The 56971-nt window shown below is 68.9% G+C and carries 49 protein-coding genes (1 of these 49 cut by a window edge); 27 read left to right on the top strand and 22 right to left on the bottom strand.

What is annotated here, in order from left to right:
* Positions 1-117 precede the first annotated feature (117 nt).
* Positions 118-1359, top strand: coding sequence for a lipoprotein-releasing ABC transporter permease subunit (locus BMX32_RS16435; RefSeq protein ID WP_089980785.1), 1242 nt, complete (start codon positions 118-120; stop codon positions 1357-1359).
* The gene (gene lolD / locus BMX32_RS16440; protein ID WP_089980788.1) at positions 1352-2041 is read left to right on the top strand and encodes a lipoprotein-releasing ABC transporter ATP-binding protein LolD; all 690 of its coding nucleotides are present in this window, start codon (positions 1352-1354) and stop codon (positions 2039-2041) included. The genes BMX32_RS16435 and lolD overlap by 8 nt, the downstream gene beginning before the upstream one ends.
* A 30-nt stretch (positions 2042-2071) precedes the next feature.
* Here lolD and BMX32_RS16445 read toward each other — a convergent pair whose 3' ends face one another.
* Both BMX32_RS16445 and BMX32_RS16450 read right to left on the bottom strand, forming a co-directional pair.
* The gene (locus BMX32_RS16445) at positions 2072-2821 is read right to left on the bottom strand and encodes an anti-sigma factor family protein (protein ID WP_089980790.1); all 750 of its coding nucleotides are present in this window, start codon (positions 2819-2821) and stop codon (positions 2072-2074) included.
* Entirely contained in the window at positions 2818-3330 is a 513-nt protein-coding gene (locus BMX32_RS16450; protein WP_089980792.1) for an RNA polymerase sigma factor, read from the bottom strand. The genes BMX32_RS16445 and BMX32_RS16450 overlap by 4 nt, the downstream gene beginning before the upstream one ends.
* Before the next feature lie 130 nt (positions 3331-3460).
* Between BMX32_RS16450 and BMX32_RS16455 the strand changes: the two genes are divergently transcribed.
* The 3 genes from BMX32_RS16455 to BMX32_RS16465 are packed head-to-tail and all read left to right on the top strand — an operon-like array spanning position 3461 to position 6158.
* Complete coding sequence (locus tag BMX32_RS16455; RefSeq protein ID WP_089980795.1) at positions 3461-4543, top strand: catalase family peroxidase; 1083 nt, start codon at positions 3461-3463, stop codon at positions 4541-4543.
* A complete protein-coding gene (locus BMX32_RS16460; protein WP_089980797.1) occupies positions 4540-5079 on the top strand; it encodes a cytochrome b in 540 nt (179 codons plus the stop codon). Before BMX32_RS16455 ends, BMX32_RS16460 begins: the two co-directional genes overlap by 4 nt.
* 5 nt (positions 5080-5084) lie before the next feature.
* Positions 5085-6158: an aminopeptidase gene (locus BMX32_RS16465; RefSeq protein WP_089980799.1), complete on the top strand. Its 1074-nt coding sequence runs from the start codon at positions 5085-5087 to the stop codon at positions 6156-6158.
* A 28-nt stretch (positions 6159-6186) separates the two neighbouring features.
* Here the strand turns inward: BMX32_RS16465 and BMX32_RS16470 are convergent, their stop codons facing one another.
* A complete protein-coding gene (locus BMX32_RS16470; protein ID WP_244511584.1) occupies positions 6187-6990 on the bottom strand; it encodes a cytochrome c in 804 nt (267 codons plus the stop codon).
* Between the two features lie 85 nt (positions 6991-7075).
* Between BMX32_RS16470 and BMX32_RS16475 the strand changes: the two genes are divergently transcribed.
* A complete protein-coding gene (locus tag BMX32_RS16475; RefSeq protein WP_089980804.1) occupies positions 7076-7459 on the top strand; it encodes a YbbN family protein in 384 nt (127 codons plus the stop codon).
* Entirely contained in the window at positions 7456-8658 is a 1203-nt protein-coding gene (gene pncB, locus BMX32_RS16480; RefSeq protein WP_089980807.1) for a nicotinate phosphoribosyltransferase, read from the top strand. Before BMX32_RS16475 ends, pncB begins: the two co-directional genes overlap by 4 nt.
* On the opposite strand, the gene BMX32_RS16485 is transcribed toward pncB, so the two are convergent.
* From BMX32_RS16485 to BMX32_RS16495, 3 genes are all read right to left on the bottom strand, one after another.
* Positions 8628-9434 (bottom strand): MetQ/NlpA family ABC transporter substrate-binding protein, encoded by an 807-nt coding sequence (locus tag BMX32_RS16485; protein WP_089980810.1) that lies wholly within the window; start codon positions 9432-9434, stop codon positions 8628-8630. The two genes, pncB and BMX32_RS16485, sit on opposite strands and share 31 nt — an antisense overlap.
* 80 nt (positions 9435-9514) lie before the next feature.
* Positions 9515-10189, bottom strand: coding sequence for a methionine ABC transporter permease (locus tag BMX32_RS16490; protein WP_089980812.1), 675 nt, complete (start codon positions 10187-10189; stop codon positions 9515-9517).
* Positions 10186-11190 carry a methionine ABC transporter ATP-binding protein gene (locus BMX32_RS16495; protein ID WP_089980815.1) on the bottom strand — a complete coding sequence of 335 codons (1005 nt, stop codon included), beginning with the start codon at positions 11188-11190 and terminating at the stop codon, positions 10186-10188. Before BMX32_RS16495 ends, BMX32_RS16490 begins: the two co-directional genes overlap by 4 nt.
* 108 nt (positions 11191-11298) lie before the next feature.
* Between BMX32_RS16495 and BMX32_RS16500 the strand changes: the two genes are divergently transcribed.
* The gene (locus tag BMX32_RS16500; RefSeq protein WP_089980817.1) at positions 11299-11784 is read left to right on the top strand and encodes a glutathione peroxidase; all 486 of its coding nucleotides are present in this window, start codon (positions 11299-11301) and stop codon (positions 11782-11784) included.
* A gap of 18 nt (positions 11785-11802) precedes the next feature.
* On the opposite strand, the gene dacB is transcribed toward BMX32_RS16500, so the two are convergent.
* Together dacB and BMX32_RS16510 are read right to left on the bottom strand one after the other, a co-directional pair.
* Positions 11803-13245 carry a D-alanyl-D-alanine carboxypeptidase/D-alanyl-D-alanine endopeptidase gene (dacB, locus tag BMX32_RS16505; RefSeq protein ID WP_089980819.1) on the bottom strand — a complete coding sequence of 481 codons (1443 nt, stop codon included), beginning with the start codon at positions 13243-13245 and terminating at the stop codon, positions 11803-11805.
* A gap of 1 nt (position 13246) precedes the next feature.
* The gene (locus tag BMX32_RS16510) at positions 13247-14032 is read right to left on the bottom strand and encodes an enoyl-CoA hydratase-related protein (RefSeq protein WP_089980822.1); all 786 of its coding nucleotides are present in this window, start codon (positions 14030-14032) and stop codon (positions 13247-13249) included.
* Positions 14033-14189: 157 nt separating this feature from the next.
* Here BMX32_RS16510 and BMX32_RS16515 point away from each other — a divergent pair, with 157 nt between their 5' ends.
* The 3 genes from BMX32_RS16515 to BMX32_RS16525 are packed head-to-tail and all read left to right on the top strand — an operon-like array spanning position 14190 to position 16566.
* The gene (locus BMX32_RS16515) at positions 14190-14435 is read left to right on the top strand and encodes a FeoA family protein (RefSeq protein WP_089980825.1); all 246 of its coding nucleotides are present in this window, start codon (positions 14190-14192) and stop codon (positions 14433-14435) included.
* Complete coding sequence (feoB, locus tag BMX32_RS16520) at positions 14432-16279, top strand: ferrous iron transport protein B (protein ID WP_211664248.1); 1848 nt, start codon at positions 14432-14434, stop codon at positions 16277-16279. The genes BMX32_RS16515 and feoB overlap by 4 nt, the downstream gene beginning before the upstream one ends.
* Positions 16276-16566 (top strand): DUF6587 family protein, encoded by a 291-nt coding sequence (locus BMX32_RS16525; protein ID WP_089980828.1) that lies wholly within the window; start codon positions 16276-16278, stop codon positions 16564-16566. Before feoB ends, BMX32_RS16525 begins: the two co-directional genes overlap by 4 nt.
* A 60-nt stretch (positions 16567-16626) precedes the next feature.
* Here the strand turns inward: BMX32_RS16525 and BMX32_RS16530 are convergent, their stop codons facing one another.
* Positions 16627-18105, bottom strand: a complete 1479-nt coding sequence (locus BMX32_RS16530; protein WP_089980830.1) for a phospholipase D-like domain-containing protein — start codon at positions 18103-18105, stop codon at positions 16627-16629.
* 50 nt (positions 18106-18155) lie between these two features.
* Between BMX32_RS16530 and BMX32_RS16535 the strand changes: the two genes are divergently transcribed.
* Positions 18156-20072 carry an acetyl-CoA hydrolase/transferase C-terminal domain-containing protein gene (locus BMX32_RS16535; protein WP_089980833.1) on the top strand — a complete coding sequence of 639 codons (1917 nt, stop codon included), beginning with the start codon at positions 18156-18158 and terminating at the stop codon, positions 20070-20072.
* A 67-nt stretch (positions 20073-20139) separates the two neighbouring features.
* A complete protein-coding gene (gene ispG / locus BMX32_RS16540; protein WP_089980837.1) occupies positions 20140-21399 on the top strand; it encodes a flavodoxin-dependent (E)-4-hydroxy-3-methylbut-2-enyl-diphosphate synthase in 1260 nt (419 codons plus the stop codon).
* A gap of 121 nt (positions 21400-21520) precedes the next feature.
* On the opposite strand, the gene BMX32_RS16545 is transcribed toward ispG, so the two are convergent.
* Positions 21521-21883: a peptidase C13 gene (locus BMX32_RS16545; RefSeq protein WP_089980840.1), complete on the bottom strand. Its 363-nt coding sequence runs from the start codon at positions 21881-21883 to the stop codon at positions 21521-21523.
* Between the two features lie 114 nt (positions 21884-21997).
* On the opposite strand from BMX32_RS16545, the gene BMX32_RS16550 reads away from it, so the two are divergent.
* The 3 genes from BMX32_RS16550 (at position 21998) to BMX32_RS16560 (ending at position 23193) form a co-directional block, all read left to right on the top strand.
* Positions 21998-22348 carry a hypothetical protein gene (locus BMX32_RS16550; RefSeq protein ID WP_089980843.1) on the top strand — a complete coding sequence of 117 codons (351 nt, stop codon included), beginning with the start codon at positions 21998-22000 and terminating at the stop codon, positions 22346-22348.
* Between the two features lie 82 nt (positions 22349-22430).
* The gene (locus BMX32_RS16555; RefSeq protein ID WP_089980846.1) at positions 22431-22745 is read left to right on the top strand and encodes a hypothetical protein; all 315 of its coding nucleotides are present in this window, start codon (positions 22431-22433) and stop codon (positions 22743-22745) included.
* A 154-nt stretch (positions 22746-22899) separates the two neighbouring features.
* Positions 22900-23193, top strand: coding sequence for an antitoxin Xre/MbcA/ParS toxin-binding domain-containing protein (locus BMX32_RS16560; protein WP_139206771.1), 294 nt, complete (start codon positions 22900-22902; stop codon positions 23191-23193).
* Here the strand turns inward: BMX32_RS16560 and BMX32_RS16565 are convergent.
* A complete protein-coding gene (locus tag BMX32_RS16565; protein ID WP_089980849.1) occupies positions 23190-23927 on the bottom strand; it encodes a YdcF family protein in 738 nt (245 codons plus the stop codon). The genes BMX32_RS16560 and BMX32_RS16565 overlap by 4 nt on opposite strands.
* A gap of 170 nt (positions 23928-24097) precedes the next feature.
* Here BMX32_RS16565 and BMX32_RS16570 point away from each other — a divergent pair, with 170 nt between their 5' ends.
* The 11 genes from BMX32_RS16570 to BMX32_RS16615 all read left to right on the top strand — a co-directional run bounded on the left by BMX32_RS16570 (position 24098) and on the right by BMX32_RS16615 (position 36464).
* A complete protein-coding gene (locus BMX32_RS16570) occupies positions 24098-24721 on the top strand; it encodes an XrtA/PEP-CTERM system exopolysaccharide export protein (RefSeq protein ID WP_089980855.1) in 624 nt (207 codons plus the stop codon).
* Positions 24722-24758: 37 nt separating this feature from the next.
* Positions 24759-26291: an XrtA system polysaccharide chain length determinant gene (locus tag BMX32_RS16575; RefSeq protein ID WP_089980858.1), complete on the top strand. Its 1533-nt coding sequence runs from the start codon at positions 24759-24761 to the stop codon at positions 26289-26291.
* A gap of 3 nt (positions 26292-26294) precedes the next feature.
* Positions 26295-27062: a P-loop NTPase family protein gene (locus BMX32_RS16580; protein WP_244511585.1), complete on the top strand. Its 768-nt coding sequence runs from the start codon at positions 26295-26297 to the stop codon at positions 27060-27062.
* Between the two features lie 62 nt (positions 27063-27124).
* On the top strand, positions 27125-28498 hold the full coding sequence (locus tag BMX32_RS16585) for an outer membrane beta-barrel protein (RefSeq protein ID WP_089980861.1): 1374 nt from the start codon (positions 27125-27127) through the stop codon (positions 28496-28498).
* 2 nt (positions 28499-28500) lie between these two features.
* Positions 28501-29277, top strand: coding sequence for an alpha/beta hydrolase family protein (locus tag BMX32_RS16590; RefSeq protein WP_170843712.1), 777 nt, complete (start codon positions 28501-28503; stop codon positions 29275-29277).
* Positions 29274-30113, top strand: a complete 840-nt coding sequence (locus tag BMX32_RS16595) for an alpha/beta hydrolase family protein (RefSeq protein ID WP_244511586.1) — start codon at positions 29274-29276, stop codon at positions 30111-30113. The genes BMX32_RS16590 and BMX32_RS16595 overlap by 4 nt, the downstream gene beginning before the upstream one ends.
* Positions 30110-31114, top strand: a complete 1005-nt coding sequence (gene galE, locus BMX32_RS16600) for a UDP-glucose 4-epimerase GalE (protein WP_089980866.1) — start codon at positions 30110-30112, stop codon at positions 31112-31114. The genes BMX32_RS16595 and galE overlap by 4 nt, the downstream gene beginning before the upstream one ends.
* On the top strand, positions 31111-32850 hold the full coding sequence (locus tag BMX32_RS18750; RefSeq protein ID WP_170843713.1) for an AGE family epimerase/isomerase: 1740 nt from the start codon (positions 31111-31113) through the stop codon (positions 32848-32850). The genes galE and BMX32_RS18750 overlap by 4 nt, the downstream gene beginning before the upstream one ends.
* Positions 32847-34394 carry an oligosaccharide flippase family protein gene (locus BMX32_RS16605; protein WP_170843714.1) on the top strand — a complete coding sequence of 516 codons (1548 nt, stop codon included), beginning with the start codon at positions 32847-32849 and terminating at the stop codon, positions 34392-34394. Before BMX32_RS18750 ends, BMX32_RS16605 begins: the two co-directional genes overlap by 4 nt.
* Entirely contained in the window at positions 34391-35545 is a 1155-nt protein-coding gene (locus tag BMX32_RS16610; RefSeq protein ID WP_089980871.1) for a GNAT family N-acetyltransferase, read from the top strand. Before BMX32_RS16605 ends, BMX32_RS16610 begins: the two co-directional genes overlap by 4 nt.
* A gap of 97 nt (positions 35546-35642) precedes the next feature.
* Positions 35643-36464, top strand: a complete 822-nt coding sequence (locus BMX32_RS16615) for a TIGR04325 family methyltransferase (protein WP_170843715.1) — start codon at positions 35643-35645, stop codon at positions 36462-36464.
* Positions 36465-37397: 933 nt separating this feature from the next.
* Here the strand turns inward: BMX32_RS16615 and BMX32_RS16620 are convergent.
* The 11 genes in view from BMX32_RS16620 to BMX32_RS16670 are tightly spaced (at most 26 nt apart) and all read right to left on the bottom strand, a layout consistent with a single transcriptional unit that may run on beyond the window.
* Entirely contained in the window at positions 37398-38576 is a 1179-nt protein-coding gene (locus BMX32_RS16620) for a hypothetical protein (protein ID WP_170843716.1), read from the bottom strand.
* Complete coding sequence (locus tag BMX32_RS16625; protein ID WP_089980880.1) at positions 38573-39739, bottom strand: glycosyltransferase family 4 protein; 1167 nt, start codon at positions 39737-39739, stop codon at positions 38573-38575. The genes BMX32_RS16620 and BMX32_RS16625 overlap by 4 nt, the downstream gene beginning before the upstream one ends.
* Positions 39736-40374, bottom strand: coding sequence for a polysaccharide deacetylase family protein (locus BMX32_RS16630; RefSeq protein ID WP_089980883.1), 639 nt, complete (start codon positions 40372-40374; stop codon positions 39736-39738). Before BMX32_RS16630 ends, BMX32_RS16625 begins: the two co-directional genes overlap by 4 nt.
* On the bottom strand, positions 40371-41543 hold the full coding sequence (locus tag BMX32_RS16635) for a glycosyltransferase (protein WP_089980886.1): 1173 nt from the start codon (positions 41541-41543) through the stop codon (positions 40371-40373). The genes BMX32_RS16630 and BMX32_RS16635 overlap by 4 nt, the downstream gene beginning before the upstream one ends.
* The gene (gene pelF / locus BMX32_RS16640; RefSeq protein WP_089980890.1) at positions 41540-42658 is read right to left on the bottom strand and encodes a GT4 family glycosyltransferase PelF; all 1119 of its coding nucleotides are present in this window, start codon (positions 42656-42658) and stop codon (positions 41540-41542) included. The genes BMX32_RS16635 and pelF overlap by 4 nt, the downstream gene beginning before the upstream one ends.
* Positions 42655-44010 (bottom strand): phenylacetate--CoA ligase family protein, encoded by a 1356-nt coding sequence (locus BMX32_RS16645; RefSeq protein ID WP_089980893.1) that lies wholly within the window; start codon positions 44008-44010, stop codon positions 42655-42657. The genes pelF and BMX32_RS16645 overlap by 4 nt, the downstream gene beginning before the upstream one ends.
* The gene (locus BMX32_RS16650) at positions 44007-45269 is read right to left on the bottom strand and encodes an O-antigen ligase family protein (protein ID WP_089980896.1); all 1263 of its coding nucleotides are present in this window, start codon (positions 45267-45269) and stop codon (positions 44007-44009) included. Before BMX32_RS16650 ends, BMX32_RS16645 begins: the two co-directional genes overlap by 4 nt.
* The gene (locus BMX32_RS16655) at positions 45257-46354 is read right to left on the bottom strand and encodes a polysaccharide deacetylase family protein (RefSeq protein ID WP_244511587.1); all 1098 of its coding nucleotides are present in this window, start codon (positions 46352-46354) and stop codon (positions 45257-45259) included. The genes BMX32_RS16650 and BMX32_RS16655 overlap by 13 nt, the downstream gene beginning before the upstream one ends.
* Before the next feature lie 5 nt (positions 46355-46359).
* Positions 46360-47490 carry a glycosyltransferase family 2 protein gene (locus BMX32_RS16660; protein ID WP_089980903.1) on the bottom strand — a complete coding sequence of 377 codons (1131 nt, stop codon included), beginning with the start codon at positions 47488-47490 and terminating at the stop codon, positions 46360-46362.
* 26 nt (positions 47491-47516) lie between these two features.
* The gene (locus BMX32_RS16665) at positions 47517-53888 is read right to left on the bottom strand and encodes a non-ribosomal peptide synthetase (RefSeq protein WP_089980905.1); all 6372 of its coding nucleotides are present in this window, start codon (positions 53886-53888) and stop codon (positions 47517-47519) included.
* On the bottom strand, positions 53885-56971 hold the 3' end of the coding sequence (locus BMX32_RS16670) for a type I polyketide synthase (RefSeq protein WP_089980906.1). It continues 3534 nt past the right edge of the window; 3087 of the gene's 6621 nt are visible here — the last part of the coding sequence; its start codon lies off the right edge, out of view — the gene reads right to left on this strand; its stop codon occupies positions 53885-53887. Before BMX32_RS16670 ends, BMX32_RS16665 begins: the two co-directional genes overlap by 4 nt.

A 56971-nucleotide genomic window follows, 5' to 3' on the forward strand; every position in this document is an offset into this window, starting at 1 on the left:
CTGTCAGATCCGGGCAGGACATCCGGTCGGCTTGCCCGGAAGGGCCGCATCGGGCACTCTGCCGCGCGGTGCCGCCTTTCGTGGCGACTCCCTCATCAAAGGCTGTTCCTACAGATCATGTTCAGACCCCTGGAACTCTTCATCGGCTTGCGCTACACCCGCGCGAAGCGCCGCAACCAGTTCATTTCGTTCATCTCGACGGTGTCGATCATCTGCATCGCGATCAGCGTGACAGCGCTGATCACCGTGATGTCGGTGATGAACGGCTTCGACAGCGAGCTGCGCAATCGCATCCTCGGTGCGGTGTCGCACGTGACGGTGTCGGGTATCGACGAGACGGTGCAGAACTGGCAGGGCGCCATCACCACGGCCGAAGCGACGCCCCATGTGCGGGGTGCCGCGCCTTACGTGGAGATCCAGGCGTTCCTGCAGGCGCAGCGTCCGAGCGGCGCGCTCATCCGCGGCGTGCTGCCGTCGATGGAGCCGAAGGTGTCGGACATCGACCAGCACATGGTCGAGGGCAAGATGACCGACCTCACGGATCGCAGCTGGAAGATCGTGCTCGGTCGCGAGCTCGCCCTGCAGCTCGGCGTGTCGGTCGGCGACAAGGTCACGGTCGTCGTGCCGCAGTTCACGGCCACGCCGATGGGCGCCGTGCCCAAGCTGCGGAGCTTCACCGTCAGCGGCATCTTCGAGCTGGGCATGCAGGAATACGACGCCAACCTGGCACTCGTGTCGATGCAGGACGCCGCGCGCCTGAATGGCACCGACGGTCCGACCGGCATCCGGCTGAAACTCGACGACATGAACGAGGCGTACCCGGTCGCGGGCGTGCTGGCGAACGAACTGGGCCAGACCTACCGCGTGGCCACGTGGATGGACACGCACGCCAACTTCTTCCGCGCGATCGAGATGGAGAAGAAGGTGATGTTCATCATCCTCTCGCTCATCATCCTGGTCGCGGTGATCAACCTCATCTCGATGCTGATGATGCTGGTGACCGACAAACAGGCCGACATCGCCATCCTGCGCACGCTGGGTTCCACGCCGCGCAGCATCATGGGCATGTTCATGGTGCAGGGCGTGCTGGTGGGCATCGTGGGCATCGGCTTCGGCGTGTTGCTGGGTGCGGTGCTGTCGCTCAACCTTCCGGTCATCGTGAAGTGGATCGAACACGTGACGGGCCAGACGTTCCTCTCGCCCGACGTCTACTACATCAGCGAACTTCCGAGTCAGCTGCTCTGGTCCGACGTGGGCTGGGTGGTCCTGGTGACGTTCGCTTTCTCGCTGCTTGCGACGCTCTACCCGGCGTGGCGCGCTTCGCGCACGCAGCCCGCCCAGGCGCTCCGTTATGAATGAGTCGAACGACATCGTCCTGCGCGCCACCGGCGTCGCCAAGGTCTACGAAGAGGGCGACCTCCGCACCGGCGTGCTGTCCAACGTGAACTTCGCGCTGCGCCGCGGCGAGACGATGTCCATCGTCGGCGCGTCCGGTTCGGGCAAGTCCACGCTCCTGCACATCATCGGCGGTCTCGACACGCTCAGCGCCGGCAAGGTCGAGGTCAACGGTCGCGTGCTGTCCGAGCTGTCGGACGCCGAGCGCGGTCGCGAGCGCAACCGATCGCTCGGGTTCATCTACCAGTTCCACCACCTGCTGCCCGAGTTCACGGCGCTGGAAAACGTCTGCATGCCGCTCCTGATTCGCGGTGTCTCCATTGCGCAGGCGCAGAAGGAAGCGACGGCGCTGCTCGAACGCGTCGGGCTGGGCGCCCGGCTGCGTCATCGGCCCGCCGAGATGTCGGGCGGCGAGCGCCAGCGTTGCGCCGTCGCGCGCGCGCTCGTGACGCGCCCGGCCTGCGTGCTTGGCGACGAGCCGACGGGCAACCTCGACGAGGCCAACGCCGCGCACGTGTACGAACTGATGATCGAGCTCAACCGCGAGATCGGTACGAGCTTCGTGCTGGTGACGCACGATTCGCGACTGGCCGGGCGGATGGATCGCACGCTGGAACTGCACGCGGGCGAGTTGCACGAGCGCTGACGCACGCGCCTTATCCCGCGGCGGGTGCGCTCAGATCGAGCGCGCCACCACGCGTTCCGCGGCGCCGCGTCCCGCTTCCGTCGACGTCGAGACCACGGCGTAGTTGTGCCCTCCGTCCGACCAGTAGCTGGCCAGCAGGCCGCCTTCCTCGCGCGCGCCGCGCGGCAGCAGGTGCCGCGCGGGTCCTGGCGGACGGACGTAGAAACTGACCGTGTGACCGTTGCCGTCGTCGTAAAGCACCATGCCCGCGGGGCCCTGTTCGGTGGCGAAAAGGCGTCCGCCGATGGGACGGAACCCGGCGTCGGCGAGGTCGGGCAGGCGGATGTCCGAGCCGATTCGTCCGGCCAGCCAGGCGCGCAGGTCGGTTTCGTTGCCCGTCGTGATATCCATGCCCACGCCGTGGTCCATCGCCAGAAGCCGGTACGCCTGCATGGCATCCGCCATCGGAGCGTCGCCGGTGCCGACACCCCGGGCCGTCCAGCCGGCGATGCTGCCCACCGCGAGGCAGACGAACAACGCCGCGGCGACGGCGAGCCGCTGGGCGCGGCGGCGCCGCGACGTCTCGCGCACGAGGATCGGGTCGAGGCCCGGTGCCGGTGCGAGATCGCCGGCGAGCAGCGTACGGAGCTGCTGGGCATCCTGACGCCAGCCGTGGACTTCTTCCGCCTGTTCCGCGTGCCGGGCGAGGTAACGCTCCACCTCGCTGCGGTGCGCGCTGTCCAGGTGACCGTCCACGTACGCGTGGATGTCGTGTTCGCTGGGGGGCGTGGTCGTCGTCATTTCAGCAGTCGCAGTGACGGGGATTCGGGGTCGCCCTCGCCCAGCTGGCGGAGCGCGCGGCGGGCGCGGGATAGGCGGGACATCACCGTGCCGATCGGCACCTTGAGGATGTCGGCCACCTCGCGGTAGCTCATGCCCTCGACGGTGATCCACAGCAGCAGGCTGCGCTGCTCCACCGGCAGGGCAGCGAAGGCGGCGAGCGTGGAATGGGCGAGCGCCACGCGCTCGGCGGACGGCCACGTCGGTTCGTCGTTCGAGATCGAACCCAGCAGCAGGGCCTGCCGGGCGGCCCGGCGTTTGCCGTCGAGGAACAGCCTGTACAAGATCGCGAAGAGCCAACCGCGCAGGCTCTCTTCATCGCGACGCGTATGCCAGCGGGACAACGCGCGTTCGACGGCCGACTGCACGAGGTCGTCGGCGGCATGCGCGTCGCGGGTAAGCCAGAGCGCGAAGCGCCGCATGCGCGGCAGCATCGAGCGGAGGGCTTCATCGATTCGCGGGTCGGACATGCCGGGGGGGCTCTCGCCGGATCTGATATGGACGTTGGACGTCCGATGGGCGAAATTATTCCCACGCCGGGAATAAAAGTCCCTGACGTACGTCCCACCCTGGAATGCCAACGCCACCAGGAACGACACGATGACAGACGAAAGGCAGGAATCACGCCCACCGGTCCGCACGACGGGACGATGGGTCGCGATAGGGGTGATCGTAGCGGCCGTCGCTGCCGTTTTCGGGTATGTCGGGGGGTGGCTCGCGCCGGAACGCCTCACGCCGAAACGCATCGTCGACGAACTGCAATCGACGGGCGGAGAGCATCCGGGCTTCCGCCGTAACCACGCCAAGGGCATCTGCGTGACCGGCCGCTTCGAGTCGAACGGCGCGCTGGCGGCGTTTTCGACCGCCCGCCTGTTCGCTCCTGGCAACACGCCCTTCGTGGGGCGCCTCGCCATTCCCGGCGGCAACCCGTACGCGCCGGACGGATCCATCCCGATCCGTAGCTTCGCCCTGCGCTTCGACCTTGCCGACGGCGAGCAGTGGCGCACGGGCATGAACGCGATGCCCGTGTTTCCGGTGACCACGCCCAAGGCGTTCTACGACCTCACGGTCGCGACGCATCCCGACCCCGCCACCGGAAAGCCGGACCCCGAAAAGGCGAAAGCCTTCTTCGGGGCGCACCCCGAGACGGGCCCGTTCCTCGCATGGATCAAGTCGGCCAAGCCGTCGGCGAGCTACGCCACGGAGACCTACCGCAGCATCAACGCGTTCTACCTGCGCGACGCGGGCGGGCAGCGCCGTGCCGTCCGCTGGCAGGTGGTGCCGGAGCAGGGGCCCGAGGGCGACGGCGGTGCCGCCGCCGGCGATGCCGACTTCCTCGCCGCCGACCTCATGAAGCGTCTGGGGCAGGGGCCGTTGCGCTGGCACCTGCAGATGATCTTCGCCGACCCCGGCGACCCGGTGGACGACGCGACGAAGGTCTGGCCCGACGGGCGCAAGCTCGTCGACGCGGGTACCGTCGTGGTCGACGCCGCCGAGGCGCAGGCCGCTGGCCCGTGTCGCGACGTCAACTACGATCCGATGATCCTCCCTCGCGGTATCGAGCCATCGGACGACCCGCTGCTCCCCGCGCGTTCGTCGACCTACGCCGATTCGTTCCTGCGCCGCACCAGCGAGGAAGCGCACGTCCCGGGCACCGCCCATCCGAAGGAGGCCCGCCCATGAGCCGTCCCGAAACCTTCCACTGGTTCGCGCGCCTGCTGCACTGGCTGATGGCGGCGATGATCGTGTCGATGCTCTTCATCGGCGCCGGCATGGTCACCAGCGTCGAATCGAAGCACACGTGGCTGCTCGCCATCCACAAACCGCTCGGGATCAGCATCTTCGTGCTGGCGTTGATCCGCCTGGGTTTCCGCCTCACGCACCCGGCGCCCCCGCTGCCCGACGACATGCCGCTCTGGCAGAAGCTCGCCGCGCACGCCTCGCACTGGCTGTTCTACGTGCTGATGATCGGTCTTCCGCTCGTCGGCTGGGGCATGCTGTCGGCCGGCAATTTCCCGGTGACGCTCGGAGGCGGCCTTCGCCTGCCACCGATCCTGCCCTTCGATCCGCTCCTGTACGCATGGCTGCGGGAAGCCCATCGCTACCTCGCGTGGCTGTTCTTCCTCACCTATCTCGCGCACATGGGGGCGGCCTTGATGCACGGCCTGATCCGCCGCGATGGCGTGCTTCAGGCGATGACGGGGAGGCGTGCACAATAGGGCGCATGCGCCCAGTGTCCCTAGCCTTCGTCGCCACCCTGCTGTTGCTCGCCGGATGCCGTTCGCTCGGCTATTACGCCCATGTCGCCCACGGACAGGCGGCACTGCTGGGGGATCGGCGACCGATCGCGAAGGTGATCGCCGATCCGAAGACGCCCGTGTCGACCCGCGACCGCCTCGTCCTGGCCGGCGAGGCGCGTCGCTTTGCTTCGACGAACCTCGGCTTGCCGGAGAACCGCAGCTACACGTACTACGTCGCGCTCGACCGGCCCTGGGTGGCGTGGAACGTCTTCGCCACGCCCGAGCTTTCGACCGCGCCCGTGACGCATTGCTTTCCGGTCGCGGGATGCGTCGCGTATCGCGGCTACTTCCGTCGCGACCTCGCCGATCGCGAGGCCGCACGGCAGGCCGCGCTAGGCCACGACGTCGCGATCGGCGAGGTGCCTGCGTACTCCACGCTCGGCTGGTTCGCCGACCCCATCCTCAGTAGCATGATGCGCTGGGACGACGACGATCTGGCCGGCACGATCTTTCACGAACTCGCGCACCAGAAGCTCTACGTGAAGGACGACTCGTCGTTCAACGAATCGTTCGCCACCTTCGTCGAGCGCGAAGGCCTGCGCGAGTGGCGGCGCTCGCGTCGTCTGTCGCCGCCCGACGAGCGCGGCGACCGGCTGGAACGTTCGTTCACCACGCAGGTGCTCGCCCTGCGCGACCGCCTGCAGGCGATCTATGCGGAGGATCGCACCGACGAGGCGAAGCGCGTGGCCAAGGCGGAGGCGTTCGAGGACTTTCGCGGCCGCTACCTCGACTGGCGCGCCGCGGAAGCGGGCGGCGACCATCGCTACGATCGCTGGATGTCACGCCCCCTGAATAACGCGCGCCTGCTGCCGTTCGGGCTGTACGACACGTGGGTCGACGCGTTCGGCGCGGTGTTCGCCCAGTCGGACCGGCGCTGGGACGTGTTCTACGAGCGTGTGCGTCAGCTGTCGAAGTTGCCGCCCGCCAGACGCGAGCGTGAACTGGCGCGCCTGGGTGCGAGCCAGCCTGCTGGCGATGAGAGCTCGCGGCGAGACTGATTCGCCAGCAGGCTGGCTCCCACGGGGATCATTGCGCCTTCCGCCCCGACATGTGCTTCAGATACGCCAGCAGATCGTCGAGATCGGCATCCGTGAGCACCTTGCGATCGAACCCGGGCATCTTCGCCTGCGGCCAGTGGCGGAGATCCTGTGGGTTGCGGACGAGCGTGCGGAACAGGTCGTCGCGCAGGTACTCGGTGGGGCTGTGCGGGATGTTGAGGTCCGGACCGAGTTTCGCGTCGCCCTGGCCGTTGAGCGTGTGACACGTGATGCAGTTGCGCTGGAATACCGCGAAACCGCGGCGGGCCGGTGCATCCTTCGGCAGGCTGGCCGCGGGTTGCATGGCGGGGAAGCGGGATGCGGGGTCGGCGAGGACACGGATGGCCGTCACCTGGTACGGCCATTGCTCGGGACCCACCTGGCCCGCGGCAGGGTTCGTCCACACGAGATAGAAGGGCCCCGCGCTGGGCTTGCCCTCCGCGAGGGCGGGCCACGGCTTGCCCGGGGGCTCGACGGCGAGCCACGCCTCGGCGCCGTGCCCGTCGACGATCAGCGACGCCGGCATTTCCGCGGCGAAGCCGTCGAGGGCAACGAACTGCAGATGGGCATCGGCGGGCACGCCCGACAGCAGGGCCTTCAGCGGAACGGCGACATAGCGGGTCTCGCGATGGTAGGAGACATCGCCCGGCACGCGGATCTCGCGCGCGTCGGGCCGGGCGAGCAGCTGCTCGACGGTGAACGCCCGGGCGGTGGCGCCTGTCTGCAGGGTAAGGGTCGCGGCCGGCGCGATGCCGGCGCAGGTCAGCAGGAGGATGGCGATGAGTGCGCGCACGTGAGGCCTTGCGAATCGGACGGGGACCCTCGGATTATGGCCGCAACGCCCCCATGTGGACCGGACACGATCCACGGAATTCCCCATGGCCGACACCACCGTCCCCGATTTCTTCGAGCGTTTTCCGATGCAGCGCGTGACGACCGGCGAACTCGACGCCGAGCTCGCCGCCGACGACGACCGCATCGTCATCCTCTTCCTCTGGGGGCGCGACTGTCCGAACTGCGATATCGCCAAGCGGCAGATCCTGCTGACGGCGGAGCGGTTCGGCTGGCCCGAAGTCCGCTGGCTGCACGACAACGTCTACGACGATCCGAAGATGGCGACGCGTTTCGGCCTGCACGGCATCCCGGCATGGTTCCTGTTCCATCGCGGAAAGAAACTGGGCCGGATCACGTCGTGGCCCGGCACGGACGCCTTCGTCGACGCGGTGAACAGGCAGATCGTCTCGACGGGCGCCACGGCATGATCGTCGGCTCGCTGCTCGATACCGATCTGTACAAGTTCACGATGATGCAGGTCGTGCTGCATCAGTATCCGGCCGCCGAGGTCGAATACCGCTTCCGCTGCCGCACGCCCGGCATCGATCTGGTGCCGCTGATCGGCCGCATCCGCGAGGAGCTCGACGCGCTCTGCGCGCTGCGTTTCACGGACGACGAGCTCGATTACCTGCGCGGCCTGCGCTTCATCGACAGCGACTTCGTCGATTTCCTCGGCCTTTTCCAGCTCAACGCGAAGTACGTGCACATCGCGCCCGCGGCGCATGGCGGCGGCGAGATCGACATCGTGATCTCCGGCCCGTGGCTGCACACGATCATGTTCGAAGTGCCGCTGCTCGCCATCGTCAACGAGCTGTATTTCCGCAGCGCGTATCCGGACATCGGGCTCGACGAGGGCAGGGCGCGACTGAAGGCGAAGATCGAACGGCTGCGCGATACGCCGGGATACGACAAGGTGCGCATCGCCGATTACGGCACGCGCCGTCGTTTCTCCCGGGACTGGCACGAGGAAATGCTGGCGACGCTGAAGGCCGGGCTCGGTCCGCAGCTCGCGGGCACGAGCAACGTGTGGCTGGCGAAGCGGCTGGGTCTCGTACCCATCGGCAGCATGGCGCACGAATACCTGCAGGCATTCCAGTCGCTCGGGCCCCGGCTGCGCGATTCGCAGACGGCGGCGCTGGAGGCCTGGGCGCGCGAATACCGCGGCGACCTCGGCATCGCGCTCTCCGACGTCTACGGACTCGACGCGTTCCTGCGCGACTTCGACATGTACTTCTGCAAGCTCTTCGACGGGGCACGCCACGATTCGGGCGATCCGTTCAGCTGGGGCGACAGGGTGCTCGCGCACTACGACAGGAATCGCGTGGATCCTCGCACGAAGACCCTGGTCTTCAGTGACAGTCTCGACATCCCGAGGGTGATGGAGCTCTACCGGCATTTCGCCGGCCGTTGCCTGCTGTCGTTCGGCGTCGGCACGAACCTGACCAACGACATGGGGCCGACGCCGCTCAACATCGTGATCAAGATGACCCGTTGCAACGGCCAGCCGGTGGCGAAGCTTTCCGACTCGCCGGGGAAGGCGATGGGTTTCGAGGACCCGGATTACGTCGCCTACCTGCGCAAGGTGTTCGACCTGCCTCAGAACGCGGGAAGCACCGCGCCGCCGTAGGTCTTCTCGATGAAGGCCTTGACCTCGGGCGAGGTGAGGGCCTTCGCGAGCTTCTGCACGCGCGGATCGTCCTTGTTGTCGGGACGGGCGACGAGGAAGTTGACGTACGGCGAATCCTTGCCCTCGATCAGCAGGGCGTCCTTCAGCGGATTGAGCTTCGCCGCCAGCGCGTAGTTGGTGTTGATCAGCGCGAGGTCGACCTCGCCGACCACACGCGGAAGCATCGCGGCTTCGAGCTCGCGGAACTTCAGGTGCTTCGGATTCTCCACGACGTCCTTCAGCGTCGCGAGGCGATCGTTGGGGTTCTTCAGCGTGATCAGGCCGTGCTTCGCCAGCAGGAGCAGCGCGCGGCTGTTGTTGCTGGGATCGTTCGGGATCACCACGTCGGCACCATCGGGAAGCTGGTCGATCGACGTGTACTTGCGCGAATACGCACCGAACGGCTCGATGTGCACGCCGACCACCGTGACGAGACGGGTGCCGCGTTCCTTGTTGAACGCGTCGAGATAGGGCTCGGTCTGGAAGAAGTTGGCGTCCAGCTGCTTCTGCGCCACCTGCATGTTCGGCTGCACGTAATCCGTGAATACGCGGATCTCGAGGTCCACGCCTTCCTTCGCCAGCAGGGGCTTGATCTCCTTGAGGATCTCCGCGTGCGGCACCGGAGTGGCGGCGACGGTCAGCTTCGTCTCGCCGCCCTTGTCGCCGTCCTGGCCGCCCGAACAGCCCGCGAGAAGGATCGCGAGGGCGGTGCCGAGGGGGAGCAGGTACTTCTTCATGGGGGTGTCCGTCGCGTCATGTTGCGGTGCGACAGCATAGACGTCCATACCGCCGGATGCAAAACGCCCCCGGTGCCCGTTCAGCGACGGCTGTACCGGCCCACGAGGCGATCGCCGATCGACTGCAGGATCTGCACCAGCACCACGAGCAGAGCGACCGTGACCAGCATGTAATCGGGCTTGTAGCCGTTGTACCCATACTGATAGGCGAGGGCGCCGAGGCCGCCCGCCCCGACGATGCCGCCCATCGCCGTGTAGCCGACCAGCGCGACCGCCGTCACCGTCGTCGCGGCGATCAGGCCGGGGCGCGACTCGGGAAGGAGGACGCGGGTGACGATCTGTCCCGTCGTCGCTCCCATGGCCTGGCTGGCCTCGATCACGCCGCGGTCCACCTCGCGAAGCGCCGTTTCGACGAGGCGCGCGAAGAACGGCGCGGCACCGATCACCAGCGGCACGATGGCGCCGCGTATGCCGATGCTCACACCCGTGATGGCCTGCGTCACGGGAATGAGCAGGATCATGAGGATGATGAAGGGCACCGAACGAAGCACGTTCACCACGAGCGACAGCACGCCATAGAGTTTCGGCTTCGCGTGCAGTTGCCCGCGCGCGGTGAGGAACAGCCACACGCCCAGCGGCAGCCCGAGAACCAGGGTGAAGAGCAGCGAGCCGCCGAGCATCAGCAGGGTGTCCAGACACGCCTGTGCGATCTCGGGCCAGTCGATGTTCGGGAACAGGGTCTGCAGCGGGCTCATCGGGCCACCTCTTCGATATCGACGCCGGCGGCGCGGATCTGCGCGAGCGCGTCGTCCAGCCGCTCGCCGTGCATGGCGAGCGTCAGTTGTCCGTAGGGCACATCCTTGATGCGGTCGACGCGACCCGACAGCAGGTTGTATTCGACGCCGGTGTCGCGCACCACGCTGGAGAGCAACGGCGAGTAAGTGGCGTCGCCGCGGAACGAGAGCCGGAACAGCGGGCCGCTCACGCCGGGGAAGTCCGCGCCGCGACCTTCGCGGTGATCCGCTTCGGCGACGAAACGCCGCGTCGTCGCATGGCGCGGATGGAGGAAGACGTCGGCGACGGCGCCCTGCTCCACGACGTGGCCGGCGTCGAGCACCGCGACGCGATCGCACACGCGGCGAACGACGTCCATCTCGTGCGTGATCAGCACGATCGTGAGCCCCAGGCGACGATTTATGTCCGCGAGGAGTTCGAGCACGGATGCCGTGGTCTGCGGATCGAGCGCGCTGGTGGCCTCGTCGCAGAGCAGGATGGACGGGCGGCTCGCGAGCGCGCGAGCGATGCCGACGCGCTGCTTCTGTCCACCCGAAAGCTGGGCCGGATACTTGCGCGCATGCGCGGCGAGGCCGACGAGCTCGAGCAGCTCGTCCACCCGCGCGGCGATCGTCGCGTCGTCCTTGCCGCCATGCAGCCGCAGCGGAAACGCCACGTTGTCCGCGACGGTACGCGACGACAGCAGGTTGAAGTGCTGGAAGATCATGCCGATGCCGGCGCGCAGGCGTCGCAGGTCGGCGCCCTGCGCGTCGGTCACGTCGCGGCCATCGATGAACACCTTGCCGCTGGTCGGGCGTTCCAGCAGGTTGATCAGGCGCAGCAGCGTCGACTTGCCGGCGCCGGAGTGGCCGATGATGCCGAACACTTCACCGGCCTCGATCGTGAGGTCGACGGGGTGCAGGGCGGGGACGAGCGCTCCGTCCACGGCATAGGACTTGGAGGCGGCGGCGAAACGGATCACAGGCGTTGGCTCTTGGCCGTCAAAGACGTGCCATGGTAGCCGAAGCCCGGGCGCATGGGCCCGTGGAGAGGCGTAGACTCCGCCAGACCAACCACCAGGGAAGCCCGCATGGCCACCAGCATCTACGATTTCTCCGCCCGCGACATCGACGGCAACGAGCGCTCGCTCGCCGAGTTCCGTGGAAAGGCCCTGCTGGTGGTCAACGTGGCCTCGAAGTGCGGGTTCACGCCGCAGTACAAGGGTCTCGAAGCGCTGCAGAAGCAGTTCCACGACAGCGGGTTCGAGGTGCTGGGATTCCCTTGCGACCAGTTCGGCCACCAGGAGCCGGGCGACGAAGCGGAGATCCGCGATTTCTGCTCGCTGACCTACGACGTGTCGTTTCCGATGTTTTCCAAGATCGACGTGAACGGCGAGAACGCGCATCCGCTGTATCGCTGGCTGAAGAAGGAACAGAAGGGCCTGCTCGGCACCGAGGGCATCAAGTGGAACTTCACCAAGTTCCTGGTGGACCGCGACGGGCGGGTAGTGGAGCGTTACGCGCCGACGGACACGCCGGAGAAGATCGGGAAGGACCTGCCGAAGGTGCTTGGCTGACTCGCCCTGTTGCAGGGGCTAGAGCCGCTCGCCCGCCTCGGCCAGCATGATCGCGATGGCGTCGACCTCCGCCGATGGCGGCACGGTGGGCATGGCGCTGCGCGCCGGCGGCGCGTAGTTGTTGAGCAGGATGGCGAAGGCGAGCCGTTGGCCGCGCTTCGTCGTGACGTACCCCGCCAGCGCGTTGACGAATTGCATGCTGCCGGTCTTCGCCGTCACGTTGCCCTCCGCTGCGGAGCCACGCATACGGGCCGCCAGCGTGCCATCGACGCCCGCCACCGGCAGCATCCCGCGCCAGGTCGCCGCCAGCGGCGAGGCGTCCATGCCGACCAGCACCCGCGCGAGCGCGCCGGCCGTGGTGAGGTCGTGGCGCGACAGTCCCGTGCCTTCCTCGAGTGTGGCGGCGGAGGGGCCGATCCCGCGACCGGCGAGCCACCCGGCGAGCGCGTCGGACGCGCGATCCTCGGCGGAGCCCTTGCCGTCGGTTTCCATCCCGATCAGCTGGAAGACGCTCTGCAGGAACAGGTTCTGCGAGCGCTTGAGCCCGGGACGAAGGATGTCCGCCAGCGATGGCGACGCCCGGGATGCGACGACGCGCCCCGTCGGTGCGGCGACCGGCCAGCGCACGCTGCGTGCCTCGCCGTCGACACGCACGCCCTGGTGGACCAGCGCATCGCGGAGACGGCGGGCCGCCGTGAGGGCGGGGTCCGGGGTCGAGAGGCGGTAGCGGTGCGGCGCATCGCCGGCCGTGCCTTGGACGTGCAACGTCTCGCTGCCCGGCGCGCGGTAGAGCGAGAGCGGCCCGGCCGCCGTCGTCGAGGACAGTGCGACGGTCACCGCGGTGCCGTCGGGCGTCACGGCGACACCGTCGCGCGCGATCGTCGTCGTCATCGTGTTCTCGTCGACGATCAGCGCGCCGCTTTGCGCGCCATACGCCGCCTGCAGGTCCGATGCCTCCCAGCCGCTGCCGATCGGGGGTCCGTCGAACGCCGTGTCGTCACCGACGACGTCGCCGTCGACGCGGTGGATGCCCGCCGCGGCGACCTCCGCCGCCAGCGCCTCGGCCCATGCGCTCCCCGCCAGCGTCGGGTCGCCCCGGCCGCGAAGCACGAGCGCGCCGTGCAGACGTCCCTTGCGGACATCGCCGGCGGCGAGCACGTCCGTACGCGTACGGTAATCGCTTCCCAGGCGCTCGAGGGCGAACGCGGCCGTGTAGAGCTTGGCGGTCGAGGCGGGCAGCAAAAGCCGGCCGGCGTCGTGTTCGTAGACGGTGCGGCCATCGTCGAGCGAAACGACGGCGATTCCCCACGACGCGGATGCGAAGCGTGGCTCGGCGAGACGGGCGTCGATCCGCTGTGCGACGGTGTCGGCATGCGCCGCCACGGGAAGGAGCAGCGCGGCGAACAGAATGATGGCTCGAGCCGATCGGCCCGCTGCCCCCTCCGGCCAGCGTGCGCGCATGTCAGGCGAGCCAGGAGGGCTGGCGCTTTTCCAGGAAGGCACCGAGACCGTCCTGTCCCTCGGCCGAGACGCGCATTTTCGCGATCAGGGCCGCGTTCGTCGCATCGGTCGCCACCATCGCGCCCGCCTCCATGCCGCCCATGGCGAGCGCGAGGCGCTTGGCTTCCGCCTGGGCCACCGGCCCGCCCTTGGTGAGGAGATCGAGCACGCGCTCGACGGCCGTGTCGAGGTCGTCCGCCGGAACGGCCTCGTGAACGAGGCCCATCGCGAGAGCCGCCGGCGCATCGAACACCTCGCCCGTCACGAACAGCCGGCGCGCCTGCCGCAAGCCGATCGCGCCGACGACGTAAGGCGAGATCACGGCCGGCACGAGGCCTAGCTTGACCTCGGACAACGCGAATCGGACACCGTCGGCCGCGATGGCGATGTCGCAGCAGGCGACGAGGCCGACGCCACCGCCGAACGCGGCACCGTTGACCCGCGCCACGGTCGGCTTCGCAAGAAATTGCAGGCGACGCATCAGCGTCGCCAGGCGCAGCGAATCGGCGCGGTTATCCGCCTCGGACGCTGCCGCCATGCCGCGCATCCAACGCAGATCGGCACCGGCCGAGAAGCTGGCGCCCGCGCCGGTCAGCACCACCGCGCGCACGGCCGCGTCGCGTTCCACGTCGTCGATGGCCGCAGTGAGGTCGGCGATGAGACCATCGTCGAACGCGTTGTGCACCTCCGGACGGTTCATGACCAGATGGGCGACGGCGCCCTTGCGGACCAGTTCGACGGCAGACATGGCGAGCTCCAGGTTCGTAGCCCCCGATCATAAAGGGTGAAAGGTCGCGGACGGTTCGCCGGTCCAGTGTGGGCAGCCAAGGGTGTGGCATCGCGTTCGGATGCAGCCCCCTGGTGAAAGGCATATAATGCGAACAGTTCTTATTTGAGTAAGCCCAGTGCGCCTCTCAGACGCGCCGAAAGGTGCCAACGCCGTGGTCCAGTCCGTCAGCGATGCCCATCCCGCCGATCCGATCGCGCAACGTCTGCGCGATCTCGGCTTCGTCGCGGGCGAGCCGGTTCGGCTGGTGGCGCGCGGACCGCTCGGCGGCGATCCGTTGCTGATCCAGATCGGGTCCACGCGGTTCGCCCTGCGCAAGAGCGAGGCCGCGCGGGTCGACGTGCTCGTGGACGGTGCCGCGTGAGCGCCGCCGCGATGCGCATCGCCCTCGTCGGCAACCCGAACTGCGGCAAGACGGCGCTGTTCAACCAGCTGACGGGCGGCCGGCAGAAAGTCGCCAATTACGCGGGTGTCACCGTCGAACGCAAGGAGGGCCGCTTCGTCGCGCCGTCCGGTCGCACGCTGCACATCCTCGACCTGCCGGGTGCCTACAGTTTCGAGGCCACGAGCCCGGACGAAGCGATTACCCGCGACGTCTGTCACGGGCGATACCCGGGCGAGGCCGCTCCCGATCTCATCGTGTGCGTGGCGGACGCCACCAACCTGCGTCTGCACCTGCGTTTCGTGCTCGAAGTGCGCCGTCTCGGCCGGCCCGTGGTGCTCGCCCTCAACATGATGGACGCCGCGCGACGTCGCGGCATCGCCATCGACGTCGCGGAACTGTCGCGTCGCCTCGGCGTGCCCGTGGTGGAAACCGTGGCGGTGAAGCGCGGCGGCGCGAAAGCGTTGATCGCCCGCATCGACGAGAGCGTGCCCGACATCGTGCCGGCCGCCATCGACCAGGCCAGCGTCGAACAGCTCCACACCGAGGTACGCTCGATCCTCGCCGCCACGGTGACGACGTCGCGCGACACGGTCGCGATCGACGACGCCATCGATCGCTGGGCGCTGCACCCGGTATTCGGTCTCGCGATCCTCGCCACGCTGATGTTCTTCATCTTCCAGGCGGTGTTCTCCTGGGCCGAGCCGATCATGGATGCCATCGAGAGCGGCATCGCGGCGCTTGGCGTGTTCGTCACCGGTTTCCTGCCCGCCGACAGCGCGCTGCACAGCCTGCTCAACGACGGCCTCTTCGCCGGACTCGGCGCGGTGCTGGTGTTCCTGCCGCAGATCCTCATCCTTTTCCTCTTCATCCTCGTGCTCGAGGAGTCGGGGTACCTGCCGCGCGCGGCGTTCCTCCTCGACCGCATGATGTTCCGCGTGGGGCTGACGGGCAGGGCGTTCATTCCTCTGCTGTCGAGCTTCGCCTGCGCCATCCCCGGCATCATGGCCACGCGCAGCATCCAGGATCCGCGCGACCGACTGACGACCATCCTCGTCGCGCCGCTGATGACATGCTCCGCGCGGCTGCCGGTGTACACGCTGCTGATCGCCGCGTTCATCCCAAGCCGGTCCGTATGGGGCGTGTTCAACCTGCAGGGCATCGTGCTGTTCACGCTGTACTTCGCCGGCATCTTCAGCGCCCTCGGCGTCGCCTTCGTGATGAAGCGCCTGCGCAAGGACAAGAGCGAACACGCGCTGATCATGGAACTGCCGTCGTACCGGCTACCGAACGTGCGCGACATCGGCCTCGGCCTGTGGGAGCGCGCGATGATCTTCCTGAAGCGTGTCGGCGGCATCATCCTCGCGCTGACGGTGCTGCTGTGGTTCCTGTCGAGCTTTCCGGGGCCGCCGGACGGCGCCACGCAACCGGCGATCGACTACAGCATCGCCGGCCGGCTGGGCCGCATGCTGGAAGTGATCTTCGCCCCGATCGGTTTCAACTGGCAGATCTGCATCGCCTTGGTGCCGGGGCTCGCCGCACGCGAAGTGGCGGTCGCGGCGCTGGGCACCGTGTATGCGATGTCCGGCAGCGACGATAGCGTCGCGTCGCAGCTTGGTCCGCTCATCGCGAATCAATGGTCGCTCGCCACCGCGCTGTCGCTGCTGGCCTGGTACGTCTTCGCGCCGCAGTGCATGTCCACGCTCGCCGTGATCCGGCGCGAGACCAACTCCTGGCGCAACGTCGCCGTGGCCGCCGGTTACCTCTTCGGCCTGGCCTATCTGGCCTCGCTGGCCACCTATCAGATCGCGAGGGCGCTCTCATGAGCACGTTCGAACTGGTGCAGGGGGCGATCATCGCCCTTGTCGTAACCGTCAGCGCGTGGGTCGCGGTGCGCAAGCTGCTGCCGAAGACGTCGGCACGCTGGCTGGCACGGGCCTCCGCCAGCCTCAACCGCGAAGGGCGCGGCCGGGCGACGCGTTCGCTCGGCCGACGCCTGCAACCCGCCACCGCGACGGGCAGCTGCGGCGACGGCTGCGGCTCGTGCAACAGCTGCGGACCGGTGCAGCCGCGCGCCGACGCGCAACCGCTGCACTTCAAGCCACGCGCCTGAATCGCTCCCTGCAGGAGCCGGCATGGCGGCTCCTGCGAAGGACGCCGCCAGCGCTCGGGATCACCTGGCCGGTGACGTCGTATCGGCATCCTCGCGCGTCTCGCGCCGCCGTTTCCGTAACGTCCACCAGCTCACCGCCAGGTTCACCGTGAACCACGCGCCGATCAGCGCGAGCGGCCACGCGATCACCGCGGGCCAGAAGATCGCCACCAGCGTCAGCACCAGCGCCGCCAGCGCACCGGCGACGACCGGCCCCGATTCGGTATCCCCCAGCACGCGATGCTGCGTGATCGCGGCGCCGACCGTGTTCGCGATGCGCAGGGCGCCGGCCGCCGCACGGCTCGAACTGCCGCCTGCGCGGTGTGGCCGCGGTGGGCGGGGCGAACGGCTGCGCATACGGTCGTTGCCGCCGCGGCTGCGCCTGCCGCTGAGCAGGATCTCCGTGGCGTTCTCGAGGTCCGCCTCGTAGCACGCTTCGAGCTGGCGGGCGAAGCCGACGTCCTCGATCGCCACGTCGATCTCGCGGTTGCTCAGCCAGCTGGCGATGTTGAGGTTCGACGACCCGACGCGCGCCCAGCGCCCGTCGGCGACGGCCGTCTTGGCGTGCAGCATCGAGCCGTTCCACTCGAACACACGGATCCCGGCCTTGAGGAGCGGCCGGTAGCCGGAGCGCGACATGCTCGCCACCATGGGGATGTCGCTCGTGCCCGGCACGAGCAGCCGCACGTCGACGCCGTCGCGCGCGGCGGCCGAGAGCGCCTGCACGTACGGCGCCACACCCACGAAATAGGCGTCGGTGAGCCACAGCGTCCTGGTCGCCATCGCCGCCACCATCTGATCGAGGCGGTACATGCCCGCCGTGCTCGGCTGCGTGGCGATGAGGCGCAACGACACGCTGCCGGCGTCCTCGATGACCGCGGGCGGCGAGATCCGATCGTCCGCCGGTAGCGGCTCGCCGGTCTCGCGCCAGCTGTCGGCGAAGGCGTGCTCGATTTCCGCGACGGCCGGGCCGCGCAGCATCACGCCGGTGTCGCGCCACGGCGGCACGTCGCGCGAAGGATCGCCCAACCACTTTTCGCTGATGCAGACGCCCGAGAGAAAACCCTTCTCGCCGTCGACGACCAGCACCTTGCGGTGATCGCGGCTCACCCAGCCGAACGAGCTGCCGAGGCGCGGCGGGTTGTAGATGCGCACCTGGCCACCCGCGTCGCGCAGCGGCTGCCAGAAGGCGGCGCGCGACTGGCCGAGGCAGCCAGCCCAGTCCGCGATCACCGCCACGAACACGCCGGCCTTCGCGCGCTCGACGAGCGCATCGAGAAATGCCTTGCCGATGGCGTCGTCGCGGATGATGTAGTTCTCGAGGAAGACGTGTCGCCGCGCCCCGGCGATGGCAGCGAGCCACGCGTCGAAATGCGCGCGGGCGTCGATCAGCAGCTCGACCGCGTTGCCGCCGATGAGCGGCGCGCCGGCGCTGCGGCTCAGGGCCTGTTCGGCGAACAGGCGGCTGGAGAATCCAGTGGTGCGTTGACGGACGTTCATGACGGGGAGTTTAGCGGGATACCGGGGAGTGTCCCTGTATCATCGCGGCCATGGCATCGACTCCGCGTGACCCCGCCACCGACGCCGCCGTCGAAGCGATCCTGCAACGGACCGGCGGACACCCGCGGGTCGCCGCGCCGCTCGGGCTCGGAAAGCCGCACGGCCTGCTCAACGCCCTCTATCGCGCCGTCGAAGGCCGCGCCGACCGTTCGCTGACCCTGTTCACCGCGCTGTCGCTGACCCGCCCGTCGCCCGGCAAGGGCCTCGCGGCCCGATTCGCGGGTCCCTTCATCGAGCGGCACTTCGGCGCCGGGTACGAAGACCTCCTCCATGCCGTGGCCCAGGGGCGCGACGCGCTGCCGCCGAACATCCGCGTGCACGAGTTCTACATGCAGTCCGGCGCGCTGCTGCACTCGGCCGCCGCGCAGCGCGACTACATCAGCCAGAACTACACGCACGTCGCGCGCGACCTGGCGAGCCGCGACGTCGACGTGCTGGTGCAGCTGGTCGCTGTGCGCGACGGGCGCATCAGCCTCTCGTCCAATCCCGACCTCACCTTCGACTTCCTGGACAGGCAGGCCGAGGCAGGCAGGCCCAAACCGTTCTGCGTCGCGGTGGCGCATCCCGACATGCCCTATGTCAGCGGCCATGCCGAGGCCCCGGACGGCATGTTCGACCTTGTCGTCGAGCCCGCCACATCGCCGCCGCTGTTCGCGATGCCGCGCGGCCCGATCGCGCCGGCCGAGTTCGCGCTGGGCATGCATGCGAGCGCGCTCGTCGTCGATGGCGGCACGTTACAGATCGGCATCGGTGCGCTTTCCGACGCGCTGGTGCGTGCGCTGCTGCTGCGGCACGAGCAGAACGACGCCTGGGGCGAAGGGCTGGAGGCGCTGGATCGCGAGGGCGTCACGCGCGCGAGCGCCGCCGCATGGGGTGGCGTGTCGTCGTTCGACGCGGGCCTGTACGGTGCGAGCGAGATGGTCATGGACGGCTTCATGCACCTGCAGCGCGCGGGCGTGTTGCGTCGGCGGGCCTACGACGACCTCGCGCGCGAGCGCGCCGCCGCGGCGGGCAACGATCAGGGCACGGTCGGCGGACACTATCTGCGTGGCGCGTTCCTGCTCGGCTCGCGCGAGCTGTACGCATGGATGGACCGCTCGGAGCGCGACGACCCGGACGCCATCGACATGTGCCGGGTGTCCAACGTCAATCACCTCTATGGCGACCACCAGCCGCTGGCCGCGCTGCAACGGCGCGGCGCGCGCTTCTTCAACACATGCATGATGGCGACGCTCACGGGCGCGGCGGTGTCGGACGGCCTCGACGATGGACGCGTCGTCAGCGGCGTCGGCGGGCAGTTCAATTTCGTGGCGATGGCGCACGAGCTGCCGGGTGGCCGCTCGATCCTGCTGTTGCGCGCCACGCGCGGAAAGGGCCGCCACCTCGCCTCGAACATCCGGTTCGCTTATGGCCACACGACCATCCCGCGTCATCTGCGCGACGTCTTCGTCACTGAGTACGGGGTGGCCGACCTTCGCGGACTGTCCGACGAAGCCTGCATCGAAGCGATGCTCGGCATCGCCGATGCGCGGTTCGTCGACGCCCTGGCGGCCGAGGCGAAGCGGGCAGGCAAGCTCCGGCAGGGTTTCGTCGTGCCAGAGGCATGGCGCGCGCATACACCGGAAGGCCTGACGGCCTCGCTTGCGCCGATGCGCGCTCGGGGGCTGCTCGACCCGTTCCCGTTCGGCAGCGATTTCACGCCCGTGGAGCGCCGGTTGCTGCCGGCACTGGGGTGGCTGAAGGATGCCGGGAAGGGGGTGTTGCTGGCGGCGATGCTGGTGCCGGGGCGGGCGGTCGAAGGAGAGGACGCGGCGCTGAAACGCATGGGGCTGGCGCGTGTGGGGACGTTGAAGGCGTGGATGGAGCGCCGGGCGCTGCTGGCCGCGTTGCGGCGCGGCGTGGGGTAGGCCGGCCGGTGCCGCGGCGAGAACCGGTTAGGCCGGCTGTCATGCCGATGCGCTAAAATGATCCGCTATGACCGAAGACCTCACCAGCCGCCCGCGTCCCGCGGAAGCCGGCGCCCGCCGACCCAGCACGGGTGTCGCGATCGATCGCGTCACCGTGGGCGGCGGCGCACCGATCGTCGTCCAGTCGATGACGAACACCGATACCGAAGATCCGGTCTCGACCGCGAAGCAGGTGGCCGAGCTGGCCCGCGCGGGCTCCGAGATGGTTCGCATCACCGTCAACACGCCGGCTGCCGCGGCGGCGGTCCCGCGCATCCGCGAGCGGCTCGACATGATGGGCATCTCGGTACCGCTCATCGGCGATTTCCACTACAACGGCCACCAGCTGCTGGAAGGCGAGCCGGCGTGCGCCGAAGCCCTGGCCAAGTACCGCATCAATCCGGGTAACGTGGGGTTCGGCAAGAAGAAGGACGCCCAGTTCGCCTCGATCATCGAGATGGCGATCCGCTACGACAAACCGGTGCGCATCGGCGCCAACTGGGGGTCGCTCGACCAGTCGATGGTCGCGACGCTGATGGACGAGAACTCGCAGCGCGCCGATCCCTGGGACGCCGGCCACGTGGCACGCGAGGCGCTGATCCGTTCGGCGCTGGACTCGGCCGCGCGCGCGGAAGATCTGGGTCTAGCACGCAATCGCATCATCCTGTCGTGCAAGGTTTCCGGCGTGCAGGAACTGATCGCGGTCTATCGCGACCTCGCCCGTCGCGGCGACTACGCGCTGCACCTCGGCCTGACCGAAGCCGGCATGGGTTCCAAGGGCATCACCGCGTCGAGCGCCGCGCTCGGCGTGCTGCTGCAGGAAGGTATCGGCGACACCATCCGTATCTCGCTGACACCCGAACCCGGCCAGTCGCGCACGGCGGAGGTCATCGTGGCGCAGGAGCTCCTGCAGACGATGGGCCTGCGCGCGTTCACGCCGCTGGTCACGGCATGCCCTGGCTGCGGCCGCACCACGAGCGAGTTCTTCCAGGAGCTCGCGAAAACCGTCCAGATCCACGTGCGCGAGCAGATGCCTTTGTGGCGCGTGAAATACGACGGCGTGGAGAACCTCACGCTCGCCGTGATGGGTTGCATCGTCAACGGCCCCGGCGAGTCGCGCCACGCGAACATCGGCATCTCGCTGCCGGGCAACGGCGAAGCGCCCTCGGCACCGGTGTTCATCGACGGCCAGAAAGCCATGACCTTGCGTGGCGACAACATCGCCGACGAATTCGTCGCCATCCTCGACAACTACGTCGAGACGCACTACGCCATCCGGGGCGACTGAGGCAGGGCTCGCGCAGGGGCCGCTCCAGCGATCCGTGTAGGAGCGGCCTCGGCCGCGATGGGGGCTTGCCGCGAGCCCCATCGCGGCCAAGGCCGCTCCTACACGGGATCTGTCGCGCGTGTCAGCGTTCGATGCTCACGTCGATCTCGACGGGATAGGGCGCCGGGGAGCCGGGCGGCAGCGGTAGCACCCACGCCGCGAACTGGCCCGCGAAACACGAGGCAACGGGTGTCGTGGGCCGCACGGCCACCCGGCTCGTGTGGCCGGTGGCATCGACCACGGCCACGAGCGTGAAGGCGCGTCGATCCGCCGGTTCGTTGCTGGCGATGCAACCTTTCAGCGCATCCGTCGCGGGATTGCCGATGCGATCCCACAGGGCGGCCTGCCAGGCCTTGCCCGCCGTCCCGTCCTCGAGTGCCTTGGCCGCCTTCACGCGATCGTCGAATCCGTCGCCGGCGAGGGCGAAAACGAGGGCAAGCAGCATCGAGGCGTCTCCGTTCGGTGGTCGCCCGAGCCTAACAGGCACGCAAAGGCTTCACACGGACGCCGTTAGCTTCCGATCGCAAGCGCCGCCGTCGCGGCGCGCTCCGGAGTCGCCATGTTCCTGCGAATTTCCGCCGTCGCCCTCGCGGTCGCCTTTGCCAGCGGCGCCATGGCGCAGGTCGCGCCCAGTCGCCCCGCGGCCGCCGATCCAGCCAACAAGCCGCTACCCGTCCCCGCGTCGACGGTGCAGGCCAACCCGGCCGCGGCACCCATGCACCCGGCGTCGGACGCCGGCGCCACCGAGCGGGGTCTCGCGCCGGTCCGGCCGGGTAACCCGGGAGTCACCAACCGCGTGCAGGACGCGAACGTCCACGGCGTCGATACGCAGGGACACACCCTCGATCCACACGGCAGGCCCGTCGGGCAGACACCCGCCGTGCCCGTGGCCGCGGGGACCGTGCGCTGAGCGGAACCGCGTCTTCGCAGGTCGCATGGGCTTGCGCCTTCGCGCTAACATCCGGTGGATGCCGTTCCGTGAGGGGGTGAGGATGAAACGAGCGATCGCGCTGGCCGTCATCACGGTCGGGATCGCCGGATGTCAGGGCATGGCGGCGAAGGTCGCCAGGCTGCAGGTCGGAACGCAGCGCGACGAGGTGATCGAGCGCCTCGGCCCTCCCGACTCCGACCGCTCGATGATCGGCTTCGAAGTCCTCAGCTGGCTGGATCGCCGACCCGGGCGTTTTTCGCTTTCCCATCGCGACTACACGGTCGTGCTGAAGGATGGGCGCGTCGTGCAGTTCGGCCCGGGCCTGATCCGCCGCGACACGAAGACGACCCTGCAGATCGAAACCGGCGACCCCTGAACGTCGCGGGCGATCGCGGGAGCCGATCGCACCGCCGATCCCGCGGCGGCGGACGCGCTGGCGACTTCGTCAGTCAAAGCGCCGGAATCCCGTACAAGCGTCGCGATGGTGACAGGGCTTAGGTTTCCCCCATGCCTCTTCGGGAATCGCCGCCATGTCGCAGACGCAGCCATCTTTCGTGGAACTCGCCACCGAACTGCATCGCCTGCACGATGCCCGCGAGGCCGTGATTGGCCAGGCGCTCGACACCCTCGAAGCGAGCCATCCGCCGCTCGCCCAGCTCGTGCTGTCGTGCGTCGGCGACCGCCGACGTGCGGCGCACTGGCTGGTGATGCCGCAGCGCGCCTTCGCGGGTCGCAACGCCTGCGACATGCTGGCCGATGGCGACATCGATGGCGTCTGGGAGCAGGTCGTGCTCAAGCAGCTCGGTATCGCCGCGTCGTTCTAGGGACCAGCGTCGTCTCGCCGTTCCGGGATCCAGTGGCGTTGGCGGTAGACCCAAAGGGCTACGTACTCGCGGACGCAGCGCGCCGTCAGCGTCAGCGCATCGCGGCGCGGGAGCCATCCCGGGGCGTCGGCCATGGCGGCATAGGCCTCCGGTACGGGCACGGGTACGACCTCGACGCCCTGCTGGCGAAACGCCCCGGCGGCCCGGCGCATGTGGATCGACGAGGTGACGAGCAGGATCGATCGCACGCCGCGCGACCGCAGGATCGACGCCGAGTCGCTCGCGTTCTCTCGGGTGTTGTCGCTGGCGCCGTCGACGAGCAGCCTGTCCGCGGGAATGCCCGAGACCGCATAGCCTTCGGCGAGCGGCTTCGCCTGATCGCTTCCCGACACGAGCATCAACGGTGCGCGCCCCGCGCGCCATAAGGCGAGGCCTTTGCCGGCGCGCGTCCGGGAGCGGGCCCAGTCCCCGACAGGAAGGACGTCGCCGCCCAGCACGACGATGGCGTCGGCGCGCGAGTGGCCGTCGTCCGGAGGCACGGCGAGCGTGGCGCGCAGCGACATCGCCACCGCGGGCATCGCTGCGATCCACACCCAGCCCAGTGCGAGCACACCCACCGACAAGGCCGCCCGCGGACGTCGAGCGAGCACCAGCACGAGCGACAGCACGCCAAGCAGCAGACCCTGCAGGGCTGGGTGAAGCAGGCGCGTCGCGAGATCCGTCAGGTCGGTCAATTGCGGGTCCAGGCGCCGGAGAGGAGGCGCGTACGGCGCACGCAGAGCATGGCGTAAAGCCGGCGTCGACGCCGTCGGTCGAATGGCATAGGCGGGCTGTCGGAATGGACGGAACGGTCCATTGAAATGACGATACCCCTCGAGTGAAGTCACAGGGGTGGGTGCAAGTCATGAAGTGCTGGAACCGTTTCGCCACACTTTTCGCCGTCGTGTTGCTGACCGCCTGCGCGACGGGTGGAAGCACCACGCCGCCGCCCAAGCCGGATGTCGCCAGCCAGGCCGTCGATGCGTACCTCATCGGTGTCGACGACCAGTTGCAGGTCACCGTCTGGCACAACCCGGACCTGAGCGTCAGCGTGCCGGTTCGTCCCGACGGCAAGGTCACCGTGCCGCTCGTCGGCGACATCCCCGCGGGCGGACGCACCACCGATCAGGTGGCCGCGGAGATCCAGCAGAAGCTCGGGCAGTACATCCGCGACCCGCAGGTGGCGGTGATCCTGACGGCGCTGCGCAGCCACGAATACCTTTCACGCGTCCGGGTCACCGGCGCGGTACGCAGCCCGATTTCGATTCCTTATCGGCAGGGTATGACGGTGCTCGACGCCGTGCTCGCCGCCGGCGGCCCCACGGAATTCGCGGCACCCGATCGCACCGAGCTCTATCGCCGTAGCGAAGCGGGCGCCACGCAGTCCTACGCCGTACGTCTGGAGAAAATCCTCCAGCAGGGCGATCTGGCGAACAACTACCCCGTACAGCCCGGTGACGTGATCACCGTTCCGCAACGCGCTTTCTGACCGAGGCCGCCAAGGGGCGGCTTCAAGGGGTATTTCGATGAGCGGGGATCTCGTTCCACTCTCGGGCATGCTGCCCGCACTGGTCGGCGAAGCACGCCGACGCCGGCTGGCGATCGGCGTGATATTCGCCGCCATCGCGTTGACCGCGCTCGCCGTGGGCGCGGCCTGGCCGAAGAAGTACGAGGCGTCGACGACGATCCTCGCGCAGGAAGCCAGCATCATCACGCCGTTGATGGAAGGCGCGGCCGCCGCCACCGGCAACAAGAATCGCGCGGGCATCGCACGGGACGTGATCTTCAGCCGAAAGGTGCTGGACGAGGTCATGGCGACCGGCGGCTGGCTCGCCGGCAATCCGTCGCCGATCGAGCGCGACAAGATCATGGACGGGATCAAGGCGCGGACGAAGATCGTCAACAACCGCGAGAACCTGATCACGATCAGCTACTTCGACTCCGACCCGAAGCGCGCCTTCGAGGTCACGCGTGCCTTCGGCCAGTTGTTCATCAGCGAGAGCCTCGCTTCCAAGCAGCGCGAGAGCCGCGAGGCTTACGAGTTCATCAACAGCCAGGTCGAGGCGTATCGCACCAAGCTGACCGACGCCGAGGACAAGCTGAAGGCCTATCGCGACGCGAATGCCGATGCCCGGCCGGGCAGCGAGACCGACACCAACGCGCGCATCAGCCAGCTTCGCACGCAGATCGAAAACAACCGCATGGATTACATGCAGAAGCAGTCGCAGGCCGCCGCACTCTCGTCGCAGCTCAACGGCGAGTCCGAAGTGAATGCCGTGCAGACCGTCGGCGGTATCTACGCGACCCAGCTCGCGGACCTCCAGGGCCAACTCAGCAAGCTCCTGCTCAACTACACCGACGACTACCCGGACGTGGTGCGCCTGCGCCACCAGATCGAAGACCTGCGCAAGCAGGCCGCGGTCGCCGATGCCCAACGCGCCTCGGGTGGCGCCATACCGCTCGACCATGCGGTGACGATGAACCCGGTCTACCAGCAGATGCGCCTGCAGCTCTCGGCGGTGCGCAGCGACGCGGCGGCCAGTGCGGCTCGCGTGGGGGCCAGCGAAGCGATGCTGCAAGGCGAGCTGGAGCGCAGCAAGCGCATCGCGAATTCCGAAAACGTCGTGGCCGAGTTGACGCGCGATTACACCGTGAATCGCGACGTCTACCAGGACCTGCTGAAGCGTCGCGAGAACGCGCGCGTGTCGATGAACCTCGACGCGGAGCAGCGCGGCCTCACGTTCCTCGTGCAGAACCCCGCCATGATGCCGCTGGTGCCTTCCGGCCTGCGTTTCATGCACTTCGGCCTGGCCGGTCTCGCGCTGTCGCTGGCGATTCCGTTCGGCCTGCTTTTCGCGGTCGCACGGTTCGACCCACGCGTGCGGTCCGTCGCCCAGCTGGAACGTGCCACGGGTTTCCCCGTGCTCGCTTCGGTGCCGTTCTATCCGACCCCGCGCGATCGCCGCCGCACCCAGCTGCAGAACATGACCATCACCCTGATGGTGTTCGGCGTCGGTGCCGTGTACCTCCTGGTGTTCTGGTTGAGGATGAAAGGCTGACCCATGAACAAGATGGCTGCTGACAATATCGAGTTCGACGACATGGCTTCCGGCCGTCACGGCGATGCGCATACGGCGCCCGGCCACTCCATCGCGCGCATGCGCGAGGAAGGCGGTGCGCTCGCCCCGATCGACTGCGAGCGCAAGCGCCTCATCCACCGCGAAGACTCCGTGCGACAGCATTCCGACGCCTTCCGCGGTATCCGCACGCGGCTGCTCGAGATGGCGGGAGAGAACAACTTCGTGACGCTCGTGGTCGCCGTGAGCCCCCGGTCGGGGAGTAGCTTCGTGGCCCGCAACCTGGCGACGGCGTTCGCATTCGACGAGTCGAAGACGAGCCTGCTGGTCGACTGCAACCTGCGCTACCCGAACCAGCACAAGGCGTTCGGCATCGAGCCGCGTTCGGGCGGTCTCATCGATTTCCTCGAGCATCCGTCGCGAGGCATCGCATCCATCATGTACCCCACCGGGGTGCCGCGCCTTCGCCTGATCCCGTCGGGCAAGTCGCGCGAGAACAGCGGCGAATACTTTTCGTCGTTCCGCATGCGCGCGGTGCTCGATTCGCTCCGCTGCCGCTATCCCGACCGTTATCTCTTCCTCGACGGCCCGCCTATCAAGGGCTCGCCGGACGCGCGGATCCTTTCGGACCTCGCGGATTTCGTGGTGATCGTCGCCGGCTACGGGCGCGACACCCCCGCCGCGATCAACCAGGCCATCGCCAATTTCGACCCCGCCAAACTGGCGGGCGTGGTTTTCAACCAGTCACCGTGAGTTCGCGGCACCGGCGGTCCACGACCGGCAGGCGTGGCGTCGCGGGGGAAGAAGGAGGGACCATGCCGGCATCGTCCAGGCTCGCCCGCGCGATCGTGATCGCGCTTTCGGTGTCACCCGCCGTGACCGTGGCGGGCACGCTCGATTATTCGCTGTACGCGGGGCTGGAGCACAGCAACAACATCGCGCTCTCGTCGAATAACCCGATGAGCGACAACGTGTTGACGCCCGGCGGCACCTTCCGCTTCACGCAGATGGGCTCCACGTTCCAGGCCAACGTCGCGGGTACGTTCGAATACCGGAAGTACCTGAAGAACAACTTCGACTCGCAGGCGCAGACGCAGCTCGCGGGGCAGGGCAACTGGACCATCGCGCCGGATCGCCTCGACTTCTCGATCGAGGATTATGCCGGGGTGCAGCCGGTCGACCAGCTGGCCAGCGACTCGCCGGACAACCAGCAGCAGACCAACGTCCTCGTGCTGGGACCGACGCTGCGCATGCGCTTCGGCAACGCCGCGCGCGGGCAGTTCGAGCTGCGCTACATCAACAGCTACGCGTCGCGCGTGGACGATTTCGACTCCTCGCGCGGGATGGCCGCGTTTCGCGTCTACCGCGACCTCAATCCGACCGACCAGCTGTCCGCTAACGTCGAGTTCCAGCGCGTCGACTGGGACCACCAGCCGTCCGACGCGAACTACGACCGGAAGGAAGCCTTCCTTCGCTACACGAGCACGCTGGCGCACTTCGATGCCGACGTGATGGTGGGCGGCACCCGGCTCGAGTTCAACGGAGGCCGGAACACGTCCGCGCCGCTGGTCCGCATGCAGGTCGGCTGGCAGCCCACGCCGCGGAACGCGTTCACGGTGTCGGGCGTTTATCAGTACGCCGATGCCGCGCAGGACATCATCACGACGCCTGGCGCGTTCGCGACCGGGGATGTCGCCGACCGCACGCAGGTGATCGATCCGTTCGGTGGTGGAAACAGCTTCGGCAACGGCGGTTTCGGGACCGGCGGGAGCGGCATCAGCACGGGCAGCGCCGTCATCGGTTCCGAGGTGTACAAGGAGAGGCGCGTCGAGGCCACCTGGAACTGGCGGTCGGAACGCGTCACGCTCACGGTCTCGCCGTCGTTCAACAAGCTCCGCTACATCAACGACGGCACGTTCAACCAGACCGATCGGGGTGTCAGCGTGGGTATCGGCTATCGCCTGCGTCCCACGCTCACCCTCAGCGGATTCGCCACGGCGGACAAGGTCAGATACGACTCGTTCGACCGCAAGGACAGCACCGTGCGCCTCGGCCTCGACCTGCGCCAGCAGGTCGACCAGCACTGGAGCTGGCACGTGTCGGCGGCGCGCGATCGCCGCAACAGTACCGCCGTCGGCCAGGACTATCGCGAGACGCAGATCTTCGTCGGCGTGGTCTACAGGAGATGAACATGCGTTCCGATTCCGAGATGCCGTTCTTCTTCGGCGCCAACGGTGGCGTTTTCGGCATGTACCACGCGCCGGCCATGCCGGCACGCCGCGCCGTGCTGATGTGCCCGCCGCTGGGTCAGGACCTGATCCGGTGCCACCGTCTCTACCGGCAGCTGGCGCAGGCGCTGGCCTCGCAAGGTCTTGCCGTGCTCCGCTTCGACTACCACGGCACGGGCGACTCCGCCGGCGCCAGCGCGGATGTCGACTGGGTCCGCTGCGTGGAGGATGCCGTGCTCGCCGCGGACGAACTGCGGAAGAGGGCGGGCGTGGAGCGCGTCGTGGCGTTCGGCGCCCGGCTCGGAGGCAGCGTCGCGCTCGCCGCGGCGGGCCGCGCCCGTTTCAGCGAAGTCATCGCGTGGGACCCCGTGCTCGACGGCGCCGACTACGTCGACGCGCTGGACGCCATGCAGGCCGCGCTGCGCGAGGATGCCGAGCGCTTCAATAGTCCGCGTACCCACGCGGACGTCGCCGAGCAATGGCTCGGGTTCGACATCGGCGAGGGCCTGCGCCGCCAGCTTTCCTCGTTGATGGTCAGCGGCGTCGACGTCCCGACGCTGGTGCTCGACTCGACGTCCGCCACGCCGGGAGCGCAGTGGGAGCGCATCGTCACGTCGCGCGGTCGCGTCGCGCCGATCTCGCCGCCGACGCCATGGAACGACCTGCGGCGACTCGAGGCGGCCATTCTTTCCCAACCGCTCATCCAGGCCGTTACGGGCCGGCTGAAGGAGACCGCATGATGCGCGAGGAAGCCCATCGATTCGGCCGTGGGAGCCACCTCGTCGGCGTGGCCGGCGTGCCCACCGGCACGCGCGGGGAAACCGGCGTGATCGTGCTCAACGCGGGGCTCGTCCACCGCATCGGCCCCTTCCGCCTGCACGTCGAACTCACCCGCCAGTTGAACGAGGCCGGTTACCCGACGTTGCGGTTCGATCTCTCGACCCTCGGCGACAGCGCCGCGACGGGCGGCGGCATGACGCGCACGCAGCAGGTCTGCGCGGACGTGGACGACGCCATGAAGCTTTTGCAGGAGCGGGCCGGCTGCGAGCGCTTCGTGCTCGTCGGCCTCTGCTCCGGCGCGCAGAACGCGCACATCGTCGCGGCGACGGATCCCCGGGTCTCCGGCGCCGTGTTCCTCGACGGCTACGCGTACCGCACGCTTGGGTACAAGCTGCGTCATTACCTGCCGCGGATGATCGATCCCGGTCGCTGGGCGCGGCTCCTGCGCCGCGGCGCGGGCGGTCGCGGCAGCGAAGCGAACGCCGCGCCGGAGCCGGTGTTCGCCGTGGCACCGGCGCCACGCGACGAAGTCATCGCCGACTTCACCGGCATGGTGTCACGGGGCATGAAGCTCTACCTCGTGTACACGGGTGGCATCAGCACGCACTTCAACCACGCGCGGCAGTTCCGCGAATGCTTCGGCAACGTGATGTCGCATCCGTCGGTGACGACGCGTTACGTCGGGGAGACCGACCACACGTACATCCTCACCGGTGACCGGGCGCGATTGCTCGACGGCATCGGTGGATGGCTGACGCGCAATTTTCCTCTGGCGACCGCCGGGAGGCACGCATGAAATCCATCCTGGTCACGGGTGGCGCCGGCTACATCGGTAGCCATACCGTCCAGCAGCTCGTCGAGCGCGGCGAGCGCGTGGTGGTGATCGACAACCTCTCCACCGGTTTTCGCGAGGCCGTGCGCGGGGCGTCGTTCGTCGAAGGCAACGTGGGCGACGCGGATCTCGTCTCGCGCGTGCTCGAGGCGCACGACGTGGACGCGGTGCTGCACTTCGCCGCGCACACCGTCGTGCCGGAATCGGTCAGCGATCCGCTGAAGTACTACGGCAACAACACGGGCAATACCCGCAATCTGCTCGCGTGCTGTGCCCAGGCCAGGGTCGACAAGTTCATCTTCTCGTCCACGGCCGCGGTCTACGGCAGCACGGCCGCCGGCATCGCCGACGAGAACACGCCGACGCTGCCGATCAATCCCTACGGCATGTCGAAGCTGATGTCCGAGACGATGCTGCGCGACTGGTGCGCCACGGGCGCGATGCGACACGTGATTCTTCGCTATTTCAACGTCGCCGGGTGCGATCCGCTCGGGCGCATCGGGCATTCGACGCCCCAGGCCACCCTGCTGGTGAAGGTCGCCTGCGAGCACGCGGTGGGCAAACGGTCGCACATCTGCATCTATGGCACCGATTACGACACGCCCGACGGCACGGGCGTGCGCGACTTCATTCACGTCGAGGACCTGGCCGCGGCGCACCTGCGCGCGCTCGATCACCTGCGTGACGGCGGCGAGTGCCTCACGCTCAACGCGGGTTACGGTCACGGTTACAGCGTGCGCGAGGTGATCGAGGCGGTGGGCCGCGCAGCCGGAAGGCCGCTAGACGTACGCGAGCTGCCACGGCGCGCCGGCGACATTCCGCACCTGATCGCCTGCAGCGACCGGCTACGCGATCTGCTGGGCTGGCGTCCCCATTACGACGACCTCGACGTCATCGTGGGCACCGCGCTCTCGTGGGAACACCACCTCGCCGGCACCGCATATCCGACCGCGTCGGTGGCATGAACGTCCGTTCGCACGTGTTCGCCCGCAAGCGTCGGCTCGTCCTGCACGACGACGGCCCGTCGACGTCGCCCCTGGCCCGTCACGTCCTCGTCGTGCTGGCATGGCTGCTCGCGCTCGCGGTACTCACGTTTCCCGCGCGGTCCCACGCGGCGAACGACGGTCCGGCGAGCCAGACCATCGAGGTGCATCGCGTCGCCGGCAAGGGCGACGTGCTGCCCGTCACCGTCGGTATCCCGTTTCCGCCGGGCGTACTCCATGACGCAGGCGAGCTTCGCATCGTGGACGCGCAGGGCCGCGACGTCCCGGTATCGGCGACGTCGACACTCACCTGGCATTTCCGCGACGGGAGTGTCCGGGCGGTTCGCGCGCAGTTCCGCGCACCGCCCGGCACCTATCGCTTTACGGTCGGTGCGAAGCGCCCGTCCCCGATCGCCGGCTGGCCGTACCAGGATGGCCTCGTCGACGGCCGGCTGGCCGCGCTCGCCACGCTGACGCCGCAATGGCTCACCGCGTCGCTCATCGCCGGGCCGCAGTCGGTCGCCGCTCGCGACGAACCTTACGCCCGTTATGTCGACGGGCAGTTCCGCTGGGCGCGCGCGTTACCGAAGGCCGACACCACTGCCTGGCTGTTCGATCGCCCGACCACGCTGTTCAACGCCTACGTGCGCACGGGGCGGGCCGATTACCTCGAAGCCGCCGAAGACGGGTATCGCTGGTACATGGCGGGGATCAAGCGCGATGGCGTACCCGTGAGCCCGTCGTGTGCCGGCGGCTGGGTCCCGGACGGCAAGCCGTGCGACGTGAAGTACGTCTACATCGAGCCGGTGCTGCTCGCGGTGGCGCTGACCGGCGACGATTCGATGCACGACGCCGCCACGGTGGCGAAGATGGCCGACCTCTGGCACTCCGGCGGCTGGAACGCCGCGCCCGGTCCCTACCGGACACCGCACGATTACTTCACCGAGCGCCTCGCGGGTCTCGGGCTGCTGCAGACCGTCGCCGCGTATGAACTGACCGGCGAGGCGCGTTATCGCGAGCGCATCGTGGCGCGCGTCGGCTGGCTGTACGACCAGCAGCGCGCCAATCCGGATGGCCTCGGCGACGACGGTTCGTGGCGCAACAGCTGGAACGTGCACGAGAACGATCCGGATGGCGGCAACGACGTGCGCGGGGCATCGCCATGGATGAGCGAGAACATCGTCGATGGCCTCTGGCATGCGTGGCTGGTGACGGGCGATACGCGCATTCCGGGGATGATCGTCGACTTCGGCGGCTACCTCGAACGCTACGGGTGGATCGACCCGAAGTTCCTCGTCTCGCCGCACGACTGGCGCAACGGCTGCTCCGGGCCGGGTGGGCAGATCGCGTGGTACTGGTCGTCGTCGCATGCCGGCACCGACGCGCTCATGAAGATCCAGGAAAGCGAGGGCTGGTACAGCGACGGGCACACGGTGGAACTGGGCCTCCCCGTGGCGGCGGCATGGTATTTCGAAACGGATCCGGCACGTGCGGCGGCCCTGAAGAAACGCTTCGCGGCCATCGCCGCGTCGTACAGCCCGGAATGCGCCGCCATCTCGGACACGCTTCGCCGTTTCAACTGGAACAACCGCGGTGCCGGCGTCGCGCAGTGGATGATGGCGCAACCGGCAGGGGCGGGACGAAAAGCCGGTCCCGACGCGGCCGGCGCCGGGCATCCGTCGCGCGCGAGCGGGTCCGCCGCGGGAGCGTCGCCATGAACCGGCGCGTCGCGGTGTTGCGCAGTATCGGCATCGTCACGGTGTCGACCTATATCGAGTACGCCCTCGGGCTCCTGATGAGCGTGTGGATCGCGCGTTCGCTCGGCCCGTCCGACTTTGGCCGCTACGCGTTCACCGTGTGGCTGTGTGGCTGGCTGATCGTATGTTCCAACCACGCGTTGACGACGTCGTCCACGAAGTTCATCGCCGAAGCCGACGGCATGGGCGACCCGGGGCTGGCGTCCCACCTCGCGGCGCGGTTCTCCCGCATCCAGACGTGGAGCTCGCTGGTCGTGATCGTGCTCTTCGTCGCGGTGGGCTGGCTGTTCCGTCCGGCGGAATGGGACCAGTCGCTGCTGCCGATCATGGGGCTCGTCGTCGTGGCGGTCGTGGCCAAGGCGAACTACGCGATGCTCGTGGCGATCGGCAAGGGGCAGGAACGCTTCGAGCCCGAAGCCGTCGCGACGGTGGCGGGCGGTATCCTCGGCATGCTTCTCGTGCTCGCCGCGATGTTCATGCATGCCGGTCTCGTCACGTTCGTCGCGCTTTTCGCGGTGGCCTGCCTCGTGCTCAACCTCATCAACCGCTTCGCTTACCGCCGCTGCTGCCGGCCGTACGAGAGCGGTCCGATTCCCGAATCCGTCGCGCGGCGCGTCAACCGGCACCTGCGGCTGACCGCGGCCCTCGTGCTGATGGGATCGTTCCGTGTCGGCACGATCGAGGTCTTCCTGCTGAACACGTTCACGGGTTCGGTCGCGGTGGGTTATTTCGCGATCGCCGGCACGCTGACGCGCGGCGCGGTGCAGCTCTTCTCCGTCGGGCTCACCTCGACCCTGCTGCCCTACATGGCCAAGACCTATGGCGAGAGCGGCACGGCGCGCGCCGCACGGTTCCTGTCCGAGGCGACCCGCTTCTACTGGGCGGTCGGCATCGCCATCGCGGGGCTCGGACTCGTCACGACGCCCGAGATCGTTCGCCTCATGTACGGCACGCGTTACGTCGCCGCCATCCCGGCGATCGAAGCCACGCTGGTGCTCGGTGGCCTCCTGCTGATCGGCAATGGCATCGCCGCCTTCCAGACGGTGGTCGATCGCCAGGACGATCGCATCCGCATCGCCGTCGTCGCGCTCACGGCGAACGCGATCCTCGGTATCGCGCTCATCCCGCCGCTCGGGCTGGCCGGCGCGGTGCTCACGTATGCCGGCGCGCGCATCGTCGAGATGGCGCTGGCCGTGCATTACCTGCGGAAGGCGACCAGCGGCGGTCTCCCGGTCGCCGCCATGTCGCGCCTGTTCGTCGTGGGCCTCGTCGCCACGCTGGCGGCGTGGGCCGCGACGGAAGCCACGCCGTCGCGCATCGGGTTCCTCGTCGGGGTCGCCGTGTTCTGCGTGATCTACGTGCCCGGCAGCATGCTCGTGCGCTACTGGACGGACGACGACCTGACGCTCATGTCGGGCATCGGTCGTCGCCTGGGACCACCGGGGCGCTTCGTCGCCCGTCTCCTCGATGCCGTCCACCCACCGGTGGCGAAGGCGAATCCATGAACTACGTCTCGTCGACCCTCCATACGCTGGAAGCCCTGGCCGCGCTTCGCGACGAGCTCGCGCACGTGGCAGAGCAGCACGCCGCGTCCAGCGGCATCGTGCAGCATCCGGACTGGCTCGCCTACGAAGTGTCCAGCCGGCGCGACGGCACCCGCCCGCATGTCGTGGTCGTGCGCGACGGAACGGGCAGGGTGGCCGGCTACGTGCCGTTGTTGTCCATCGACCACACCGCGCGGCTCGATCTCGCCGGGCGTCGCGTGAGCGTGTATCGCGGCGCGGCGCTGCGCCTGCTGGGGGGCGGCGTGGTGGCGTCCGAGGCCGAACGCGCGACCGTCGAACTGGTGGCGGCACGCCAGCTCGCCGGCGATCCGGATGTCCGCGTGCTGCGCATCCAGGAGGCCGACCTGCCGAACCGTTTCGCGGCGATCCTCTCCGCGGGCGGCGCCATGCGTGTCGTGCCCGCGCACCTGCTCGACCAGGTGCACTGGTCGATCGATCCGCAGGCCTCGTCGGCGTCGTGGCTCGACGCCATGGACAAGAAGAAACGCACGGATCTCACGCAACGCGTGGGACGCGCCTATCGCAAGCTCGGTGGCGACGCCGCCCTGCATACGTTCGACCGCGCCGAGGACATGCCGCGCTACTGCAGCCTGATGAATGTGCTGTACGCCCGGACCTGGCATCACGACGATCTTCCCACCGACTGGGAGGCGCCGGAGCGCGTCGCGCTGTTCCAGCGCCTCGCGGCCGCCGGACAGCTGATCGGCCACCTCGTGCTTCGCGACGGTCGCCCGCTCGCCTATGTCCACGGCTACCGCGTGGCGGGGACGTATCTGGTCGACGATCTGGGTTACGACGATGAGGTCGCGAAGGTCGGTATCGGCTCCGTGGCCGTGTTTCAGGCCGTGCGCGCGTTGCTCGACCGCTACCCGGGCGAGCGGATCAGCTTCGGCTACGGGGACAACCAGTACAAGCGGCTGCTTTCGACCCGATCCGAGCCGTGCGGATCGCTTTACGTGGTGCGTCCGACCCGGTCGACCGCTGGCTTTCGCGTCTACGGGCCGGTGCGCTGGCTGTACCGCGGCCTCCATCGCGTGCGCGCCGACCTCCGTGCGCGACGGGCAGGCGACGTGACCAGCGCGTCGTCGTGAACACGCGCCTCGGCCGGACGGCCTAGGCCCACGTTGGATGGGAAATCGCGTGGCGAGGGCGCAATCTCGCCGGTATCCACCACCTTTCGGGGAACCCATGAACGCGCACGTCGACGCTCGTCCCTACCAGGAAGCGACGGCACGGATGCCACTGCTCCGCACCATCCTCGAGGCGCGGTACAAGCGCCGGTTCTTCGCTCACCGCGAACTCGCCTATCACCTGTACCGTGGCGCCTACCGCACGTACGACGAAGCCCAGGCGAGCATTCCCGCGGCGAGCACGAGCGGCTACGACAACGCGGAATCCGCCGATCTCTATCGCGAGCGGACGCGCCGCATCTTCATCAACGACTATCCGATGATCCACTGGCTCGGCCGTTTCTTCGCGGAAGGCGCGAAGGACGTCTTCGACGTCGGTGGGCACATCGGCATCGCGTATTACGCCTACCAGAAGTATCTCGCGTATCCCGCGGGCCTTCGCTGGTCGGTGATGGACGTGCCGGCGGTGAACGCCGCCGGCGAGCGCTGGGCGAAGGAACACGATCCGTCGGGCCGCCTGCGCTTCGCGGACGACATATCGGGCGCCTCGGGGGCGGACGTGCTCTTTGCCGCGGGTTCGTTGCAATACCTGAGCTATTCGCTCGCCGATGCGATCGCGGCCATGCCAACCCGGCCGAGGTTCCTGCTGCTCAACTCGGTGCCGGTGCACATGCGCGAGTCGTATTACACCGTGCAGAACATCGGCACGGCCTGCTGTCCCTACCACGTGACGGCGGAGCGCGAGTTTCTCGGCGGCCTTTCGTCACTGGGTTACGAGCTGCAGGACCGCTGGGAGAATCCGCAGCGCTACTGCATCGTGCCGTTCCATCCGGAGCTTTCGCTCGACCGGTACTTCGGGTTTGCGTTTCGGTTGAGGTGACGGCTCGGCTTCGCCATCGCGTTCGGTTTGCGCTGTCGCGAAGAGCCGTCGGCCGCCGCCCTCGGCGCTCCGGGCTTCACCGTCGCTTGGGGAAGGATGCCGCTGCGCGGCCATGTTCGATGGCTGACGCCCCTGCGCGCCCGCGCGGCGAGCGGGGGTTTTCGACTCGGCTCCTGCCTCGACGAAAACGGCCGGCCATCCGGGCCGGCCCCCTGCGGGCCTGATCCGCTCGCCGCGCTCGGTTGCGCAAGTCGCGCCGAGGGCGGCGGCCGACGGCTCTGCCAACCGGCGAGGCAAGCTGCCTGTGTAGGAGCCGCTATAGCGGCGAGCTCGTGTGGGAGCGGCCTTGGCCGCGATAGGTGCTTGCCGCAAGCACCCATCGCGGCCGAGGCCGCTCCCACAAAAGTGCGGCGGCGAGCACCCATCGCCAGCAGGCTGGCTCCCACCTGGCGGTAGTCGTCTTGTCGCCAGCCGGCGCCTCGGCGGTGGGCGAGGCAAGCAGTTTGGTAGGAGCCGCTATAGCGGCGAGCTCTTGGCTTTATGTGGGAGCGGCCGAGGCCGCTCCCACAGGAAAGCAGCCGAAGGCGTCGCGCGCTGCGGTCAGAGGACTTGCCACACGGCTGCTTTTCCCACCCGGCGCCTCAACGGTCGGCAGAGCCGTCGGCCCTCACCCTCGTCGCGACTTCTGGAGGCGAGGGATTCGCGCGGAAAAGGCCCGAAGGGGGCCGGCCTGGACGGCCGGCCGTTTTCGTCGAGGCAGGAGCCGAGTCGAAAACCCCCGCGCGAAGCCCGTGCGCGCCGGGGCGCAGCCATCAGACACGGCCGCGCAGCGGCCTCCTTACCCAAGCGACGCCGGAGCTCGGAGCGGCGAGGGTGAGGGCCGGCGGCTCTTCGCGGCACGCGCAAGCCAAACGCGACGGCGAAGCCGAGCCGTCAGCAAGCGACAACCGCATCCCCGACCACGACCTTCCGCGGCTTACCGAGCTCGAAGTCGCGATACAGGCCAGGATCCCCCGTCATGCCGGCTTCCGCCGCCTTCGCGATGTTGTACATCTCGCGGGCGGTCACGTAATGGAGCACGTAGCGCTTGCCGTCGTTGTAGGCCGATTCGAGATACGTGTGCATGTCGTCCACCGGCTTGCCGAGCAGCGTGTCCATGTCGCGCTCCTGCGTGCCGTGGGTATGTACCTTCACGAACACCCACTCCGGACGGCCTTCGACGTGGATGCCCGTGCGCACCCACTGGTCGACACGTGTCGTCGACGGCGGACAACCGCGCCGGACATCGGCGTTCTCGATGCGCGGAACGATGCCGAAGCGGCGATCCTTCCAGTTGAGACCCAGCGGTCCCTGGATGATGAGCAGGTCGCCGGTGGGCTTGCCGCCGACGCGCATGGGCACGCCGGTGTCGTGCGACTTCGGCTTGTGCGGATCGTCGGTCGCGTAGTAGATCGCGTTGGAAAGGCGCGTCTGCGTGTCGCTGGGCGCGGAGGGCAGGGTGAAGTCGGCGTAGCAGCCCAGTTCGCGCAGGAGGACGAGTTCGTTGTCGATGCCGCACCAGCGGCCGTCGGCGCGCGAGTTGTCGAGGCACCAGTTGCCGTGGATGAATGCGAAGCGCAGCTGGCCGGTGACGGGATCGCGCGGCAACGCGCCATGCTTCTCGTGCAGCAGGCGGTTGAAGCGGTCCATGGTGACGACGAAATTCTCGGGCGTATCGTTGTCGTGGTGCAGGTGGATCTCGATCTCGCCGAACCCGTCGGCGCAGAGCGCGGCGATCTTGTCGAGGTGTTCCTCGACGTATTCCTCTTCGGGATAGAAGAAGCTGTGCTGCGGCACGACGCCGTCCGCGTCGCGGTGGCGCGAGGCGAGCGCGCGGTATTCGACACACCAGCGGTCCACCCGCCGGCGCTGCGTGGCCATGTCCACACGACCCCAGTTGGGCTCGAAGTGGTCCACGAAACAGAAGAGCACGTGCACCGGACCTTCCGCTTTCGGCGGCGCCCGGCGCGTCAGGTAACCCCACAGCCAGTACTGCATGTTGCGCGCGCGGATGGCGACGGTGACCGCGACGGCGGCCAGCAGGACCAGGGTAAGCAGGGCGATGGCGATCACGCGGCAACTCCGTTCGGTACCAGCGTGAGCAACTGTTCGGCGTTGTTGCGCCATTGCCGCTCGCTGGCGATGTAGTGTCGCGCGGCGTCACCCACGCGCCTGCGTTCGTCGGCACGCTGGGCCAGTTCGAGCACGCGCTCGACGCAGGCCGCGGCGTCGCCCCGCGGGAACAGCCAGCCCGTGTGGCCATCGGCGATCACTTCGGCGACCGGCGCGTAATCCGGCGCGACCACGGCGACGCCCATGCCCATGAACTCGAACAGTTTCATGGGAGAGCCATAGTGGTTGGAATTCGGCAGGACGGCATAGTCCATGCAGGCGATCCAGCTCGCGACCTCGTCGTGCGGGACACGACCGGGCAGCAGCACGCGATCCGCCAGCCCTCGCGCCGCGATCAGCTCCCGCACGGCGGGCAGCGTCTTGCCGTCGCCGACGAGCACGAAGGCGAGGTCGGGCACCGCGTCGAGGCGGCTCGCGATGGCTTCCACGAAGCCGTCAACGCCGTGCCAGTGGGCGAACACCCCGATATGGCCGCACACGATGCGGCCGGTAAGGCCCCGCTCGGCACGCAGCGCGTCGCGGTCGAACTTCGCCGGATCGAAGCGCGGCAGGTCCACGGCGTTCGGCGAGACGACACTCGGCGCGATGTCGCCGTAGGCCTCGTTGGCCAGATCGCGGAAATACGTGGAGATGAAGACCAGTCCGGTGGCATGGCGCAGGCACCAGCCTTCGATTCGCCTTGCCAGCCGTTTCATCACCAGCGGCCTGACCCGTTCGACGAGCGCCGAGTCGTTGATCTCGAGCACCACGGGGATGCCGCGCCGGCGGGCCATCCAGATCGTGGCGAACAGGAAGAGCGAGTACCGCTCGTAGATCAGGCGGGGCGGTGCCGTGCGCCAGGCGCGTCGCATGCGCAGCATCGTCACGCCGTTGTAGAGCAGCTCCAGCAGTTCGAACACGACGCCGGGCAGGCGGCTGACGAGGCCTGCGAGGCGTCCGCGCGCGGGTGCGGTGGCGCTTTCGGTCTCGCGTTCCGGGTCGGCGCCGGGGAACGACATCACGTCGACGTCGTGACCGAGCTCGCGCAGCGCCCCGACGATGCCGCGAATGTGCACGCCTTCGACGTGGCGTCCGCGCGTGCGGTGATGGTAGAGGATCCTCACCGCGAGCTCCCCGGCAGCGCGGCGAAGCGCATCCCCTGCGACAGCCATTCGGGCAGCAGCACGTCGAGCGCGTCGGCCGCCTTGTCGCTGTCGTCGTGCATCAGCACGATGTCGCCCGGTGCGGGCGGATCGTTACGCAGGCGGTCGATGAGTGCTTCGACCGGCCGGTCCTGGTAGTCGAGGCTGTCGTACGACCAGTACACGAGGCTGCGCTTGCGACGGGCGAAGTGCGCGAGCAGCTGCGCGCCGACGTAACCGTGCGGCGGACGCATGCGATGGTGAGGCCGATCGTCGAAGAGCCGAAGCAGGGCATCGGTACGGTAGACCTCGTCCAGCTGCTTCGTCAGGTTCATGTTGTCGAACGACCAGTGGCTGTACGAATGATTGCCGATCATGTGGCCGTCGGCGACGATCCGCTGCACGATTTCGGGGTATTGCTCGATCTTCTCGCCCACGAGGAAGAAGCTCGCCTTCACCTCGTGCCGGGCCAGCGTATCGAGCAGTTTCGGCGTGTGCCCGGGCTCGGGGCCGTCGTCGAAGCTGAGGTAGCGCAACGCGGCGTCGCGCGTGCGCGTCATGACCAGCTTCTCGGGCAGCAACCCCAGAAGGTCCTGTTTTTTCGGTTTCCAGTTCATGCGTTCGCGCCAAGATGGGCCGGCGATCCGGCGGCGACACGGCCGAGCATGCGCTCCAACCGATCGATGTTCTCGTCCCAACGGAAGCTCGCGGCGTGCGCCGCGATCGCTTCCGCGTCGAAGTGGCGTTCGAAGGCCTCCACTAGCGCCACGCCCAGCTCGTGCGGCTGGTGCGCCGGCACGAGGATGCCCGCGTGCGGCGGGACCACCTCGGGAATGCCGCCCACGCTCGTGGCGACCACCGGCGTGCCGCACGCCATGGCTTCGAGCACCACGTTCGGCACGCCTTCGTTGTGGCTGGGCAGGCAGAGCACATCGGCGGCCACGAACCAGTCGGCCAGGGCGGCATGGTCGACCGCACCCGCGAAGCGCACGGCCGGCGCGCAGCAGAGCGAGGCGGCGCGGTCTTCGAGGTTCGCCCGGCACGGACCATCGCCGACGTAGATGAGGCGCGCGTCGTGGTGGCGCTTCACCAGCGTCGGGAAAGCCTCGATGAGGTCGTGGCATCCCTTGGTCGCCTTGAGGTTGCCTGCGTAGAGCACCAGGGGTACCTCGGGCGGTAGTCCCAGCCGCACCCGGGCCGCGCGACGGTCGCCGCGATGGAAGATACGGGTGTCGACGCCGTTGTAGATGGCTTCCATGCCGTCGGGTCGCGCACCGAGTGCGATCGCCTTCGCGGCGAGTGCCTTGCTCACCGCCAGCACGCCCCCCGCGCCGCGCAGCGCGGCGCGGATCTGCGGGCGGCGCAGGCGCGATTCCGCCTGCACGTTGAGGTCGCTGCCGTGCACCTTCACCACATAGGGAATGCCGAGCAGGCGGGCGACCCACGCGGCGCCGGCGGCATCCGGGTACGCCCAGCTCGCGAGCATCACGTCGTAGCGGGCGCGGCGGATCTCGCGGCCGCGCTGCCACATCATGCAGGCGAAGAAGCAGAACGCGTTGAGGAAGCGCGCGACCCCGGGCGGATGGTAGAACGTGAAGTAATCGGTGTGGACGCCTGGTACGCGCACGTCGTCGCGGCGTTCGCCCGCGCGCTCGCGGAAATCGACGGCGGTGAGCACGTCCACCTCGTGGCGTTCACCCAGGCGCTGGAACTGCTGGCGGTTGAAGGTGCCGCGCCGCGGATCCCATGGCGTGGGGAAGAGATTCGTCACGACGAGGACTTTCATGACGCGCGCTCCATGTCGCCGAAGTAGAGCTGCCCGTAACGCGCGGCCATGGCTTCCATCGACCCATGCGTCTCGACCCACGCGCGCGCGGCGCGCCCCATGGTGGAGGCACGATGCGACGCATGCAACAGGTCCAGGATCGCCGCGGCCAGTGCCGGCGGGTCGCACGGTGGCACCAGCCGCCCGGTCGTGTCGTCGCGGACGATCTCGGCGTTGCCGCCGACGTCGGTCGCCACGATGGGGAGGCCGGCGGCGCAGGCTTCCAGCAGCGCCATCGAATAGCCTTCGGTCACCGACGACAGCGCGAACAGGTCCAGCCCCTGCAGCAGGTCGCGAACGTCGTCGCGATCGCCGAGGAAATGGACGCAGCCGGCGACGCCTTCGTCGAACGCGCACGCGCGCAGGGTCTCGCGCAGTTCCCCGTCACCGATCAGTACCAGGGCGGTGTCCGGTCGCGCATGGCGCACGATGCGGAAGGCGCGGATCAGGCTGGCCTGGTCCTTGGCCCAGTTGAGCCGGCCCACGGTGCCGATGATCCGGGTGCCCGGGGGCACGCGGATCATCCGGGCGAGCCGCTCGTGCATGGTGTCGGACGCCGTGTCGAAACCGTCGAGCACGATGCCGTTGGGTACCACGCAGGTCTTGGCGGCCGGCGCGATGCCACGACGGACCGCGTCGGCGCGCGCGGCTTCGCAGACGGCGACCACGGCGTCGGTGGCCTTCAGCGCGCGGCGGAACAGCCACTCGCGACGCCCCGGCTTGCGCTGCGCGCCCATGCCGTGGCGCGTGTTGACGACCTGACGGATGCCCATGCCCGCGCTGGCGAGCACGGCCTGGTAGTGCGCCACCGCGTTATGGGTGTGCAGGATCTCGGTGTAGTGCGACGCCATGGCCTGGCGTGCACGACCCAGAGCGCGCAGGTCGAAACCCTTGCGCTTGTGGCAGGCGGTGACGGGCACGCCGAGACGATCGAGTTCGGTAGCGAGCGTGCCGCGCTCGAACAGGCAGACCACCTGCACCTTGTGGCCCTGCCGGTGCTGTTCCTTCACCAGGTCGAGCACCATGCGCTCGAGGCCGCCACGATTCAGGTTCTCGACGAAATGGGTGATGTTCACGAGGCCAGCTCCGAGACGGTGACGCGCAGCTTGCCGCTGCGGGTCAGCGGAATGTCGTCGACGAAATGGCAGTGCAGCTCGGCGCTGTCGCCCAGCACCTTGGCCACTTCGCGGCGGATGTAATCGAGCGATGCGTCTTCGAAGTCGCGTCCGCGCACGATCGAGAGGTCGAGCCGGTCGAGGCGGCGCTGCACGAGCTGGAAGCGCGCCAGTCCCGGTACGTCCTTCAGCATGTGCGGGAAGAATTCACCGGGGAGCACGTGCCCGGCGGGGGTGAGGATCGCATCGAGCTTGCGGCCGTCCACCGACGCGAGCAGCGGCAGGCCGCGACCGCAGGGACAATCGCCGGACGCATGCGTCGCCATGTCGCCGTTGACGTAACGGATGAACGGCATGCCGTAGTTGAAGAGATCCGTGATGGCGACTTCGCCGCTGCCGGTGGCCGTGGCCGCGCCGGTGGGGTCCAGCGTTTCCACGACCAGGTGATCCGCGTTCACGTGCAGGCCCTGGCGATGCTCGCACTCGGACGCGATCAGCATGAACTCGCGGCAGCCATAGGTGTTGAAGGTGGGGGCGCCGAACGCCTGCTCGATCAGTTCGCGCTGGAACGGGTGCAGCGCCTCGGCCGCGCCGATGATCGAGGCGGGGCGCGCGACCCGACGGCCATGGGCCAGCAGCCACTCGGCGAGACGGACCAGCGGTCCGACGTAGCCGACGATCACCTCCGGCCGGTACGCGTCGATCGCGTCGGCGTAATCGGCCATCGTGGATTCGCTCATGTGGAAGCTGTCGAGCAGCTTGCGCGCGAACACGGCGTTGTAGACGCGGTCCTTCATGCGATGCGCGGCGGTCTGCTCGCCGACGGGGCCGCCCCAGAGGAACACCGTGCGGCGGCCCATGCGCGACCCGGCCCAGCCGTAGCCGCGCCACATCACGGCGACGCGGCGGTCGTTGCTCTCGCGCGTGTAGCCGAACCTCAACGGCTCGCCCGTGGACCCGCCCGTGGCCTTGTAGCCGAGCGAACCGGCGAGCGATGTCGCCTTGAGATCGTCGGCATGGGCGCGGATGTCCGCCTTCGTCAGCACGGGGAGCTTCGCGTAATCGTCGAGGCTGCGGATGTCGCGCGGGGTGATGCCGAGCTGGCTCCAGCGGCGGCGGTAATACGGCACCTCGCGCCAGCACCAGTCGAGCAGGCGCTTCAGGCGCTCGAACTGCAGCGTGCGGATGTCGGCCGCGGCGAGCCACTGGTCCCGATCGTAACGCCGCATGTGGCGCGGCGTCTCGCGACGACGGAGCCCGCCCTCGTAGGCGGGCCAGATCACGTGGCGCAGAAGGGTTTCGTAGGTCTTCATGTGGTTCGCAGCAGGACGGCGACGAGGACGAACAGGCCGAAGACGCCGCACGCGCCCGCGGGCACCCAGCGCCAGCCGCCCTCGGAGAGGCGGAAGGTGGGAAGGTCGGGCCAGCGGCGCCGGGCACCGACGTAGTGCCCGGCGACCAGCGCGGCGATGAGATAGAGCACCACCATGTAGCTGCGGCTGAGGAAGAACGCCGCGGCGAACAGGCCGCAGAGCGACAAAAGGAGGGTGAGCGCCATCTGGCGCTCCGTGTTCCACGCCGCTTCGGTGGCGGCGTCGTCCGTGGCATCGCGATGGTGCCGCACGATGGACAGCATCATCCAGAAACCGTAGCCGACGAAGGCGATCCAGAGAACGAAGCCGATGAAGCCCGTTTCGGCGAGTACCAGCACGAACGAATTGTGGGCCGTGAGCTCGTTGTATTCCGTGAAGTTGCCGGCGCCCACGCCGAAGGCGGGGTTGTCGCGGAACATCTCGAGGCCGGCATACCAGGCGTCGACGCGTCCGGCGGCGGACTCCTCGCCCGCGTCCAGCTCGTCCATGCGGGAAGACAGCAGCTTCATGGCCGCGAGTCCGGCGATGCCCAGCGCGCCGGCCACCACGATGCCCTTGCGATACCAGAGATAACAACCGGCCACCACGAGCACCGCCAGCATCGCGCCACGCGAATTGGTCAGGTACGTGCCGTAGAGCAGCAGCGCCGCGGCGCCCAGCCACACCGCACGCATGGCACCCGCGCCGCGCCGGCCCAGGAAGATCGCCATGGGCAGCGTCGACGCGAAGAGCAGGCCGAGATCGTTGGGATCGTTGAAGATACCCACGTACTGGATGCGCCCCTCCTCGCCGAGCGGGATGCCGGTCCAGCCCATGCCCGTCTGCGCCTGCTCCACGCCGTGCAGCGCGAGCACCGCCGCGCAGAGGACGAAGACGGCCATCGCGATGCGCACGCGCTTCTGCGTGCTGCAGGCGGCGCCGAACACGAAGAAGGCGATCACCACCGGACCGAAGCGCGACAGCTCGTCGATGGCACCGCCGGTCCATCCGTTGGTCACCTGCGAGATCATGAGGATCAGCAGAAACGCGGGCAGGATGACGAACTGCGGCGCCTCGAAGGTCTTCTCCTTCGACACGAGCCATGCGCCGAAGGCCAACAGCAGCACCACGGGAAGGATGGGCACGGTATCGAGGCCCGGCACGTAGTCCTGCGGCCGGATGATCGTCAGCACCACGTAGAGGAGGATCAGGGCGAACATGTCTGCACCGTCGGGCCCGTGCTCTGGTGAGGAGCGGTGGGGTAGCTCATGAGCTGCGGCAGGGCGAGCATCGCGGCGAACCAGCCGGGCCCCATGTTGCTTTCCACCGGAAGACGATGCAGCGCATAGCGATTCTCGCTGGGCTCCGCGTTGGTGCCGCAGATGTAGCTGCAGGCGAGCTGGAAGCCGGCGTTGCGCGTCGCGGCGATCACGGCGTCGTTGTAGGCCCGGTCGCCGCCGACGGGATACGACATCAGCACCGCGGGGTTGCGCAGCTCGCGATCGAGCGTGGCTTTCGACTCGCGGACCTCGCGCTCCATGTCGTCGACCGGCAGGCGGGCGAGCATGCGGTGGTGCACGCCGTGAGAGCCGAATTCCAGGCCAGCCGCCTCCATCTCGCGGGCCTGTGCCCACGTCATGGGGCGGCAGTCGACGGGACGCGCGCTCGCGGAGGGCATGTTCCACTCGGCCTCGAGACGCTCGATCATCGCGGTCTGGCCGAAGGCGTCGAGCCACTTCATGCGCAGGAGCACGTTGCCGGCGATGCGTCGGCGCAGGGCGCGTTCGCGCGGAAGGGGCACGTCGATGCCGAGTTCCGGCAGCACGAGGCGCTGCGAGGCCGTCAGCAGGATCATGTGCACGAGCCAGTCGTACGCATACGGACGGCCGCTGTCGAGGTGGCCGGTGGACACGAAGAACGTGGCTGGCACGCCCAATTCGTCGAGGATCGGCGCGGCGATCCGGTAGTTGTCGTCGTAACCGTCGTCGAACGTCACGGCCACCGTGTCCGGCGGCAACGCCTCGCCCGCGTCGAGCGCCGCGACCACGTCGGTGAGCCGCATCGGGCGGAAGTACCTCTTGATCCGCATCATCTGCTCGCGGAATTCCGCGGGCGGCGTGCTGATGAGTTCCAGGTCGAACTCGTACGTCGACGGATCCGGCAGCGGCATCACGCGGTGGTAGGCGAGGATGCGCAGGTCGCGCTGCCACCAGGCACGCACGCGCTGCAGCGAGTGCAGGAGCCCGCTGGAATAACAGAGTTCGCCGAGACGGCCGCGGATACCGGGCGCGCCGCGCGTGGACATGGAGTTCACCATAAATGGAGCCTGCGGTTGCGCGCGAAGGCCACGAGGGCCTGGGCGGCGAAAAGGTTGAGGTAGAAGAACGCGACGGCGATGCGCAGCGGAAGCAGCCGGCCGAGCGGTGGTCGGAGACGCGCGACACCGACCAGCAGCAGGCCGCCCACGAGGGCGCCGAAGGTGAGGGCGTACATGGGGTGCCGGGTCGCCAGCAGGGCGCTGCTGACCGTGAGCGCGACCATCAGCCACGGCGCCAGCAGGCGAAGCAGCTTGTGGCTGACGAAACGGAACCAGAGCGGGTTCGACCACGGTGCGAGCAGCCAGGGTTCGAGCTGGACGAGCTGGAAGTTGCCGGCGAGCGTGCGGATCTTGCGGCGACGCTCGTCGTCGGGACCCTGCGACGGCTGGTCCCAGGCCATCGCGCGGGGTTCGAAGACCACCCGCTTGCCCTGCGCGGCAACGCGCATCGGCACGAGCACGTCGTCGAGCACCGTGCCGGCGGGCAACGGGCGGAACAGCGCGCGGCGCATCGCATAGAGCGCGCCGCTGACGCCGATCGTCGAGCCGGAAAGGCTTTCGGCGTGGCGGATGCCTTTTTCGTAGCGCCAGTAGAAGTCGACGCCCTGCGCGAAACCGCTGCGCACGTTCTCCATGTGCAGCTCGCCGCCGACGGCCCCCACCGTCGGATCGGCGAGGTTGGCCACCAGTTCTTTCAGCGCCACGGGCGAGAGACGCTGACGCACGTCGGTGAACAGCAGCACCTCGCCGCGCGCGGCCATCACGCCGTCGTTCACGCACTCGGCCTTGCCGCGGCGCGTGGCGTGCTCGATCACCGTGAGGCCGGGATCGGTGACGCGGCGCGCCAGTGCGACGGTGCCGTCGCCGCAGCCATCGCAGACCAGCACGATGTCGACGAGGTCGGACGGATAGTCGAGCTGGCGCAGGTTGGCGAGCTTGGCGCGGATGTAGCGTTCGCCGTCGTGGACCGCGATCACGATGCTTACCGTCGGCAGGATGGCCGCGCGGGCCACGAGCCGCGGACGCAGGCGCGCCTGCAGCCAGACCAGCAGCGGATAGCCGGCGAACACGTGGACGATCAGCGCGGCCGATGTCCAGCAGACGATCCATGCGATGAGCGTCATGGTGGCGTTCCCCCCGGGCGCCAGGATCAGCCGCGCCCGAGGAGGCGGCTGAAAAGACCACGTTTCGGCGCGGACGTCGGTGCCGGCGGCGCGATGGCCATTTCGGCGGCGAGCGTTCCAAGCGTGCCGTTCGCGATGTCGAGCAGGTTCAGCTGGACTCCCGAGAGTTTGTGGATGCGTGACGCCATGTCGACCGCGAGCAGCGAGTGACCGCCGACGTCGAAGAAGTTGTCGCTGGTGCGTACCTGCGTCATGCCCAGCAGTTCCGTCCACACCGACGCGAGCAGGCGTTCGCTTTCGGTGCGCGGCTCGGTGGTTTCCGGCACCGTGCCGACGCGGGTGTCGCTCGGCATCGGCAGCGCGGCGGCGTCGATCTCCCCCGTCGCCAGCAGCGGCAGCGCATCGAGCATCACGAGGTGGGCGGGCATCGACCAGGCAGGCAGCCACGCGGCCAGCGCGGCACGGAGACCTTCGGCGTCGGGCGGATTGCCGGGCGCGCCGACCGCGTAGGCGTCGATCCGCAGGAGCCCGTCCGCGTCGGTGCGCGGGAGGGCCAGCGCGCGGACCACGCCCACCTGCGCGAGCAGCAGGGCCTCGATCGCGGCGGGCTCGACGTCGAGCCCGTGACGGCGTACGCGCCGGTCCGCGCGATCGAGAACGTGCAGCTGACCATCCGCGAGCCAGCGGCCGCGATAGCCGGTGCGCTGGAGGCGGTCGTCGCCGGGCTGGCGTTCGCCGACGGCGCGGTTGCCGAAGGGTGCCGCCAGCGTGCGGCCCGCGACGGCGATCTCGCCGGTCGCGCCGATCGGGCACGGTTCGCCCGCATCGTCGAGTACCCACAGTTCGGTGCTCGCCACCGGGCGCCCTTCGTGCAACGCCCCCACGTCGCCCGTCATGCGTCCGCCGGTGGCGACCGGCGCGGACATCGCGTCGCCGAAGAGCGTCCACAGGCTCGCGGTCGACGCGGCGAGGCGCGAGGCGAGTTGCGCGGTGGGTGCGCCGCCTTTGGCCACGGCGACGAGATGAGCGTCGCCTGACCAACCGTGGGCGAGCAGGGCCTGCCAGGTTTCGGCCGTGCCGAGGAACAGTTCGAGCGCGGGTAGCGTGGTGGCGCCGCGGCGCGTGTCGTGGATGACCCAGGTGGCGCCTTGCGCGAAAGCGAGCAGCGGTTCGATCGCCGACATCGGATCGGCGGGCAGGGCGTCGCCCGAGATGCGCCACCCGGCCTGTACGCCGAGCATGTCGGCGAGACCTTCGACGGTGCGCGACAGGGCGCGGTGCGACAGCGCGGCACCGCGTGCCTTGCCGTCGGAGCCCGGGCTATGGAAGGCGATGAACGAGGCGTCCGGGTCGCGCGGTGCGCGAACGAAGGTGTCGACGTGGGCGGCATCGAGCTCGGCGTGATCGGCGTCGAGCCAGACGGCACAGGCGCGCGGCCAGTCGAGCGTCGCTTCGAGCGCCGCGTCGCCCATCAGCACCGTAACGCGTCCGTCGGCGAGAACGTCGCGCAGGCGCGCGGTGGGATCGGCACGGTCGAGCAGGAGTGCCGTGCCGCCAGTGAGCGCGACGGCCAGCAGGCCGGCGAGGCGGTCGCCGCCGCCGTCGACGCAGAGGCCCACGACGCTGCCGGGCAGCGCGCCCCGCTCGCGCAGCAGCGTCGCCATGCGGGTGGCGCGACGGAGCAGGGACGCATACGAGGTCTCGCGCGAACCGTCGACGACGGCGATCGCGTCGGGCGAAGCCTCGACCGAGGCCTGGAACAGCGCGACGACGTCCTCGGGCAGGCGGCCGGTGGACACCGTGGCGTTCCAGTCGCGCATCTGCTCGCGCTCGGCGCGCGTGGCGGCGGTCAGCGAGCCGACCGCGATCGAGGGATTGGCGACGACGGCGTGCATCATGCCGAGGTAGCGCTCGCGCATCATGCGGGCCGTATCGGCACGCAGCAGGTCGGCGTTGTACGTGACGCCGCCGACCATCCCGGCGTGACCCTCGAGGAACCACAGGCCGAGGTCCTCCGTGGCGCCGCTCTGGAAGAGCAGGATCTGCTCGTGCGCCAGGCCCGCCCAGTCCACCACGCGCTGACGCGCGTCCTGGAAGGAGAACAGCGCCTGGTACAGCGTCGCGCCGGCACCCTGGCCGACGCGCAGCTCGCGCTGCAGGTATTCGAGCGGCACGTCGGGGTGGCCGAACGCTTCGATGGCCGTGCGCTTCACGTGGCGAACGAATTCGAGGAAGGACAGCGCGGGATCGACGGTGACGTGCAGCGGCAGCAGATTGTTGAAGTAACCCATGACCGATTCGACCTCGGTCTGGTTGCGTCCGCGCACGGGCGTGCCGACGACGAGGTCGTGCTGGCCGGCGGAGCTCGAGAGCATCGCGTAGTACAGCGCGAGCAGCGTCATGTTGAGCGTGGCGTCGGCCTGGCGCGCCACCTCGTGCATGGCGTCGGTATCGTCGCGCGACACGCGGATCCACTCGGTGCGGCCGAGGCCGGACATGCCGGGGCGGCGCGGATGATCCGTCGGCAGCGCGCGGACTTCGCCCATGTGGGCCAGGCGCTCGCGCCAGAACGACAGCTGCCGCTGGAACGCGTCGGACTCGAGCCAATGGGCATGCCACTCGGCGAAGTCGCCGTAGGTGACCGGCAGCGGCGCGAGCGGCGACGGCTGGCCGGCGGCGAACGCGCGGTACAGCGCGGACAGTTCGTTGTAGAGGATGTCGAACGACCAGCCGTCCCAGATGATGTGGTGCGGCATGAAGAACAGGGCATGCTCGTCGTCGGCCAGCCGGAACATGCGCGCGCTGAACAGCGGCGCCCGGCCGAGGTCGAACGGCGTGTCCGTCAGTTCCTGAAGCCGCGCCATCAGATGCGCTTCGCGCTCGTCCGGCGGCAGGTGGCTCAGGTCTTCCGCCGGGAACAGCGGATACTCCAGCCGCGGCTGGACGGCCTGCACGATGTCCTTGCCCTGGTCGACGAAAGCGGTACGCATGATCGGCTGACGCTGGATCAGCGCCTGGAACGCCATGTCGAAGGCGTGCTCGTCCAGCCGGCCACGCAGGCGATGGGCAGACGGCGCGTTGTACGTGACACGGCCCGGATGCATGCGCTCCAGCGCCCACAGGCGCCGCTGCATCAGCGAGAGCGGCGCGTGGTCCTGCCGTGCGTCGTCGCGATGGTCGATCGGCGCGGTCGCCGGCGCGGTGCCCGTCGCCACCTGACCACGGATCGCGGCGGCGAGCTGCTCGATGGTCGGCGCGTCGAACAGCGTGCGGAACGACAGCGTGACCTCGAATTCGCGGTTGAGGCGCGCGGTGAGCTGCGCGGCGAGGAGCGAGTGTCCGCCGAGGGCGAAGAAATCGTCGCGGATGTCGAGCTCGGGCAGCGCGAGCACCGCTTCCATGGCCGCGGCCACGCGGCGCTCGTCGTCGTTGCGTGGGCCGACCCGTTCGCCGGGCGTCGCGATGGAATGGGCGATCGGCGGCGGCAGTGCCTTGCGGTCGATCTTGCCGTTGGGCAGCAGCGGAATCGCGTCGAGCACGAGGATGTGCTGCGGCACCATGTAGTCGGGCAGGCGCGCGCGCAACGCGGTGCGCAGCGAGTCCTCGTCGGGCATGGCGCCGTCCCGACCCACGACGTACGCGACGAGGCGCACGTCGCCGGGGCGGTCCTCCCGCGCCATCGCGACCGCGCGGGCCACGGTCGGCACGTCGGCGAGTACGCTCTCGATCTCGCCCGGCTCGATGCGGTAGCCGCGCACTTTCACCTGGAAGTCGAGACGACCCAGGTGCTCGAGCAGGCCGTTGCTCAGCCAGCGGCCGCGGTCGCCGGTGCGGTACATGCGGGAGTCGGGTGCTTCGGACCACGGATCGGCGACGAATTTCTCTGCCGTCAGCTCCGGGCGATCGAGGTAGCCGAGCGTGACGCCGGCACCGCCGATGTGGATCTCGCCGGGCACGCCGAGCGGGCAGTGGTTGCCGCGCTCGTCGAGGATGTGGACGGTGGTATTCGCGATCGGGCGGCCGATGTAGATCCCTTCGCGCGGATCGGACACGCGCCAGTACGTCGAGTACACCGTCGTCTCGGTCGGACCGTAACCATTCCACACCTCGCCGCAGCGATCGAGCAGTGCTTCGGCGAGATCGACCGGCAGCGGTTCGCCACCGGACACGGCGCGGAACGCGGGGCGCCCCGTCCAGCCCGCGTCGACCAGCAGGCGCCAGCCGGCCGGCGTCGCCTGCATCATCGTGGCGTCGCTTTCCTCGATCAGGCGGCGCAGCTGTCCGCCGTCGCGCACGTCGTCCCGACCGGCGACAACGATCTCCGCGCCACTGGTCAGCGGCAGCAGCAGTTCCATGAAGGCGATGTCGAACGACAGCGTCGTGACCGCCACCAGGCGGTCGTCGGGTGCGATGCCCGGCACGCGCTGCATGCTGGTGAGGAAGTTGGCGGCCGCACGGTGCGGCACGCGCACGCCCTTCGGACGGCCGGTGGATCCGGAGGTGAAGATCACGTACGCGACGGAATCGGGCGTGGCGGCACGACGATTGCGTTCCGGGCGTTCGAACGACGCGCGCGCGACTTCGTCGCTGTTCAGCGCGAGGACGCGGGCGGCATCGAAGGCGAACGACAGCGGCGTATCGTCGTCGACGACCAGTGCCGCGAGCGACGCGTCCTCGGCCATGAAGGCGAGGCGGTCGGCGGGAAACGCGGGATCCAGCGGCACGTAACCGGCGCCGGATTTCAGTACGCCGAGCACGGCAGCCACCATGTCGATGCCGCGTGCCAGCGAGAGACCGACGAGGTCGCCATGCCCGATACCGCGGCCGCGCAGCGCGTTGCCGATGCGATTGGCGCGCGATTCCAGCGCGGCGTAGGTCAGCGCACGGTCGGCATGACGCACGGCGGCGCGCTCGGGCGCGCGGTCGGTCTGCTGCTCGAAGAATTCGTGGGCGAGGCGCAGTTCGGGGAACGGCGTCGGCGCGGGCTGCAGCGCGGCCAGCTCGCGGTAGACGGCGTCCGAGACCAGCGGCAGCGACAGCGCCTGTACGGACGGATCGACCGCGGCCTGGCGAAGCAGCGTCACGAAGGCATCGAGCCAGCCCTGGATCGTGGTGCCTTCGTACAGGTCGGCGTTGTACTGGCATTCCAGACGAAGACCGCCGTCGACCTGCACCGCGTTGACGAACAGCTCGAAGTTTTCGTACTCGCGCGGCACGGCTTCGACGTCGAAGCGCAGGCCGGGGAAGGTGACGGTCGATTCGTCGAGCTGCGCGTCGAGGTTGAAGAGCACGGCGACCAGCGGCAGGCGCGACGGATCGCGCGCGACCGACAGGCGGGCGAGCAGGCTGCCCAGCGTGTAGCGCTGGTGTTCGAAAGCATCGAGAAGGCCGTTGCGGACGTCGCCGAGCACGTTCGCGAACGTCGCGGTCTCTTCCACACGCGCTCGCAGCGGCAGCACGTTGACGGCGTGGCCCACGACGTTGTCGAGGCCTTCCGCGGCCTGGCCCGCCGTGGGGATGCCGATCACCACGTCGTCCTGTCCCGCGATACGGCGGAGCAGCACGGCGAAACCGGTGAGCAGCGTGGCGTAGAAGCTCGCGCCGTGGGACGCGCCGAGTCGCTTGATCGCGGCGACGTCCACGGTGTCGAGCATGCGGTCTTCGCGCCGTGAGGTGAACGTCCGACGGCGGGGACGGGAGCGGTCCGTAGGGAGGTCGAGTACCGGGACCGGGCCGGCGAACCGGTCGAGCCAGTACGTTTCGTCCTCCCGGGCCGTCCCGCTGCCGGCGTGTGCAGCCTCGGCCAACGCGAAGTTCGAGAACGCGCCCGCGTCGCCCGGGCCGTCGCCCTTGCCGGTGCGCTGCGCGTAAAGCGCGGCGAGATCGCGGACGATCACGCCGAAGGACCATCCGTCGCACACGATATGGTGCGCGGCGATGGTCAGCAGATGGCGGTCGTGCGCGAGGCGGAAGAGCTCCGCGCGGACCAGGGGGCCGTTCTCGAGATCGAACGGCGTGGTGACGATGCGCGAGAATGCCGCCATCAGGCGGGCGTCGATCTCGAACGGCGCGAGGAGCGACACGTCGTGGAATGCGATCGGCATCGTCGTGTGCTCGGCCACGAACATGCCTTCGCCGTCGCCGGAGAAGGTGGCGCGCAAGGCCTCGTGTCGGTCCACGAGACCCTGCAGGGCCCATTCGAGGGCCGGGACGTCGAGCAAGCCCTTGAGGGTGAGTGAGATCGCCTCGTTGTACGCCAGCGAGGCTTCCGGCTCCAGCCGGGATGCCAGCCACACCTCGCGTTGCGCGGCCGTCGTCGGCACGAGGCGCGACAGCGGCGCGCCGGCGAACGGGTCGTAGTCGACCGCCGTGGCGGCGGCCAGCTCGTTGGGCGTCATGCGGTAACCCTCAGGTACTTGCCCGGCGCATCCGGGTTGGGAACGAACCACGCGGGCCTGCCTTCGGGATCCTTGCCGAGACGGGCGCCGGGAACCGGCGGCTGTTCGGCATCGAAGGTCGCGGCGCCGCGACGGCGCGGCAGGAATTCCGCTTCCTGCATTTCGAGAATGGATTCGCGGAACGCGTTGGCGATCGCCGCGAAATCGGCATCGCTGTGCGCGGTGGTGAAGAAGCACGGGAAGTTGTCGAGGATGTGGATGCCGCGGCTGCGCATCATGGCGAAGAGCAGGTCCTGCAGCGGATGGTCCTCGGTGAAACCCGTCTTCCACACGGAGGCGAAGTGCACGATGTGCACCGGCGCGCCGACGCTGTCGCAGAAGGCGTTGAGTTCGTCCGCCATCGCGGTGACCTTCGCGTTCAGCGACGCCTGCAGCGCCGGACCCTGCTCGGCCAGGTGGTTCAGCACCGCGTGCGCGGCGGCGAGGGCTAGCGGGTGACGGACGAACGTGCCGGCGAAGTAGGTGACGCCGACCGTCGGCGTGGAATCGTCGCCGAACTGCCAGTGGCCGCCGTCGAGCGCATCCATGAAGCGGCGCTTGCCGGCGATCACGCCGATCGGGAAGCCGCCGCCGACCACCTTGCCGTACGAGGCCATGTCGGCGTCGATGCCGAGCACTTCCTGCGCGCCGCGCGGATGCGCGCGGAAGCCGGTGACCACTTCGTCGAAGATGAGCAGCGAGCCCGCTTCTTCGGTGATGGCGCGCAGCTCGCGGAGGAACTCGACCGGCTGGAAGTCCGGGCGGCGGCTCTGCACCGGCTCGACCAGCACGGCCGCGATCGACGAGGCGCGCTCGCGGATGATGGCGAGCGATTCGGGTGTGCCGTAGTCCAGCACGAGCACGTGTTCGGAGGTGTTACGCAGGATGCCCGGGGCGGCCGGCACCGAGGTCAGCTTCTTCGTGCCGCGCACGATCACTTCGTCGAAGATGCCATGGTACGAGCCGGTGAAGATCACCAGCGTGTCGCGGCCCGTGACGGTCCGCGCCACGCGCACGCAGCCCATCACGGCTTCGGAGCCCGTGTTGCACAGCGCGGCACGGTCGAAGCCGGTCATGTCGCAGACCTGCTTCGCCACGATGCCGGCGAGCGGATGCTGCGGGCCGATCTCGTAGCCGGCCTCCAGCTGCGTGCGGACGGTGTCGAGCACGAAGTCGGGCTGCCAGCCGAAGAGATTCATGCCGAAGCCGTTGAGCGCGTCGACGTACTGATTGCCGTCGAGGTCCCACACCTTCGAGCCCTTGGAACGCTCGATCACGATCTGGTAGACGATTTCCTTCAGCAGCGGGCGGAAGCCGTTGACCACGCGGGGATCCGCGAGGTGGCCGCGGTGCGCTTCGGTGTACGCCTTCGAGGCCTTGGTCCGCTCGATGTAGCGGCGCATGAAGGCGTCGAGGCGCGCACGCTGCCGCGTCGAGAGGTCGGTGCTCGCGTTGTGGATGCGCGCGATGGCACCGAAGGCCTTCTTGACGTCGTAGGTGGTGTGGGCGAGCGCGGCCTCTTCGTCGTTGGCGGCGGCGGTCGTGCTTGCCGGGCCGTACGGCGCACTGGCCGGCAGCGACGCTGCCGGATCGCCAGCAGGGCTGGCTCCCACCGGAGCGGCGACCGTGAGGGGCTGAGGCGCGGGAGCGGCGGCTCCCGCCAGCAACGCCAACTGCTCCCGCATGATCTGCATCTGCTGCGCGATCACGTCCTGGACCAGTCCGCCACCGGCGGCGATCGCCGCCGGTGCCGCCGCCGCGACCGGAGCGGCGACCGCCGCCGTCGCGGGCGCTGCCGGCTGGGCTTCAGCCGGCAACAGGCGATCGATGTGTGCCGCGAGCCGTTCGAAGGACGAGCAGCCGTCCATCAGTTCGCGGAACGTGATTTTCAATGCATAGGTCTTCTGTAGCTGCAGCGCCACCTGGGTGAGCGACAGCGAATCCAGCCCCAGCTCGACGAAGTTCGCCCCCGGATCGACGCCGTCGAGTTCGGTGCCGGACACGTCTTCGAACAGGGCGACCAGCTCGCCGGCGAGACGGCGCGGGCGGTCGGAACTGGCAGGCACGGAAGGCATCGGCATGGGGGGCTCCGGAACGACGGCAAGGGCAATGGCGGGTGCCGCGACGGGCGCGGACACGCTGTTGATAGGGGTCAGCGAGGCAGGCAGGCGCGCGTCGATCCAGTGGCGCTTGCGCTCGAACGGATAGGTGGGCAGGCGGACGCGACGACGATTCGCGCGGTGATCGAACGCGTCGGTGGCGACGCTGGCGCCGGCGGCCCACAGCGCGCCGGCGGCCCCGAGCCACGCCGCGCGCTCGTCTGCGGGACCGTCGCCGAGCGAGGCGACGATCGTGCGGCCGCGGCTCTGCGCATGCTGGCGTGCAAGCAACGCCAGGCTCGGGCGCGGGCCGACCTCGAGGAAAGCATGACGGCTGTCTTCCAGCGCATGCAGCAGCGCGGGAGAGAAGCGGACGGTGTGACGGAGATGGCGCGCCCAGTAATCCGGCGAGGTCGCATCCGCGTCGGTCAGCGGCGCGCCCGTGAGCGTGGACACGATGCGGATCGTCGGCGGGGACAGCGCGATGGCCGCGACCTCGGCGCGAAACGCGTCGAGCACCGGATCCATCATCGTCGAGTGGAACGCGTGCGAGGTGTGCAGCAGGCGGCAGGCGACGCCTTCGGCTTCCATCGCGGCGCGAAACGCCTCGATATCGCCGGTGGCGCCGGACACGACGCTGGCGTTGGTCGCGTTCTCGGCCGCGAGAGAAAGAACGTCCGGGAGCCGCGCGCGCAGTTCGGCGGCGCCCAGACGAACGGAAAGCATGGCGCCGGCCGGCAGCGCCTGCATCAGGCGCCCGCGGCGTGCGACGAGCCGGGCGGCGTCGCCGAGCGGCATCACGCCGGCGAGCACCGCTGCCGCGAATTCGCCGATGCTGTGGCCGATCATCGCGACGGGGGTCACGCCGAGGCTTATCCAGAGGCGGGCGAGGGCATATTCCAGGGCGAACGTCGCGGGCTGGGTCAGTTCGGTCGCCTTGAGCGC

The organism is Luteibacter sp. UNCMF331Sha3.1 (assembly GCF_900109915.1).
GTDB lineage: Bacteria > Pseudomonadota > Gammaproteobacteria > Xanthomonadales > Rhodanobacteraceae > Luteibacter.

Excerpts from the sequence above, each read along its gene's own strand:
- dacB (WP_089980819.1), bottom strand. The coding sequence starts at position 13,245 with ATGCGCGCACGCTGGCCGGAGGGGGCAGCGGGCCGATCGGCTCGAGCC.
- BMX32_RS16530 (WP_089980830.1), bottom strand. The coding sequence starts at position 18,105 with ATGAACGTCCGTCAACGCACCACTGGATTCTCCAGCCGCCTGTTCGCC.
- BMX32_RS18750 (WP_170843713.1), top strand. The coding sequence starts at position 31,111 with ATGAACGTCCGTTCGCACGTGTTCGCCCGCAAGCGTCGGCTCGTCCTG.
- BMX32_RS16550 (WP_089980843.1), top strand. The coding sequence starts at position 21,998 with ATGTTCCTGCGAATTTCCGCCGTCGCCCTCGCGGTCGCCTTTGCCAGC.
- BMX32_RS16460 (WP_089980797.1), top strand. The coding sequence starts at position 4,540 with ATGAGCCGTCCCGAAACCTTCCACTGGTTCGCGCGCCTGCTGCACTGG.
- galE (WP_089980866.1), top strand. The coding sequence starts at position 30,110 with ATGAAATCCATCCTGGTCACGGGTGGCGCCGGCTACATCGGTAGCCAT.
- BMX32_RS16525 (WP_089980828.1), top strand. The coding sequence starts at position 16,276 with ATGAGCACGTTCGAACTGGTGCAGGGGGCGATCATCGCCCTTGTCGTA.
- BMX32_RS16645 (WP_089980893.1), bottom strand. The coding sequence starts at position 44,010 with ATGAAGACCTACGAAACCCTTCTGCGCCACGTGATCTGGCCCGCCTAC.
- BMX32_RS16630 (WP_089980883.1), bottom strand. The coding sequence starts at position 40,374 with ATGAACTGGAAACCGAAAAAACAGGACCTTCTGGGGTTGCTGCCCGAG.
- BMX32_RS16490 (WP_089980812.1), bottom strand. The coding sequence starts at position 10,189 with ATGAGCCCGCTGCAGACCCTGTTCCCGAACATCGACTGGCCCGAGATC.
- BMX32_RS16580 (WP_244511585.1), top strand. The coding sequence starts at position 26,295 with ATGAACAAGATGGCTGCTGACAATATCGAGTTCGACGACATGGCTTCC.
- BMX32_RS16570 (WP_089980855.1), top strand. The coding sequence starts at position 24,098 with ATGAAGTGCTGGAACCGTTTCGCCACACTTTTCGCCGTCGTGTTGCTG.
- BMX32_RS16485 (WP_089980810.1), bottom strand. The coding sequence starts at position 9,434 with ATGAAGAAGTACCTGCTCCCCCTCGGCACCGCCCTCGCGATCCTTCTC.
- BMX32_RS16435 (WP_089980785.1), top strand. The coding sequence starts at position 118 with ATGTTCAGACCCCTGGAACTCTTCATCGGCTTGCGCTACACCCGCGCG.
- BMX32_RS16605 (WP_170843714.1), top strand. The coding sequence starts at position 32,847 with ATGAACCGGCGCGTCGCGGTGTTGCGCAGTATCGGCATCGTCACGGTG.
- BMX32_RS16655 (WP_244511587.1), bottom strand. The coding sequence starts at position 46,354 with ATGTCCACGCGCGGCGCGCCCGGTATCCGCGGCCGTCTCGGCGAACTC.
- BMX32_RS16650 (WP_089980896.1), bottom strand. The coding sequence starts at position 45,269 with ATGTTCGCCCTGATCCTCCTCTACGTGGTGCTGACGATCATCCGGCCG.
- BMX32_RS16510 (WP_089980822.1), bottom strand. The coding sequence starts at position 14,032 with ATGTCTGCCGTCGAACTGGTCCGCAAGGGCGCCGTCGCCCATCTGGTC.
- BMX32_RS16545 (WP_089980840.1), bottom strand. The coding sequence starts at position 21,883 with ATGCTGCTTGCCCTCGTTTTCGCCCTCGCCGGCGACGGATTCGACGAT.
- BMX32_RS16595 (WP_244511586.1), top strand. The coding sequence starts at position 29,274 with ATGATGCGCGAGGAAGCCCATCGATTCGGCCGTGGGAGCCACCTCGTC.
- BMX32_RS16615 (WP_170843715.1), top strand. The coding sequence starts at position 35,643 with ATGAACGCGCACGTCGACGCTCGTCCCTACCAGGAAGCGACGGCACGG.
- BMX32_RS16445 (WP_089980790.1), bottom strand. The coding sequence starts at position 2,821 with ATGACGACGACCACGCCCCCCAGCGAACACGACATCCACGCGTACGTG.
- BMX32_RS16635 (WP_089980886.1), bottom strand. The coding sequence starts at position 41,543 with ATGAAAGTCCTCGTCGTGACGAATCTCTTCCCCACGCCATGGGATCCG.
- BMX32_RS16585 (WP_089980861.1), top strand. The coding sequence starts at position 27,125 with ATGCCGGCATCGTCCAGGCTCGCCCGCGCGATCGTGATCGCGCTTTCG.
- BMX32_RS16665 (WP_089980905.1), bottom strand. The coding sequence starts at position 53,888 with ATGACGCCCAACGAGCTGGCCGCCGCCACGGCGGTCGACTACGACCCG.
- BMX32_RS16660 (WP_089980903.1), bottom strand. The coding sequence starts at position 47,490 with ATGACGCTCATCGCATGGATCGTCTGCTGGACATCGGCCGCGCTGATC.
- pncB (WP_089980807.1), top strand. The coding sequence starts at position 7,456 with ATGATCGTCGGCTCGCTGCTCGATACCGATCTGTACAAGTTCACGATG.
- ispG (WP_089980837.1), top strand. The coding sequence starts at position 20,140 with ATGACCGAAGACCTCACCAGCCGCCCGCGTCCCGCGGAAGCCGGCGCC.
- BMX32_RS16610 (WP_089980871.1), top strand. The coding sequence starts at position 34,391 with ATGAACTACGTCTCGTCGACCCTCCATACGCTGGAAGCCCTGGCCGCG.
- BMX32_RS16465 (WP_089980799.1), top strand. The coding sequence starts at position 5,085 with ATGCGCCCAGTGTCCCTAGCCTTCGTCGCCACCCTGCTGTTGCTCGCC.
- BMX32_RS16500 (WP_089980817.1), top strand. The coding sequence starts at position 11,299 with ATGGCCACCAGCATCTACGATTTCTCCGCCCGCGACATCGACGGCAAC.
- BMX32_RS16560 (WP_139206771.1), top strand. The coding sequence starts at position 22,900 with ATGTCGCAGACGCAGCCATCTTTCGTGGAACTCGCCACCGAACTGCAT.
- BMX32_RS16590 (WP_170843712.1), top strand. The coding sequence starts at position 28,501 with ATGCGTTCCGATTCCGAGATGCCGTTCTTCTTCGGCGCCAACGGTGGC.
- BMX32_RS16575 (WP_089980858.1), top strand. The coding sequence starts at position 24,759 with ATGAGCGGGGATCTCGTTCCACTCTCGGGCATGCTGCCCGCACTGGTC.
- BMX32_RS16450 (WP_089980792.1), bottom strand. The coding sequence starts at position 3,330 with ATGTCCGACCCGCGAATCGATGAAGCCCTCCGCTCGATGCTGCCGCGC.
- BMX32_RS16555 (WP_089980846.1), top strand. The coding sequence starts at position 22,431 with ATGAAACGAGCGATCGCGCTGGCCGTCATCACGGTCGGGATCGCCGGA.
- BMX32_RS16535 (WP_089980833.1), top strand. The coding sequence starts at position 18,156 with ATGGCATCGACTCCGCGTGACCCCGCCACCGACGCCGCCGTCGAAGCG.
- BMX32_RS16455 (WP_089980795.1), top strand. The coding sequence starts at position 3,461 with ATGACAGACGAAAGGCAGGAATCACGCCCACCGGTCCGCACGACGGGA.
- BMX32_RS16475 (WP_089980804.1), top strand. The coding sequence starts at position 7,076 with ATGGCCGACACCACCGTCCCCGATTTCTTCGAGCGTTTTCCGATGCAG.
- lolD (WP_089980788.1), top strand. The coding sequence starts at position 1,352 with ATGAATGAGTCGAACGACATCGTCCTGCGCGCCACCGGCGTCGCCAAG.